Genomic DNA, 57671 nt, shown 5'->3' on the forward strand with positions numbered 1-57671 from the left:
CACAATTCTGAAAATAGCACGGCCCATGTCAAGCTCCTCTATACATTTTTCCCTTTCTTTTAAGGAACCCCAAGCACATTACGTAGAAATCGAAATGGACATCGATCACTTTGAAGAGAAATTTATCGATTTGAAGATGCCCGTTTGGACGCCGGGCTCCTACCTCGTTCGTGAGTTTGCTAGACATATCGAAGGCTTTGAAGCCTCCGCAGATGGACTTCCCGTACACTTCGAAAAGCTGGCGAAAAATACCTGGCGTGTAGAAAACCCGCATGAGAGACTTAAAATCCGATACCGGGTCTATGGTTTCGAAATATCGGTACGCACAAATTTTATCGATGCAGACCATGCTTTCATCAGTCCTGCCGGCACGTTCCTCTACCCCGATGGGCATCTCGAACATCCCTCGACGATACAGATCAATCTACCCGAAAAATGGAAACAGGTATCCACAGGACTTCCCAAATCCGCCACAGGCGAGCTGCACTACTCCGCGGATAACTTCGATATCCTTTTCGATTCGCCTATTGAAATAGGAAATCAAGACATCTGGCATTTTGACGCAGCAAATGTAGCCCATGAATTTGCCATGGTGGGCGGTGGTAGCTACAACAAGCAGCAGCTCAGCGCAGATATACAGAAAATAGTCGAGGAAGAAACCCGAATATGGGGCGAAAATCCCAATACCAACTACGTTTTCATCACGCATAATTACCAAAGTGGGGGCGGAGGACTAGAACACATCAACTCTACCGTGTTGGGCGCTAGTAGAAATGCGTATAAGATAGACGCTGCTTACAAAAATTTCCTAAGCTTGGTTGCCCACGAGTACTTCCACCTTTGGAATGTTAAAAGACTACGCCCAAAGGCGCTCGGTCCGTTCGACTACGATCAGGAAAACTATACCGAAGGACTTTGGATCATGGAAGGGTTTACCGCTTACTACGATAACCTCATCATACGTCGCTGTGGCTTCTTCTCGGCAAAAGAATATCTAAATGCGCTAGCCAACGAATTTAACTTGGTCTACAACCGTGCTGGGCATCGCGTGCAATCGGCAGCCCAAGCAAGCTTTGACACCTGGATCAAACAATACCGCCCTGATGAAAACTCTATCAACAGCAGCATCTCCTATTACAATAAAGGGGCTATACTCGCTGTCGCACTAGACATCCACATCATCGCGGGCACAGAAGGTACGAAGCGCCTCGATGATGTGCTGCGTGCTGCATATAACCTTTTCTATAAGAAAGAACAACGCGGATTTGAAGAGCACGAATTCCAACAACTTGCCGAGCAGGTGACCGGTCTTGATCTTGCCGAAATATTTGAGGCGGCACACCATACCGAAGAACTGGACTACAACCGTTTTTTTGCCGCTGTGGGTTACGAACTAATCGATCTCAACAAGGATAGTCACGACCTGTCGCTAGGCATACGCTATCAGGAACAAGAGGGACGCATCTTCGTCAAAAACGTGGAACGCGGCTCCGCAGCTTGGGATGCTGGCCTTAACGTAAATGATGAACTTATTGCCATCAATGGTAGCCGTTTAGATGTTGCGGGAAAAGAGATGGAATTTATGCTGGAACAGGCTAAAGAAGACGACATCATCGATATCCTTATCGCGCGCGATGGCCGCATTCGCACCATCCACAGCCCTCTTCGCAGAAACAATAAACAACTTTGGAGCATACAGCCCAAGTCTGATGCTAGCAGCACGGTAAAAGCACTGGGTAAAATATGGCTTTCCATAAGCGAATAAAAAAAGTCGGGTGGGCAGCCATAGCCCCCACCCGACTTTCCAAAAGCCCTTAATTAAAATTTATACCGAATGGTCAATCCCAAAGGATCGATCAACTTGATCGAACTCTCCTGTAAAAAGTCAAAGTAAGGTTTCACATCCAACGAAATCGATAAAGGCGTTGTCGGAATAGCATATTCCACCCCAATGATACCGTCGATACTCAGGGCTAGCTCCGACTTTGGATCTGTTCTTCGCGTGGTAACTGAACCGTCAGGATTGGTCGTCGTCTCTACCACATCCTTGTATCGAAAACTGCCCACACTACCACCAAAACCATAAAACCACGTAAAATTCTCCGCTAACGGTTTATGAAATTCATACAATCCGACCAAGCGAAAACGTCTTGATTTGGAATTACTTTGCAAGCTCATAATACCTTGTACAGCCCGGTCTTCCGCCAACGTATAGCGGTAAGAGAAACCTGTGGCACTACCGAAACGACCACCAACAGCATGCTGGGTATCCAGCTGTGCGGAAGCACGTCCAAATGAAAATAACACAATCCCAAGGGTCAATAACAGCCAATTTGCTTTCTTCATGTATTTACTAAGTTTTAATGTACACCAAAAGTAATATTTTTTTAAACGTTCAAAAAGTTAAAATCTGTTATGATTTACTTACATTTTTTTCGAACAATTCGCTCTTTCGGCTGTAAAACATTATATTAGTATCAATAACACATTTTATAAACCACTTAATTTTTGAGGCGTATGAGTAAGCTGATTAGATTATTCGACATTATAGATAGGTATAAATCGCAGTATGCGCAAGACATGATGGTTGCGGGAAAGCGAGACGGAAAATGGGTCAAATATAGCACCGAGCAGTTCGTAGATCGTATAGACAATCTTAGTAAAGCCTTGCTTTCGTTGGGACTGCAAAAAGGAGACAAAGTTGCGCTCATGTCCGGAAATAGACCCGAATGGAATATTGTTGATTTCGCTTGCAACCAAATCGGCGTCGCTATCGTTCCCCTCTACCCCACACTTTCTGCACAAGATCTATCCTATATCGTGAACGATGCTGGAGCCAAGCTGGTGTTCGTCAGCAATGCCGACTTGACCAAGAAGATCGATCAAGCCATAGAAGACCATCACTTGGAAATCGATGTGTACACCTTTGACAAGGTTGATGGAAAGGCATCTTACGAAACTCTTCTCGAGCAAGGAAAAGCGTTGGATACCGATCTCGCACCAATTCGCGCCGTGGTGGATGGCGACGACCTGCTCACGTTGATCTACACGTCCGGCACCACCGGCAAGCCCAAAGGTGTATTCCTCACGCATGGTAATATCATCAGCAACGTAGAGGCTTGCTCGCACCTCGTTCCGGCCAATGCGAAAACGGCATTAAGCTTTCTTCCCCTATGCCATATATTTGAGCGGATGGTGGTATACCTGTACTTGTCCAAAGGAATACAGATCTATTATGCAGAGAACTTGGACAACATCGTCGTCGACATTAATGATGTGAAGCCACAGATATTTACCACGGTTCCACGTGTATTGGAAAAGGTCTACGACAAGATTGTGGAAAAGGGCAAGGCGCTTACCGGTGTCAAGAAAAGCCTTTTCTTTTGGGCCTTGGATCTAGGACATCGCTATCAAGAACCACCTAAAAATGGCTTTTTATACAACCTCAAGCTGGGCATTGCGCGGAAGTTAATTTTCTCCAAATGGAAGGAAGCGCTGGGCGGAAACATCGAGCTGATCATTTCAGGCGGCGCAGCATTGCAAGAACGCTTGGGACGCGTATTCTGGGCTGCCGGCATCAAGGTGCTAGAAGGATATGGCTTAACGGAAACATCTCCTGTTATTGCGGTCAATTCACATGTGGAAACCGATGTGAAATTTGGTACGGTAGGGCGCGTGCTCAAAAACTTAACGGTCAAGATTGCCAGTGATGGCGAAATACTGGTGAAAGGGCCCAGCATTACCGTAGGCTATTTCAAGAATGACGAAGCCACAAAGGAAGCGATCGATAGCGACGGCTTTTTCCATACAGGCGATATTGGCGAACTTACATCGGACGGTTTCCTAAAAATAACCGACCGTAAAAAAGAAATGTTCAAGACAGCGGGTGGTAAGTACGTGGCACCCCAAGCGTTGGAGAATAAATTTATGGAGTCTACCCTCGTGGCTCAAGTGATGGTGGTTGGCGAAAACCAACGCTTCCCTGCAGCCCTTATTGTTCCTGCTTTTGAAGAGCTGGAAAAATGGGCTAAACACAAGGGAGTCACCTTCGGATCCAAGGAAGAGCTCATTAAAAATGCCGAGGTTATCGACAAATATCAAAAAGAATTGGATCGCTTGAACAATGATTTTGGACAATGGGAAAAAGTTAAGAAATTTGAACTGCTTCCGAAAGAATGGACAATCGATGGAGGCGAGCTTACACCGAAGCTCAGCCTGAAAAGAAAAGTAATACTCAAAAACTCGGAAGCTATCATTAATAAAATATACGAAGAGTAGTAAACTATGGAAAAAGAAACACTAGGGCAAAAACTAAAGGGATTCGGCTTACTCCTGTTCGATACCATCACGGATTTTCTCGATGATCGATGCCTAAAAAAAAGTGCTTCTTTAGCCTATTACACGGTATTTTCCATTGGTCCATTAATCTTGATTTTGATTTGGGCCCTTGGCTTTTTCTATGGCAGCCAACTGGACAGCCCCACTGGAGCGCGCGACGAAATCATGGAGGAGCTGAACCAGCTTTTTGGCAATGACATTGCCAATATGCTCGACGCTGCCATTAAACGTATCTCTTTTGAGAACAAGAACAGCATCGGCGTCTACGTTGGTATTGGAGCATTGATCTTTTCATCGACCACCATCTTTGTCGACATCCAAAATTCCATTAATGAAATTTGGCGTGTTAAAGCGAAGCCAAAAAAAGGCTGGTTAAAGATCATTATCGATCGCTTGATTTCCTTTTCTATGATCTTGGGTCTTGGATTTCTATTGATGACCTCGCTGATACTGAGTAGCGTAATCAGCATATTGATGAATTACATTGTCAAATACCTGCCCGACCTAGACATACAACTGCTGGGGATGGTAAATTCCGCGGTATCGTTCTTGGTCATTGCAACCCTCTTCGGATTTATATTTGCCTTTCTCCCCGATGCTAAAGTACGTTTTCGCGATATTGTTTGGGGTGCTATTTTCACGACCCTGCTTTTTTTACTCGGTAAGTCGGTGATATCCTATTACCTAACAAACAACGCGACAGCCAGCTCATACGGCGCAGCAGGCTCGGTTATCATCTTGCTTGCCTTCGTCTATTATGCCGCCGCTATCCTATATTTTGGCGCCGAATTCACGAAACAATACGCCATTAAATATGGCAAAGGCATTATCCCAACCTCGTATGCGGTGCTAGTCAAACAAACCGAACTGGAAATCGACACCGAAAAAAACAAAAGAAAATAAATACAACAGCGCCTGTTATGAAGCATAACAGGCGCTGTTGATAGATACGCACCTTGGCGCGTCAGCATGGCTATTTTACATTGTAGTAATAAACGGCTCGGCCTATGGATCCTGCTTGATCCTGACCTTCCACCACTACTTTGTACTTACCATTTCCATCGGCATTAAAGAAGTCCAACGTAACGTTGCCGTCAGCATCCAACACCACTTCTGGATTCCAATAGATCGTTGTGCGGTAGTCATTTGTATTCTTACTATCCGCGGTTTCGTACTTCGGCGCATAAAACTGTCGCTCTTTTACATAACCTAAAGGTATCATGTCAATAATATTAGTTTTTGGCAGCAAACTTTCTATTTCCGACAACGACATACGAGGCTGTTTCTTCTGGTCCGTTTTCTTCGTCATGATCGATACCACACCATCGTTCTGGTAGGTGCGGCTCACCGTCCCCAACTCATCGCGCAAGAATATCTCGATAGCTTCAATCTCAGCAGGCTGTATAGAGTTTAGAGAAGGCTCATCGATAGGCATACCGTTGAGGAAAAACTGGACAGGAACACGGCTACCTTGGTTGTAGTTTCTCGACACATAATATTTTAGTGTCTGATTGTCGTAGGTAATACCGGTCAGCAAGGTCGACAAACACATTGTCAGCACATTACAGCCTGTAATACGATCACCTTCGATACGGTGCTCGGGCATAGAGAGGCCAGATAGCGATGAAAACTCCTTACTGGTTACCAACTTGCGCTGCACGCCCGTTACTTCGATCTCGTCGATCAAAATGGACGTTCGGTATTCATTCTTGCTATTGGTGAGGTAGGCCTTCATTTCATTGTCAATATTCTGCACATTGTTTCCGGTGTAAGGGTTACCCTGATCGATCCCCGGAAACTCTGTCCCATCCATATTGATCACGAGATTCCTGAAATTATCATTACCGCGCGCGCTGACGGTCACTTTCGAGGAATCGGGAAACACGAGATTATCAAACGAAAAACGGCCATTGGGATCGGTGTAGGTATCTTTACGCAAATTGCGTGCAGGCACTGAAAGCAACAGCCCCCCATTCGGGAAGGTGCGCCCCGTATTCAACCGCAACGTACCGCTTATAGAAATACCTTGCTCCGGCATAAAGCGTGCCTGCGGATATTTTTCCGCCAACAGATCTTCGTAGGAAAAACGTCGAAATCCTTGCGTCATCAGGAGGTTATTCAGCGCTTCCTGCCGACTTTCATTTTTCGGATTAAAGTAATAATTGGGTTGTTCCACGTAACCCTTCAGATCGGAAGTCAACAAATAGTTACTTAAAATCCCCAAGTCCTGATCGTCGTTGTAAGGTACCTTCGACTCATCGATTACGGCAACGGAATAATTTCCCTTTAACGAATCCTGTGCAGCGACATGCAGCGATAGCTTAACCGCTTCCTTCTGCTTGTAATCAGTTTTGTCTGTCTTCACAGCGATATCCAGCAGCGGCTGCGAATCGTTGAAAGCGAGACGCTCGCTAATCAATTTCCCATCGGGTTGCATAACACTCAATTGCACGATACCATTTGGAAGCTTGTCTTTTGGGATATTCACTAAAATAGAAGAATTCTTTAAGGTAGCCTGCGCTGCATATACCAAATGTCCGTTAGACTGCCCCAACACATAAAAAGGTTGGTTGGTCATCTTTTCGTAGAAGGCATCATTGGCGATCAAGCCCACCTGTAGATTGGCACCGTCATCTTTCAACAGCACCACATTGATACCCTCGGCCTTCACTTCAGGAAGGTCTATTGTACGTTGCTCACCATTATCAAAAGACACAACCGCTTTATATTTCTCGCCCAAAACAGGAAGAAAATCAAATGATCCCATTCCCATGGCTAGATCTTTGAACGCAGCAACCTCTTTTTTCTTGCTGTCGATAATCTTACCCGACACCGAAACGCCCTTACCAACGGTATTGCTTGCCTTAAAAGCTACCTTCTTGGAAATACCAGCAAGCAAATCACCTCCTTCCGGAAAAAACTGCACATCGGCATCCCAAAGCGCATGCTGCAACGAATAGTTGCCCACAATAGCCGGATCCAACTTGGTACCATCGATCTTCACAATCAGTCGTCCTTTTTTCAGGTATTCCCGATCTTTGATGGTCAAGTTAATATTTACCCTTCCCATATCATCGGTCTCACCTTTTCCTTTATCAAATGGATCCCAGCCGTCAATAGCTTCCCAGCTTATTTTACGACGCCCCAATACATTGCCCGAGCGATCCCTAAATTGAATACTGGCCTTGGTTTTGTTCGTTCCTTCTGGGTTGAAACTGATCTCCGCTCCGAGCTTTTTGTTGATCGCATCACCGATCGGCACAATTTTATTATAAAAGTAACTGGGATCGAAATTAGCCATCCATTTTGTATATGCCCGAAAACGATAGTTGTCTTGTGCAACAAATTGAGGGTCTAACACCAACTGGCCTTTTCCGCCATTGTCTTTTAGTGGAATACGTAAAGTCTGTATCAAGGAGTCCTTGCTGGAAAGCATCTCGACATAGATAATCTTACTGGGTGCGTACTCATACAAATTATGATTCAAATAGGCCTTGAACCAGAGGGTATCACCTGCTGCATAATAAGGTTTGTCAAAGTGCAAATGCACCTTCTCGACCGGGTAAACCCCAAAATATTTCTGTACTTTTTCGACAACGGTATTAATAGGAATCGTTGGTAACTGTTGGCCGACAACTTGCTTGGACGTGCAAAAAAAGAGAACAGCAAGTATCGCAATAGAGAGTTTTTTCATCAATATACACATTTTTCGCGGAGCTAAATATATTGATTTTTATTGCAATAATAAATAATTTAACAGCTTATAACAGTGGTGCTAGCAAACGACAGATGGAATCAAGCCCTCTTTTCCACGCTTTTCGCTTCTTCCATTCGGCCAAGGTCATCCGCACACAATCGGCCTTATCAAGCTCAAACTGCGCTTCCAATTCATTGCAAACCACGGGATCCGAAATCACTGCAGCAATTTCATAGTTGATGTAAAAACTACGTATATCCAAGTTCACCGTTCCGATGAACGAAAGTTTACCGTCTACATTGATAGTCTTAGCGTGTATAAATCCCTTTTTGTAAAAATAAACCTTTACACCGCGCTCCAGCAAGGGTTTGATGAACGAAAGGCTGGCATGTTGCACAATATAGGAGTCCGATTTGTCGGGCAACATCAGCTCTACTTCCAAGCCTGCTGCGGCAGCAACTTGCAATGCAGTTGCCAATTCATCACTCGGAACATAGTAGGGCGTAACCAACTGTACTTTTTTATCCGCCTCCCCAATGGCGATCAACATGGCCTCCATATTATAGGGAGCTACCGAAGCCGGATCGCTAGACACAAAAGAAGTAGCCGCCTTCCCTTTCTTTTCCTCAGAAAGGGTATTACGCAGATAACCATCACTCAACAGAAAAGGCCGGCCGTCGGCCAAATTCCATGAATTCCAAAATCCGATTTGCAGCATATTTACGCCAGGCCCCTCAATTTTCACAGCGGTATCTCGCCAATAGCGTTGATCGATCTTATTAGCATCGTTTATATAACGATCCGAAATGTTAATTCCCCCAACGTAACCTATCTCTCCGTCGATCACGGCTACTTTACGGTGATTTCGGTAGTTACTGTTGGCCAGCGAGGTAAATGTCACCGGCATAAAAGGCTTAAAAGCAATGCCCACATCTTGCCGCTTGCGGAAGTACTTCACTAAATCAGATGAACCTAAGCTATCCGCCAACAAACGAACCTGCACCCCTTCAAGCGCCTTAGCCTCCAAAGCGTTCAACACCGTATGGCCGATATTGTCCAGCTCGAAGATGTAATATTCTAAATGTATAGAATGTTTGGCATTTTTTATAGCGTCTAATAAATCTGGAAATTTACGTTCGCCATTCAGCAAAAGCGTCACTTTATTACCTATAGTTGGCGACGATAGGCGTTCGTTTTTTAAGAAAGTAAATACCCGCGACAGGTTGCCTATGCTTGCATTGATGTGGGCGATGTCCTGCTCCATATAAGGCTCTAGGTTTCTCCACTCTTTTTTCAAACGAATGGCCTGCGCCTGATTGACGCGCTTAATGCGCTTTACTTTGCGGAACTTCTGCCCAAATAGGTAATAAAACACCAAGCCTACGAGTGGTAAAAACGCGATAACCAAAACCCAGGATATGGTTTTCGTCGGATTTCTATTCTCGATGAGAATGGTACTGATCACCCCAAAATATAGCGCCAACAAAGGAATCCAATACCACTCCTGAACAAACGCAAAAATATGATGCACGTACTCCATATATTGTTACTCAAACATCGAAAATAGACTGCTAAATGGGATTATGCGCCCATGAAATTAACGTTAAGAATTGTTAAAGAGACAACATTTTCCCAATAAAAAGTGTTATACTTGCAAATATCGTGTAACTAAACCGTTACAATTTTTTACAGGTCATACAAGATAACAAGAAGAGATGAATTTAAAAAATTCTAAGTTAAAACAGTTTGCTTTCCTTTGCACATTTCTAGCAGCCGGCATCGCGCTGACGAATTGTAGCACGGGTAGATCCGAAGAAAAAGAAAACAACAATAAACCGTTGGCTCTGCCTGTTCACACGGTTGATACCAGTGATGCCGTTACCGTAAAAGATTATTTGGGTACTATTGAAGGAAAAGTCAATGTGGAGGTTCGCCCACAGGTGGAAGGCATCCTACAGGAAATTTATGTGGATGAGGGTTCTTTTGTTCAAAAAGGACAGAAATTATTCAAGATAGACGCGTCCGCATATCAAGAAGTTTTGAACAACATGGTGGCCACACAGAACGTCGCCAAAGCAAAGCTTGAAAATGCCAAGCTAGAAGTAGAGCGCTTACGTCCACTGGTCGAAAATGACGTTATTTCTGACGTTCGTTTGCAAACCGCTAAATCAGAGTACGATGTAGCAATGGCTTCGCTCGATCAAGCAACAGCGGCCGTGCGCAGTGCACAAATCAATAAGGAATTTACGATCTTGACTGCTCCTGTTAGTGGCTACATCGGAAGAATACCGAAACGTATCGGTAATTTAGTGGGTAAAGGCGATAGTGAGCCCTTAACCGTACTGTCTGATGTGCAAGAGGTGTTCGTCTATTTCTCGATGAATGAGTCGGACTTTCTTTATTTTACGAAATTGAAGGCAAAGCAAGATAGTGCTGCAGGCATCAAATTAAGCAATAATCAATTGAACTTCCCAGAAGCTACGTTGATTCTTGCCGATGGGGAAGAATTCGTTAAAAAGGGACGCGTTGATGCAATAAACGGACAGGTCGATCGCACCACGGGAGCCATCTCCTTACGTGCTTCTTTTTCAAACACTGAAAACATCCTGCGTAACGGTAGCACTGGTACCCTAAAAATATCCGAAGTAAAACGCGGCGTTATCCAAATACCACAAATTGCAACCAGTGAGCTGCAAGATCGTACCTTTGTTTATGTGCTCAACAACAACAATAAGGTGGAAAGACGTTCGATTACGATAAAAGGAAAAAGCAAAGACAATTATATCGTGGGCTCGGGATTAAGCCGCGGCGACCGTGTGCTCCTGTCTGGCTTGGATAAGATTACCGATGGTTCCAGCGTCGTTCCTATCCAGCAGAATTAGTTGCAGATTCCTAGTAATATTCCATGCCGGCTAATCCGTATCTTTTCGATAGGGCTAGCCGCTATATGTCCCCTATAAAAAACTTTTATGTTAAAAACATTCGTCAATAGACCCATTCTAGCTACTGTGGTTTCCTTGATTCTCGTGATCCTCGGATTGGTCGGTTTAAAGACATTACCTATCAGCCGGTTTCCTGAAATCGCGCCGCCAAGCGTGGTGGTTTCGCTGAGCTACCCCGGCGCAAACTCCGAGACCGTAGCGGAAAGTGTTTTGCTACCTGTCGAGGAAGCCATTAATGGCGTGGAAGATATGACCTACATCCGTTCGTCAGCTAGTAACTCTGGCGCCGGTTCAATACAGGTATTTTTCAAAACGGGAACCAATCCCGATATTGCTTCCGTCAACGTGCAAACGAGGATATCCAAAGCTATTAGTACAATTCCTGCAGAGGTAAACGAAAACGGTATCACTGTGCAACCTCGCCAAAGCGGTGCCATTATGACGATCAACCTATACTCGGATCATAAAGATTCGGTGTATGATGAAACCTTCCTACAGGCCTTTGCACAGATCAATATGATCCGTCCATTGTTACGGGTAGACGGTGTAGCGCAAGTGTCTCGTATCGGTGCCCGCGATTATTCCATGCGTGTGTGGCTTAACCCGGAAAAGCTTGCTGTCTATAATTTAGTGCCCCAAGATATCACCAAATCCCTAAGCGATCAAAACTTCGAGATTGCGCCGGGTAAGTTCGGGGAGACATCCGACGAGGTGTTCGAAACTGTCATCAAGCATAAAGGACGGTTTTCCAAACCGGAAGAGTTTGAAAATATGGTCATCAAAACCAATAAAGATGGTTCGGTACTTTATTTAAAAGATATTGCGCGGATAGAATTCGGTGCCACCAACTTAGGTAGCGACAATAAAGTGAACGGGTTTCCGGGCTTAACGCTCAACATCACGCAAACCAGCGGATCCAACGCGCATGCTATCGATATGCAGGTGCGCGAAGTACTGCAAGATATGTCCAAATCGTTTCCCAAAGGGATACATTATGAGATTTCCTATAGCGTGCGTGATCAGATTGATGAATCTATTAGCCAGGTAAAACATACGCTATTCGAAGCCTTTATCTTGGTATTTATTATTGTATTCATCTTCCTACAGGACTTCCGATCTACCTTGATCCCAGCGATTGCCATTCCCGTTTCCTTGGTCGGTACTTTTTTCTTCTTAAGTCTATTTGGCTTTTCGTTGAATGTACTTACGATGTTTGCCCTCGTGCTTGCCATCGGTATCGTGGTGGATGATGCCATCGTTGTTGTGGAGGCCATACACCAAAAAATGCACGACACCGGCATGAAGGCCAAGGCCGCAACGCTTGAAACGATGTCGGAAATCACGGGTGCCATTCTTTCCATTACCATGGTGATGGCAGCGGTATTTCTGCCTGTTGGGTTTATGGAGGGTCCCGCCGGTATCTTTTACAGGCAGTTTGCCTACACGTTGGCAACGGCAATCCTGATCTCGGCGCTTAACGCGCTTACCTTGAGTCCGGCTCTCTGCGCACTGCTGCTCAAACCGGTAAAGCATGGCGAGGAAGCACTGGAGGATACGAAAAAACAAAACAAGTTCAACCAATACAAAGGAAGATTCTTTCAAGCATTTAACGCATCGTTTGATCGCTTGACGTCCAAGTATATTACGGCGGTAAAGTTCTTAATAGGCCATAAAAAGATCGCTTGGCTGGGATTAATCACCATCAGTGCCATAGGCGTGTTGTTGTTGGTAAAAACACCAAAAAGTTTTATCCCTACCGAGGATGATGGGTTTGTGACCTACGCCTTGGTGATGCCTCCGGGAGCGTCCCTCTCGCGTACCACTACGGTATTGCGCAAGGCGGATAGTATTCTCCAAAAATATAATGATGTGGCCGGCATGACGACTGTATCCGGATTTAACGCCTTGGATGGAAGTACAAGCCCGGCCTTTGCAGCGGGTTACATCAACCTAAAACCACATAAGGAACGCGAAGATATTCCCGCCATTGATGCGTTTATGGATAGTGTAAGCGCCGATCTTGCTCAAATCAACGAGGCTACTTTTAAAGTATTCCCCCGTCCTACGGTTCAAGGGTTTGGTGATTTCGCCGGTTTGGAGCTCGTTCTACAGGATCGCTTGGGTGGTGATATCCGCGATTTTGACCTTGTGGCCGATACCTTGATCAACCAGCTCAACGAACTGCCCGAGATCGCCAATGCCTACACATCATTTGCCTCCAACTTCCCACAGTATGAGGCAGACATCGATGTGGTGAAAGCAAAAAGTTTGGGTGTCGATATTCGGGAGATGATGAACACCATACGGATGTATTTTGCTCGCGTCAACGCGGGCGACTTCAACCGTTTCGGCAGAACGTATCGGGTTTATATGCAATCGGATTTTGACTTCCGTACCGACCCCGAGTCGCTGAACTCTATATTTGTTAGAAATAAAAACGGCGCAATGGTACCGGTGGGTACGCTGATGACGCTCAAGAAGGTGATCGGCCCAGAAACGATCTCGCGCTACAACCTGTACAACTCCATCACGGTAAACGCTACGCCGGCGCCAGGCTACAGTACTGGAGATGCGATGGAAGCAATAGAACGGCTCGCCGATGAACAATTGCCCGGAAATTATGGTTATGAATGGACTGGTATGTCCTTTGAAGAAGCGCAGTCGGGGTCACAAACGGTTTTGATCTTCGGACTAAGTTTGCTATTCGTCTATTTCTTGCTGTCCGCACAGTATGAAAGCTATATTCTGCCTTGGGCCGTGCTCCTCTCTGTCCCGGTCGGGTTGATAGGGGTCTTCGTGACCGTCTTGCTCGTTGGTTTACAAAACAATATCTATGTTCAGGTCGGGCTTATCATGTTGATTGGTCTTCTGGCAAAGAATGCGATCCTTATCGTCGAATTTGCGGTGCAGCAGCGCGAGAAAGGCATGAGTGTCTACAACGCGGCAATTATGGGCGCAAAATTGAGACTACGTCCTATTCTAATGACGTCTTTAGCATTCGTGGCCGGTCTAATACCTTTGATGTGGACTGTAGGGCCTTCGGCGATAGGAAACCACTCCATCAGCTTTAGTGCTGCTGGTGGCATGCTCGCCGGCGTCATCTTTGGCATATTTGTTATACCTATGCTTTTCGTCGTCTTCAAAACACTGGACGAAAAAGTAAAACAACGATTTAAAACGGAGGACTAAGGAATGAAGTATGTAAATTTTGTTCATCTATTATATATTGCTACGCTACTCTTTGCGGCTTCAGCCTGTAAAGTAGGGAAGCCTTATCAACAACCCGAGTTGGGCCTTCCAAAAGAGTTTCGTGGAGACACCATCACCTACCGGGAGGATACGGTCATCTTTGGACATATCTCTTGGCGCGACTTTTTCAACGATCCGCAACTGCTATCGTTGATCGACAGCGGGCTAGCGAATAATTACGACATGCGTACGGCCTTAAAAAACATCGAAATTGCCAATCGCAACCTACGCCAGAACCGCTTGGAGTATCTTCCGTCTTTGGATGGAAATATTGCTACGGTAAACAGGCAATACCGCTCCAAGGATTTCTATGCAGGTCCGTCCAGCAAGTGGTATGGTCAAGAGGGAACGGAAGCCGCACCCGACAAGCTTTTCAACTACCAGTCCCAATTTGCCACTGGCGTAGAATTTAGCTGGGAGCTTGATATCTGGGGACGCATCGCTAACCAGAAAGATCAGCTCAAAGCGGAATTTCTGGATTCTTATGAAGCAAAAAATGCGATACAAACCATGCTGGTGTCCGACATCGCAAAAGGCTATTTTAACCTAATCATGTTGGATGCACAAATAGAAGTTGCCAAACGAAATTTGACGCTCAACGACAGCACCCTCCGTATGATTAAATTGCAGTTTGACGCCGGAGAAATCACCGCACTAGCAATTCAACAAACGGAATCCCAACGGTTATTGGCGGCCTCATTGGTGCCCGAAATCGAGAAGGAAATTGCTATCCAAGAGAACTCCTTACGGGTACTGATCGGTCAAATGCCAGAAGCGGTAGGTCGCAACCAGCGAATAGACAGCCTGATGAACACAGAAAATGGAATTACGCTGGGGGCTCCGTTGGAAATAGTCCGGAATAGGCCAGACATTAAGCGTGCTGAGTACAACTTGATTTCGGCCAATGCACAGGCTAACATACAGCAAATCATGCGCTACCCGCAGCTCTCTTTAAGCGGGGTATTTGGCGTCAATTCCATGTTGCCCAAAAATTGGTTTAATATACCCGGCGCCCTTTTGGGCGGTATAGCAGGAAACTTGACCGCACCTATTTTTCGCAATGGCCGTCTGAAAAATGAATATGAAGTGGCTAAACTAGAACGGGACAAGGCAGAGCTTGCTTTACAACAGTCGGTTATGGAGGCTGTTAGCGAAGTGTCGAATGCGGTGGTCACCGTTGAAAAACAGGTGGAGCAGCTCAAGCTGGCGCGCAAACGGGTGGAAAACTCCCAGTTGGCCGTCAAAAATGCTTCACTACTCTTTAAAGGTGGTTATGCGACTTATCTCGAAGTCATTACAGCACAAAGCAATGCGCTAGACAGTGAGCTGTCGCTTGTCGATATTGGGGCTAGGCAGCTACAGGCCTATGTCGACCTGTATCGCTCCTTGGGCGGTGGCTGGCGATAGGTAATAGCTACGTTAAAAAACATGGAATGGCGGTACAGCAAAAAAATTGTTGTACCGCCATTTTTTTTATGCACAGTGGATAGCTCCTTCCACATGCAACAGAGGACTCAAATACGGAATATCCAAATTTGCTCCGCGCAAGATAAACCAAACACCCATCAAAAGATACAAAAAGGGCATTAGCCGAGTAAAGCCCCGCTTGAACAGCGATTTCGGCATGCCTGCGATAAAGGAAAACAGCACCAGTAAAGGCAAAGTACCCATACCAAAAAACAGCATGAACAAGGAGCTATCCATCATCGAGTCAGCACTCATTGCGGATGCCAGTGCCATATAAACCATCCCACATGGCAAAAGTCCATTCAGCAGTCCCGCTAAAAAAATGCCGCCAGGCATGTTCAGCCATCTCCCCATCAGTTTGGCAAAAGGAGCTAGTGCACGAGCCTGCCATGCCGCAACGGATGTATTGCGCTTGCCAAACAGAAATAATAGTCCTATAAGAAGCAAAACAATCCCCATCACCATACTAAAACCTTGTTGCCAGCCCCGCATCACCGCTAGGCTTCCTACAGAGCCGAGCAGCAATCCCAACAGACCATACATTAACACCCGTCCTAGCTGATAGAGCAAACGTTGCATGAATACCCGCCAGTTAAATCCCAGCTGTCTATCTATAGCCAAAATAAGGGGGCCACACATCGCCACACAATGCAGGCTAGCAAATAGCCCCATAAAAAAAGCGAGATGATGGTAGGTCATGGCTTAAAAATATAAGCTGTGGTCCGACAAATAGGATGTATGATCATTCTTCCAAGATATTTCCATCTGCCAATTGCCTTTCTCAAAGGAGCTGATTGCTATTTTGTAGCTCCCTTGGGTCGTCGCAAAAGGCAATGTCACATCCAAAGAGCTGTCCGAAGGACGTTTTAGCTTCAGGAACCCCTGGTTGTGCGTGTCTTTAAATTCCAAACACAGGGTATCCTCTAAGACTTGAACCGTAGGTTCGGCGTGGTCTTTCAACAGATTTTGCCTTTCGGCGTACACATGGTCGTAGGTTAAGCTTTTCTCATAGTAATCGCTTTCCTCTAGGCTATCCGTATTCTTGACGACCATATAAACACCGGCGCCAACGATAAACAGCATAAAGCTTCCCAAGCCAATAATTATTTTTATCCCCCAGTTCATCTTCTTCTTATTTAGGTGGCAACGGGGCAATAAATGTTGTTTTCATCACATGTACTGATTGACCCGCCGACACGATTTTAACTTTCACATTTTGCTTGTATTGCTCCACCTCTTTCCGATCCATAAACAAGAAAAAACTTAACGTAGCCGCGCCATCTTTTTTCAGCGCATGGATTGGATTGACTTGCTGCAGCCTATAGCGGGCATCGACACTTTCGAGTACAAACGCCATCTCTTTGCCAGACTTGTTGACCAGCTCCAGCGTGTAGAGGTTTCCCACCGTACCATCGTCTTTCAACAGGTAACTACTACCATTTGCCCGTAACAAACGCCCATCGATTGCCGATCGGTTGAACAACAGTACCGCAAAAACAGCGATAAGTACACACAACACAGTGGAATATGCCACTGCGCGAAAGTTCCTCTTCCTGTAACCGTCCTTTTTTAACACTTTGGCCGTCGGATAAAAGCCAATCAAGCCAGCAGGCTTGCCGATTTTGTCCATCACCGCGTCGCAAGCGTCGATGCAGGCGGTGCAACTCACACACTCCATTTGCAGGCCGTTCCGGATATCGATCCCTGTAGGACAAACATGAACACATAGTTTGCAGTCCACACAGTCTCCCACCGCCCCCTGCTGCTTCTTGCGCTTCTTACTACGCGGCTCTCCACGCTCCACGTCGTAAGCCACCGTAATACTCTGATCGTCCAATAGAACGCCTTGTAGGCGTCCGTACGGGCATATAGTCGTACATACAATCTCCCGCACATGGGCAAACACGGCATAGAAGACCAATGTGAACAGCAGGATGGCTGTAAATCCCGCAAAATGCGCGGATACCGGATCGAATATAATCGCCTGAAGACTATCGATCCCAATAATATAGGCCAGAAAAATGTTGGATATAAAAAAGGATAATGCGAAGAAAATGCCGTGCTTTAAAAATTTCTTCCAAGCACGCGCATCGGAATCAGGCCCTTCGTTGCTTTTTTTCTGTTGTTGCCAATCTCCCTCTATCCAATATTCGATGCGCCTAAACACCAGCTCCATAAAAATAGTCTGCGGGCATGCCCAGCCGCACCATACCCTTCCGTAGACCACGGTGAACAGCACGACGCATACCATGACGATCAGCATGCCGAATACAAAAATGTACAGATCCTGCGGATAAAACAGCGTTCCAAAGATGGAAAACTTCCTTTCCAGAATATTGAACATCAGAAAGGGATGGCCATTGATCTTTATGAAGGGCGCAGCAAAGAGAAACAACAACAACGGATAACCTACCCACTGCCGATAGGTATAATACCTTCCTTTCGGTTTTTTAGCATAAATCCACTTCCGCTTCTCCTGTGTTTGATTTGCCTTACCTCGCGCCGCTGTTGCCACTGTTTCCATGCTTCTTGTATATCTGCTCTTTCTTTTGTGCTAGTCGACCGTTGACAACGTATCTGCCACGGCAGTCTCATCTACAGAAACCTTCTCCCCTTGTGGTTCCTTAGCATTCGCAGGATTAGTGCCGCGCAATGAATAGATATAGTTACTCACCTCAGCAATCTGTGCTGGCGTAAGGGTTTGCTCCCAAGGGACCATCCCTTTTGCAGCAACGCCATATTTGACGATTTTGAAAATATCCTTAATATCCGCTCCATGCAGCCAGTATTCATCCGTTAAATTAGGGCCTATCCCTCCTTCTCCGGCATTCCCGTGGCAGGCAACACAGTTAGCCATAAAGACCGCCTTTCCGGACGCCGCCATAGCGCCGCTTTCATCCACCGTAATGGAGGTCTCATCGATAAGATTGGCTGCCTGTGCTAGATATTCCTGCTTGGCCTTCTCTGCCAAAACAACTTCTCTGTTGTATTCCTGCTCTTGGCTCAATCCCCAGCCAAACACATGGTAAACCATCAGATATACCAAGCCAAAAGTCATCGTCGAGTAGAACAGCGCATTAAACCATGCCGGAATAGGGTTGTCCAGTTCCTTAATCCCGTCATACTCATGATCGATCTCCAAATCTTTCTCCTCTGCCAAGGGACGCAAGCTCAATAGCCGATTCCAAACAGCCTGCCAATCTGTTTTCTTGGTGCGCTTGGCTTCCTCTTCAGCCGCCAGCTCGGGCATGGTAAGCTTAATGATAGCCTTAAAAGCCCGATGTACGACAATAGATGAGGAGAGCAGCACCAACATAACCACAATAAGTGCGATAATAAGTACATCGTTATATATGTTCCCTGATCCCATATACCACTCGGCGGCCTTGGCCGTGCTATCTACGGCTAATAATACTGTATTCATAATTTCAATTTCTATTCAGTGGTTCCTCATTTTTTTCTTCCGCATCATCAAACGGAATATCGCTCATGTAATTCACATGTTCCTTTTTCATCCATACGAGCATACAGGCCACGAGAATAAAAAAGACCAGAAAAATCCATAAGGAAGTGATGAGATAAATCTCATCACCATGTAGGTTTGTTATTTGCTTGAACATAGTTTACTCCTTTGTATTATTGGTTTGTTTTCGCCGTGGCTTCTTCTTTCGCTACAGCTTTGATATCGGTTCCTAAGCGTTGCAGGTAGGCTATCATCGCCACAATTTCACGATCGGGGCGCACCTCAACCTGATTAGCCGCTAAATCCTTGCTTATCGCTGCTGCTTGCTGCTCCAAATCGACGAGTGCCTGATCGATCTCCTGCGTACTATAAGGAACCCCCAAGGTGCGCATCGCGCGCATTTTCGCCTGCAAGAGGGTATTATCCAGTTGTTGGTCGATCAACCAAGGATAAGCGGGCATAATACTACCGGGCGAGGTGATCGTAGGATCCAGCAAGTGGTCAAAATGCCATTTGTGCGGATATTTTCCGCCCACACGGTGCAAGTCAGGCCCCGTACGTTTAGATCCCCATAGGAATGGCCTATCGTAAACGAATTCACCAGCTTTACTGTATTCGCCATAACGAGAGGTCTCTGATCGGAAGGGGCGCACGGTCTGTGAATGGCAGTTTACACAGCCTTCACGAAGGTACAGATCCCGTCCTTGCAGTTCCAGTGCGGTGTACGGCTTTACCGAAGCAATAGTAGGCACGTTGCTACTCACCGTGAACGTCGGTATCATTTCGACAATCCCGCCTATAAGTATGGCAATCAACGCGAGCACCATGAAAAGCACAGGTTTGCGTTCCAATCGTCTATGCTGGGCACGTTCGACGGTTTTTAAAGGAAGTAAGGCTGGTGCCTCAGCAGCTTCATTAGCCAACAGGCTGCCGCGCTTGATGGTTTTCACCAAATTGTAGGTCATGATGATCGCGCCACTTAAATACAGAGCACCACCAACGGCCCGCATCATATGCATCGGGATAATCTCCAACGTCGTTGCCAAAAAGTTGGGATATTTCAGCACACCCTCTGGCGTAAATTCCTTCCACATCAAGCCCTGCACCACGGCGGCCCAATACATCGGGATGGCGTAGAACAAAATGCCCAAGGTACCTATCCAGAAGTGTACATTGGCCAGCTTCTTGGAGTACAATGTCGTTTTGTACACGCGCGGAATAAGGTAGTATAAAATGGCAAAGGTCATAAATCCATTCCAACCCAAGGCGCCAACGTGTACGTGCGCCACAATCCAGTCGGTAAAATGGGCAATGGCATTCACCTGTTTCAATGACAACATAGGTCCCTCAAACGTAGCCATTCCATAACTGGTAAGCGCTACCACCATAAACTTGAGCATCGGCTCCGTCCGCACCTTATCCCATGCGCCACGCAGTGTCAGCAAGCCGTTGATCATACCACCCCAGCTCGGTGCGATCAACATGATGGAAAACACCACACCTAAAGATTGAACCCATGAAGGCAATGAAGTATATAACAAGTGGTGTGGCCCAGCCCATATGTAGATAAAGATTAAAGACCAAAAGTGCAGAATACTGAGCTTGTAGGAATACACCGGCCGATTGGCCATTTTCGGCAAGAAATAGTACATCATCCCTAAATAGGGCGTTGTCAAGAAAAAAGCAACAGCGTTGTGTCCGTACCACCACTGCACCAACGCATCCTGTACGCCAGCATATACGTAATAACTCTTCCACATGCTTACAGGAAGCTGTATAGAGTTGACAATGTGGAGGACGGCTACCGTTACAAAGGTTGCAATGTAAAACCATACGGCCACGTACATATGCCGCTCTCGACGCTTGATAATCGTACCAAACATATTAATACCAAACACCACCCAGATCAAGGTGATCGCGATGTCGATCGGCCACTCCATCTCCGCATACTCATGCGAGGAGGTTAAGCCTAAGGGCAATGTAATCGCTGAAGCAACGATAACCAATTGCCAGCCCCAAAAATGAACCTTACTCAGCAGGTCGCTAAACATTCGTGCTTTTAGCACACGCTGCAAAGAGTAATACACGCCCATAAAAATACCATTCCCTACAAAGGCGAAAATAACGGCATTCGTATGCACGGGGCGCACCCGTCCAAAGGTCGTGTACTGCGTAAGGAAATTCATCTCGGGCCATATCAATTGACAGGCCACCAACAAGCCGATGGACATGCCGACCAAGCCCCATATAATTGTGGCTATCCCAAAGTCGCGCACAATCCTATTGTCATAATTAAAACGCTCTAACTGCATACTTTTATTATTGTTTTCTGCGGTAAAAGTAGAGCGTTTAACATGACATTCTAATGATAGACACCCAAGAAAAAAATGAGTTTTATCACTATCAAAAACGGCTATTTATAACGTTTTTAAATAAAGGGAAAGCATAAAAAAAGCCCTTGGGAGGGCTTTTTTTTTGTATGGATATCCTGCTGTTACAGGAGGTTCTGTTCGTTTATATTTTGGTATTTATCATCCAGTTTGGCATAACGCTTATACCCATGTTTATTAGGATTTTCAATAACCTGTTTCATGGAAGCCAATTTGTAGACATACGAGCCCGTTTCTTGGTTTAACCGCAATTTGTAGTAGTCGCTGGTACCCTGCCGACGAATTGCGGCTTTCAGGCTACCGCCACCCACGTTGTAGGCTGCTGCCACCAAAGTCCAATCGTTAAACTCGCCATATAGGCTTTTTAAATAACGTGCCGCGGCGTGTGTCGATTTCACGAGATCCTTACGCTCGTCGAGTCCTCCGCTCACTTTCAATCCATAGAGTCGAGCCGTAGAAGGCATAAATTGCCAATAGCCTCCAGCACCCCGATGCGAGGTTATCTGCGGATTCATATCACTTTCAATAAGTGGGATGTACTTGAAATCTTCGGGGATACCGTAAGATTTTAAAATGGATGCAATCTTTGGAAGATGCTTTGCCGCTTTGGTATGCAAGGCATAAGATTGTTGCTTGCGATAGGAAAAGGTTGCTAGATACCTTTCAAATTTGGTCTCCACCGTTTGTTTATGTAGCGGAAGACGCTTGTTGGCAAACCGAATAGAGCTGTAGTAAGCCTCTTTCTGTTTTTCCGGCGACATCGCGATCGCCTTTTTCTTTTTCTCTACTTGTTCTAGAACAGCCTTTCGAATCGGGTCTTTCTTAGAAGAAGCGTTTGCGTTTGTATATAGTTTCGACAGCAACATGACTGATAAAACTATAGAAGAGCATAGTACCTTTTTTTTAATCATTCAATCCCTTACTGCTACCTATCCACGATGACAGATTTCCTCATTTAGAAACCCCAAATCGATCAAAAATAGCTTGGTTCATTTTTCAGCCGACAAATATACGAAGCATTTCCCTATGATCCAAACCGTGGTGTGGATGGAGCTTACGCCCAACCAGGAAAAACCAAGCTAGCATATGTGTAAACAACGAATACCTCGTCCACATTTTTTTTTCAGTATTCCAATAAAAATGTTAACTTTGTAACCTAATTCCAAAAAAATATGCCATTCAGTAACAACAGGAACAGTCGCGATGACAACTCCAGAAAAGGTAGAAGCAGCTCCGAAAGCTTCGGGTCCAAGAGTGGTCGTTCGCAACAATCATCGTCAAAAAGTAGCTTCGGTAAATCTAGTGCTGACCGTTCAGCTAGAAAGCCGTCCGACAAGCCATTTGGTAAATTTGACAAGCGTGAAAAGAACGATACCGATCGTCCGTACAACAAGTTCGAAAAAGGAGAAAGAAGAGATAACGATCGTCCCTTCAACAAATTCGACAAGCGTGAAAGAAAGGACAGTGACCGCCCTTTTAACAAATTTGATAAAGGCGACCGTAAAGATGGCGATCGCAGCTTCAACAAATTTGACAGAAATGACAAACGGGATGGCAATCGCTCTTTCAACAAGTTTGACAAGGCTGAGCGTAGAGATAATGATCGTCCATATAATAAATTCGAGAAAAATGACAGACGCGACTCCGATCAACGGAGCAGCGCAGGCCGTTCTGCGGGCAGAGATGATCGCGATCGCAAACCTTACGATGCAAGCAAACGTTTTGATAAATCAGATCGCCCTTACAAAAACCGGTTTGACGAAAATGAGAGCGGTGTAAAAACTTTCCACCCTAGGAAAAAAATTGCAACTGCAGAGCCTAAAGATGACGGATTGATACGTCTGAATCGTTATATTTCTAATGCAGGAATATGTTCTCGCCGTAAAGCAGACGAACTTATTGAATCTGGTGTAGTATCGGTTAATGGCGTAGTCGTCACAGAATTAGGTACCAAGGTAGATCCTGCTACCGACGAAATACGATATAACAACGAGCGTTTGAAACGCGAAAAGATGGTCTATGTTCTGTTGAACAAACCAAAGGACTATATCACTACCACCGATGATCCACAAGAACGTCGTACAGTGATGCATCTGGTTTCCAAAGCGACAAAGGAAAGAATCTACCCTGTCGGACGCCTTGACCGAAACACAACAGGATTATTGTTGTTGACAAATGATGGTAACCTTGCCGAGAAGCTTTCTCATCCACGCAATAACATCAGCAAAATATACAATGTGGAACTGAACAAGAACCTTACGCAAGGCGACTTCAACAAGATCCAATTTGGTATTCAGCTGGAAGATGGCTTAATCAAGCCAGACGATTTAAGTTATGTAATGGGCGCGAGCAAAAGAGAAATTGGTATACAAATTCACTCCGGAAAAAATCGCATCGTAAGACGTATCTTCGAATCCTTAGGATACGAAGTGGTTAAACTGGATCGTGTAGTTTATGCCAACCTTACCAAAAAAGATTTAACACGCGGACGCTGGAGATACCTAGAAGAACGGGAACTTATCCAGTTAAAACATTTAATAAAGTAATAGAAGAGGCACTTACGAGTGCCTTTTTTCTTGGCTTTAATTTCGTATTTTAGCACAAAACAAAGAACAATGACAGATCCGAAAACATTAACGTCCGTAGCTGAATTTCACAAGACATTTCAACATCCTATACTTGAGGAACCAACTATTCCATCGCAATCGCGTTGCGATCTTCGTGTAGCGTTAATAGCAGAAGAATTGAAAGAATTGCAGGAAGCAATAGAAAATAAGGATATAGTAGAAATTGCCGACGCGCTGTGCGATATCCAATATGTCCTATCTGGAGCGGTTTTGGAATTTGGCTTAAAAGATAAATTCAATAGCTTATTCGAAGAGGTACAGCGCTCTAACATGAGCAAAGCCTGCCAATCAGAACAAGAAGCGCAAGCCACGCAGGCACACTACTTGACGAAGGGCGTACAATCGTATTACAAAGAGGTGGATGGCCTATTTTTGGTGTTTCGGGAGGGAGACAACAAAACATTGAAATCGATTAATTACTCCCCTGCAAATTTACGTGATATCTTAGCAGGAGAACAATAGTATAGAAATGATACAAAAAAGGGGATGCATCCAACATGGTGCATCCCCTTTATCTTGTTATCCGAAATAGAGACTGCCTTGTTTTACACCACGGCTCTCTAGTCCTTTATCGATATGGGTCTGAATCTTCGACTTCGGATATCCCCAGTTTGGCGCAATCAGTAGTTCCCTGTCGGCGATACCGAAGATGCGTTGAATGATAATATCAGGTCGTAGAAGCGGTATAAACTTCGCTAGAAAGTCGGTATACTCATCTATGGTAAACAGTTTAAAGGGTTCACGTTTATATTTCACGCCCATTATAGAGCCTTCTACGATATGCAGATGGTGCAGCTTGACAAACTTAATGTGTTTTTGTCTATTGATCTCTTCTGCATAGGCTAACATCATTTCTTCTGTTTCCCAAGGGAAGCCAAAAATAGTATGCACACAAAGTTCCAACTTTGTATTCTCCAACATGCGCATCGCAGAAAGAAATTCGTCATGCGAACAGCCCCTGTTTATGCGCTCCAAGGTATCGTTATGAATAGACTCCATGCCCATTTCTAGATCGACATCTAAACGATCAGTATACGATTCCAACAGGGCTATTTTTTCAAAATCTAAGCAATCCGGCCGAGTACCTACCGAAAGTCCTAATGTGTTTTCAGGATCTATACTCAATGCCTCATCATACATCATTTTAAGTAAATGCGTTGGTGCATAAGTATTGGTGTTGGGCTGAAAATAAATAATAAATTTCTCCGCCGCATACGATCTTCGGGCTCTTTCAATGCCACTCTCCACCTGCTCGCGGATCGATGGTATCTTACGTGCAGTATCTGGCGTAAACGAATCTACATTACAGTACGTGCAACCACCATAGCCTTTACTTCCATCTCTATTCGGACAAGTAAAGTTCCCATCCACGATAACTTTAAATACACGCTGCCCCTTATACTTTTCCTTTAAATAAGCGCCATAGTGATTATATGGTTTGACGCCGCTGTCTAATAATGTACTCATCGCCACAAAGATAACTATTATTATCCATAAGCAGCTGATGTTGTATAGCCCCTTTTTCATTTGACGCGACCGCTTCCTCCCGTAGAAAGTGCCTGTTTACAATGCTAAACCCAATCTCAACAATCCAAGCATGGATATCAAAATCACATTCTCATCCATCAATACGTGGTCAACAGACATCAATGTCTCGTTAGCAAACATCAGTGTTGCATTCTGGGAAATCAGTATAGCTTTGTAGGATATCAATGTTGCCGCCCCGGAAATCAACGAACAGTGGTTGAACATCAACGTCGACCCGCCACAAATCAACCAACGAATGCTACGTAGCATTCGTTAGCCGACAATGCAATTAACTACAAAAACACCTATCCTCCCTAAACAAAAGGTTGTCACAAACATTTTGTAACATTCCTAAGCGATGCTGAAGTTTGCCAACGGCGCGCAGCCGTCCATTCTCCCGATCGTGAAGCCGGTCGTTGTCTATTTGATGCACAAATGAATAACTGAAGCCTATGAAGGTGCAATAAAGACATCCGTCAAACAAAACCTGATGCCACGCAAGTAGATTCTATCGTTCTCCGATACGGAAAAAACAGGCGCGGAAGAGAACCGAACATCCGACAACAGAAAAAAAACAGGTGAAGACAAGTTTCTGAAGCCCATCAAAGAAAAGTATCCTCTTGCCGATAAACGAATGCTACGTAGCATTCGCAGCTTGGAGAATGCCAAAAAAGTGAACTACAGGCTACTTCAAGGTCGTTTTTGTTAAAGAAAAATAGTGCGTAGAGGGTCGCTGATAGTGCGTATTTTGAGGTGGGTAAATAACAAAAGGCCCCTCCAGTTTCCTGAAGGGGCCTCGTTTAAAATTAGGCGCCGACCTACTCTCCCACCTGTTACGGCAATACCATCGGCTCTGGCGGGCTTGACTTCTCTGTTCGGAATGGGAAGAGGTAGACACCGCCGATATAGGCACCTGAATATCTTTGCAAAGTAAAAAGTCAAAATTCAAAAGTAAAAAACCTTACAGCATTTTTTAATTTTTATCTTTTAATTTTTAATTGCATAATGACATGCATTGAAAGAAAGAAAAAGAAGGAAGACAACAACGTTCTACCGGCGTGGAAAGCTTCGGGCTATTAGTACCACTCGGCTTTGGTCTCTCAACCTTTACACCTATGGCCTATCAACGTTGTCATCTACAACGACCCTATTAGGAAGTCTCATCTCGTGGCTAGTTTCGCACTTAGATGCTTTCAGCGCTTATCTATTCCGGACGTAGCTACCCTGCCGTACACCTGGCGGCATAACAGGTTCACCAGCGGTCCGTCCAACCCGGTCCTCTCGTACTAAGGTCAGATCCACTCAAACTTCCAGCGCCCACAACAGATAGGGACCGAACTGTCTCGCGACGTTCTGAACCCAGCTCGCGTGCCACTTTAATGGGCGAACAGCCCAACCCTTGGGACCTTCTCCAGCCCCAGGATGTGACGAGCCGACATCGAGGTGCCAAACCTCCCCGTCGATATGAGCTCTTGGGGGAGATCAGCCTGTTATCCCCAGCGTACCTTTTATCCTTTGAGCGATGGCCCTTCCATACAGAACCACCGGATCACTATGTCCGTCTTTCGACCCTGGTCGACTTGTTGGTCTCACAGTCAAGCAAGCTTATGCCATTGCACTCCACGTACGGTTACCAAGCGTACTGAGCTTACCTTTGAAAGCCTCCGTTACCTTTTTGGAGGCGACCACCCCAGTCAAACTACCCACCAAACAATGTCCTCGACATGATCGAGTTAGAAACCGAATACAGAAAGGGCGGTATTTCAAGGTTGATTCCACGGATCCTAGCGAACCCGCTTCAACATCTCCCGCCTATCCTACACATCCTGTACCCAATTTCAATGTTAAGCTATAGTGAAGGTGCATGGGGTCTTTCCGTCCCGTTGCGGGTAACCGGCGTCTTCACCGATACCACAATTTCACCGAGCTCATGGCTGAGACAGCGCCCAGATCGTTACACCATTCGTGCAGGTCGGAACTTACCCGACAAGGAATTTCGCTACCTTAGGACCGTTATAGTTACGGCCGCCGTTTACTGGGGCTTCGATTCAATGCTTCTCTTGCGATGACATCCCCTCTTAACCTTCCAGCACCGGGCAGGTGTCAGGCCTTATACTTCATCTTTCGATTTCGCAAAGCCATATGTTTTTGCTAAACAGTCGCCTGGGCCTTTTCACTGCGGCTGCTCTTGCGAGACAGCGCCCCTTCTCCCGAAGTTACAGGGCCATTTTGCCGAGTTCCTTAGCCATGATTCACTCGAGCACCTTAGGATTCTCTCCTCGACCACCTGTGTCGGTTTACGGTACGGGTTTTTATAACCTGAAGCTTAGCGGGTTTTCTTGGAAGTCTGATTACCTGCACTATCCACGCCCCCGAAGGTTTGCGGTACTATCATGTTTCAGCACAGTCTGCGGATTTGCCTACAGTCTGTATACCTACGCACTTTAACGAACTATTCCGTCAGTTCGCGGCAGTGTCACTACTCCGTCACCACATCGCAGTTATAAAAAGTACGGGAATATTAACCCGTTGTCCATCGGCTTGCTCCCTTCGGATGCGCCTTAGGCCCCGACTAACCCTGATCCGATTAGCGTTGATCAGGAAACCTTAGTCTTTCGGTGGGCGGGTTTCTCACCCGCCTTATCGTTACTTATGCCTACATTTGCTTTTCTATAAAGTCCACCATCAGTCACCTGACGGATTCACCCCTCATAGAATGCTCCCCTACCAGATGTAGCTTGTGCTACAAATCCATAGCTTCGGTAATACACTTGATGCCCGTTTATTATCCACGCCCGGCCGCTCGACTAGTGAGCTGTTACGCACTCTTTAAATGAATGGCTGCTTCCAAGCCAACATCCTAGCTGTCTGGGCAACCGGACCTCGTTAGTTCAACTTAGCGTATATTTGGGGACCTTAGCTGATGGTCTGGGTTCTTTCCCTCTCGGCCTTGGACCTTAGCACCCAAAGCCTCACTGCCGGCCATATCTATGTAGCATTCGGAGTTCGTCTGGATTTGGTAGGATTTGACTCCCCCGCACCCAATCGGTAGCTCTACCTCTACTAGACTCTATGCCGACGCTGTTCCTAAAAACATTTCGGGGAGTACGAGCTATTTCCCAGTTTGATTGGCCTTTCACCCCTACCCTCAGGTCATCCGGAAACTTTTCAACGTTTATCGGTTCGGTCCTCCATTACGTGTTACCGCAACTTCAACCTGCCCAAGGGTAGATCACAAGGTTTCGCGTCTACCTCACCTGACTATGCGCCCTGTTCAGACTCGCTTTCGCTTCGGCTGCGTCCCTGAAGGACTTAACCTTGCCAGATAAGAGTAACTCGTAGGCTCATTATGCAAAAGGCACGCCGTCACAGAATAAATCTGCTCCGACCGCTTGTAAGCACACGGTTTCAGGTTCTTTTCACTCCCCTGTTCGGGGTTCTTTTCATCTTTCCCTCACGGTACTGGTCCACTATCGGTCTCTCAGGAGTATTTAGCCTTGCCAGATGGTGCTGGCCGATTCCCACAGGATTTCTCCGGTCCCGCGGTACTCAGGATACCACTAGCGTCGTTCCGCTTACGTGTACGGGGCTATCACCCATATTGCCCGGCTTCCCATCCGGTTCCACTTCGCTCGACGAATCACATCTCGTGGTCCTACAACCCCGCTATTGCCGTAACAATAGCGGTTTGGGCTCTTTCCCGTTCGCTCGCCACTACTTGGGAAATCATTATTATTTTCTCCTCCTACGCTTACTTAGATGTTTCAGTTCGGCGCGTTCGCGTATTATACAACATACCTTCAGTATGTTAGGTTGCCCCATTCGGAAATCCACGGATCAAGTCACATTTGCTGATCCCCGTGGCTTATCGCAGCTTATCACGTCCTTCATCGCCTCTGAGAGCCTAGACATCCCCCGTGTGCCCTTTGTTACTTTCTTCGCTCATATACCCCTTTTGCTAGGTATATGGCTGCCTTTGTTCTACAAATCAAACAACTCGTGCTTGACTTTCAAACCATTGTTGTCTTCTCTTGTGTTTTCTTTCTTTCAATATGTCAAAGAACGGATTCGAAGTAAAAATTAAAAAGTAAAAATTAAAAAAACTGTACAGCTTTTGACTTTTAAATTTTGACTTTTTACTTTGAAATGTGGAGAATAACGGATTCGAACCGTTGACCCCCTGCGTGCAAGGCAGGTGCTCTAGCCAGCTGAGCTAATTCCCCTTTTTTGTAGTGGGTAATGGGTAGTGCGTAGTGCGATTTCAATGTCGCCATAAAAATTCGCGGTACGCAATACGCTATACGCATTACTTTCCGTAGTCCCGAGCAGATTTGAACTGCTGACCCCTACATTATCAGTGTAGTGCTCTAACCAACTGAGCTACGGGACTAGCTTATCTTTCTCATCTTCTCTCGGTATCCACGTCCTCTCGGGGTGGGCACTTTCTTCTTTTCTTAGATGTTAGTAGGTAGATATTAGTACTTAGACAGGGTCTATATACTACATACTATCTACTAAATACTTTTTAACGATCATGATGTGGCGCAACGAGTGTCAATTAGGACACTCTAGAAAGGAGGTATTCCAGCCGCACCTTCCGGTACGGCTACCTTGTTACGACTTAGCCCCAATTATCGGTTTTGCCCTAACACGCTCCTTGCGGTTACATGCTTTAGGCACCCCCAACTTTCATGGCTTGACGGGCGGTGTGTACAAGGCCCGGGAACGTATTCACCGCGTCATTGCTGATACGCGATTACTAGCGAATCCAACTTCACGGGGTCGAGTTGCAGACCCCGATCCGAACTGTGAATGGCTTTTAGAGATTGGCATCACATTGCTGTGTAGCTGCCCGTTGTACCATCCATTGTAGCACGTGTGTAGCCCCGGACGTAAGGGCCATGATGACTTGACGTCGTCCCCGCCTTCCTCACCGTTTGCACGGGCAGTCTGTTTAGAGTCCCCACCTTAAATGCTGGCAACTAAACATAGGGGTTGCGCTCGTTGCGGGACTTAACCCAACACCTCACGGCACGAGCTGACGACAGCCATGCAGCACCTAGTTTCCTGTCCCGAAGGACTGATCTATCTCTAGATCATTCAGTAACTTTCAAGCCCGGGTAAGGTTCCTCGCGTATCATCGAATTAAACCACATGCTCCTCCGCTTGTGCGGGCCCCCGTCAATTCCTTTGAGTTTCACCCTTGCGGGCGTACTCCCCAGGTGGATGACTTAACGCTTTCGCTTGGACGCTAACGGTATATCGCTAACATCGAGTCATCATCGTTTAGGGCGTGGACTACCAGGGTATCTAATCCTGTTCGATCCCCACGCTTTCGTGCATCAGCGTCAATCACCGCTTAGATAGCTGCCTTCGCAATCGGAGTTCTGAGACATATCTATGCATTTCACCGCTACTTGTCTCATTCCGCCATCTTCAACGGCATTCAAGTTCTTCAGTATCAAGAGCACTGCGACAGTTGAGCTGCCGTCTTTCACTCCTGACTTAAAAAACCGCCTACGCACCCTTTAAACCCAATAAATCCGGATAACGCTCGGATCCTCCGTATTACCGCGGCTGCTGGCACGGAGTTAGCCGATCCTTATTCTTCGAGTACGTTCAGCTATCTACACGTAGATAGGTTTATTCCTCGACAAAAGCAGTTTACAACCCATAGGGCAGTCGTCCTGCACGCGGCATGGCTGGTTCAGGCTTCCGCCCATTGACCAATATTCCTTACTGCTGCCTCCCGTAGGAGTCTGGTCCGTGTCTCAGTACCAGTGTGGGGGATTCTCCTCTCAGAGCCCCTAGACATCGTCGCCTTGGTGAGCCGTTACCTCACCAACTAGCTAATGTCACGCGAGCCCATCCATATCCTATAAATATTTAACTGTAACATGATGCCAAATCACAGTGTTATGCGGTCTTAATCCGGATTTCTCCGGGCTATCCCCCTGATATGGGTAGGTTGCTCACGCGTTACGCACCCGTGCGCCACTCTCACTATCTTCGAGCAAGCTCTCCGATAGATCCCGTCCGACTTGCATGTATTAGGCCTGCCGCTAGCGTTCATCCTGAGCCAGGATCAAACTCTCCATTGTAATAATGAATTGTTCGATACCAGGCTATTTACTAATAAATAACCGGAATCGTTTTTGTTGTATCTTACGATCCGTAATTGACAGGTTGATTTTTTGTTATTGTATAACTTTCATCTTCCGACTACTCGTTACGCTACATGATCATCTTTCTTAAAGAACTTTTCTCGCCGCCGCGTCGCGCTTTGGCTTTTTATATATCGTGGCATCACTGCCCGAACTATCTTGTTTGTTTCCCTCCTTCTCGTTGGGACTGCAAAGGTAGAAGACTTTTTTGGATTCGCAAAATAAAGTTGAACTTTTTTTTTGATGCCCTTTCGGGCTTTTTAACCGTGGAAACGCCCTTCGTTAAAGGCTTTTTCCATCTTCTGTTTTTCGCTTTTCAATCGTCCCTCCCTTGCGGAGTGGTGCAAAGATAGAAACTTTGGCATATATCTTCCAAACTATTCCAGCTTATTTCTTTCAGACAGCACACAAGATGCTGGAATACTGCGCAATATTTTTAGCGTAATGCATATCTTAGATTAATATAACCCTACAGAAGCGTATCAACACGAGCTTATACTCGGTTCAATGAAGCTTCACCATCTTCATAAAAATAACATTTGTATTTTGGAACATTTTTTGTTATATTAACATCATACACCAAAGAAAGGTATTATATGATAAAAAAAGAAAAGATGAAAATGACCAAACTAGAGAAAAACCCTTACATGTATTACATGACAAACTGGGGATTCGTTGAGCAAAGCTCCGAAAAAACAGACATCAGGTCTAAAAACAACAAACGAGGCTAGTCCTCAAAAGACGAAGAAAAAGAGGTGCTTTATGTGAATAAAGCATTTTATTTTTCTGTCGATCTGATCAAACACTCCCGCGACGCCTAAGCCTTACGCGTTTCCTCACCAACCTTTTCGTGCGAAATTTCATCTTCAAACAAAATACGAACAGAAGGTGTATAGGTATCCTCATGTTGCCCCGTTCGGGTTGCCCAGAAAAAAGCACCAAGAAAAACCAAGGCTATCAAGATACTACAGCCAATCAAAAAAAATATAATATTCATAGTACACGCATCTTTATTTCCCCATCATTACTTTAAATAGCTATCAAACCAATCGGTTTCTTCTTGCGAACCAACGGGTCGCCAAACTGGTAAACGAGATCACCGTCACCGTACTTATCGGCATTAATATGGCTGCAAACAAGGGCGACATCGTTCCTTGCACAGCAAAGCTCAAACCAATGATGTTGTAAGCCAGTGAAATGGCGAAACTCATATGAATCACTTTCACCGCATCTTTCGCAAAGGCAAAAAAACGCGGCAATTTATCGAATGATACCCCATCCAATATGGCATCACATCCCGGCGAAAAGTTATTGATATCGTCTGAAACAGCGATACCTAGATCAGCCTTCTTCAATGCTCCTGCATCATTGAGGCCATCCCCGAGCATACACACCTGCAAGCCTTGATCCTGCCAAGTTTCGACCCGATAAAGCTTATCGGCAGGACTTTGATTGAACAACAACTGCGATGGTTGCGGAAAAATTACGCGAAGTGCATCGGCCCTACGCTCATTATCACCCGATAACAGGTGCAGCGCATAGCCTTCCTCGAACGCATGCACAACCGAAGATAAGCCTTCCCGCCAAGATTGCTCTAGGCTGAAAAAACCACGGAGGTCTCCATCTACAGATATGTACACGGCGGTTCCATCTTGGTTAGCAATGGAGCCGACAACAAAATTGCCTGAACCAACCTTCAATTTATGCCCATCAAGTTCCGCCACAATACCCTTCCCAACCTGTTCATCAAATGCGGTCAGTTCCAGCGATGCATCTTCCGACAACCACTTAACGATCTCTCGACTTAGCGGATGACTAGAATGTCGACAAACAGCATGAATCAATTTACGATCGTACGCACTCAAGCTACCTTCAAAAAGCATGGTCGATGACTTCGGCGAAGAAATAGTTCCTGTTTTATCAAATACTATGCAATCTATAGCAGCCATCTGCTCCACAGCCGCGGTATTTTTGACATACATTTTATTCCTATCCAAAATAGAGAGCGCCGCCGATAGCGTAAAGGGCGAACTCAACGCTAACGCACAGGGACAAGCAATGATTAGTACCGCCGTGAATGCTCCCCAGGCGCGCGCAGGGTCTCCTCCAACTAGCCACACTGTTGCTGCAGCCAGTGCTATAGTAACCAACCCTATCGTAAAATACTTACTGATAAAGCCTATGAATGTATCGAATTTCTTCTCATACTGCTTAAAGCTTTCGTTGTTCCATAATTTGGTGAGGTAGCTCTGCGAAACCGGCTTTACCACCTCTAGCTCTATGGCCTCGCCCACTTGGCGACCGCCAGCATACACAATCTCCCCCAGCGATTTGGACATCACCTTGGATTCGCCGGTTACGAAGCTAAAGTCGATGGAAGCACGGCCTTTCAGTAGGATTGCATCTGCGGGCACAATCTCGTTATTGCGCACCCGTATCCTGTCGCCAACCTGCAGGTCGGCTATTTGCACAGGCTGATCAGCTCCATCCCCTACCACCGTCACCGCAACCGGAAAATAAGAACGATAATCACGTTCAAAAGAGATGTGGTGATAGGTACGTTCTTGTACCCACTTACCGATCAGGATGAAGAACACTAAACTACAGAGCGTATCCGCAAAACCGGGTCCTGTTTGGGACAAAACCTCTACGGCCGTTCGTAAGAAAATAACGAAAATCCCCAATGCCAAAGGCACATCCAAATTCAGTTGACGCTGCTTGACGCTTTGCCAAGCGGACCGGAAATAATCGGAAGCACTATACAATAAGGTAGGTACGGTAAAGCCTAAATTCATGTAACCGAAGAAATTCGCATAGTTTTTCTCGAAAGCATCCATGCCGAAATACTCTGGAAAACTTAACATCATGGAGTTTCCGAAGCAGAAACCTGCAACGGCAATCTTGGCAACCAACTGGTTGTTGTTAATCGTTTTCCCTTGTTTCACAACATCCTGTAGAGTAATCTTAGGTTCATAGCCAATTTGTGTCAGCAACTCTACCAAGCCCCGCAGCGACAACTGCCTCGACTTAAAGGTGATACTCGCCTGTTTCTTCATAAAATCAACCTGCGAGGCGAGCACCGCATCGTTCAACTTATAGAGATGTTCCAAAAGCCAAATACAAGAACTGCAATGCACAGCAGGAATGTACAGCGTGATAATACTGCGATCCTCATCCTGATAGTCCACTAATTTCTGTACAATGTTAGGCTCGTCCAAGTAGGATAAATCCACTTTAGCATCCTTTTGCGATTTACCCGGATGGGTATTATACCGATAGTAACTCTGCATATCGCTCTGCACGAGCACTTGATAAACGGTTTGGCAACCTAAGCAACAAAAACTGTGGTTATCCAATTGATAAGGGGAAGTTTCTTCCACAATAGCATCGCCACAATGGTAACATATGGTGTTTTTTTCCAGCAGTTTATAAGCACTCATCTTGAATCACTTTTATGGTACACTTAAATTGTTATTAAGAAGTTAAGCTTTGTTTCAGCCCTATATCGCCTGACTGAATACATTCTTAGAGGCCGCTGCGCGGTGCAACCGTTGGTCGAATGCCATACAGATATTTCGCAGGAAGGACTTCCCTACTGCCGTAGCTTGCACATGCATTCCCAACACATTTACCAATCCATCTTCCTGCAAAGGCTGCAGACGTTCCAATATCGCTGCTGTCAACAGACTATCCGGCTCCAAACGAACGGACGACCGACACATCATATCCAATACATATTGACGAATACAGCCATCTTCTTCGTTCAAAAGATGTCCCTTCATGATGGGCAGCTGCCCGTCATCCAGCAATCGGTAATATTCCTCGACCGTCTTTACATTTTGGGCAAAGCAAGTCCAGGCGTCGCTGATAGACGAAACACCCAAACCTAGCAGCAACGGCGTATATCGATCGGCATAGCCCATAAAATTTCTATGAAGGCGACCATCTTCTGCGGCCTTAAACAACTCATCTTCTTCCCGTGCGAAATGATCCATGCCCACATCGCGATAGCCGTCCCGCTCGATCAACTGTTTTCCCAGAGTATACAAGGCCAATTTTTCCTGCCCCACGGGCAGATCAAACTCTGTAAAGCGCCGTTGACCGGGCTTTAACCAAGGCACGTGCGCATAGCTGTAAAAAGAAATACGATCGGGATTTAGCAGCAGGGATTGCCCTATCGTTGCTGCGATCTTTTCTTGCGTTTGCAAAGGCAATCCATAGATCAGATCAAAATTAATCGAGCGATAACCGATCTTTCGTGCCGCACTGACAACGCGCTCCACGTCGGCCACGCTTTGATGCCTATTGATCAGAAATTGCACATGCGGATCAAAATCCTGTATACCCAAGCTCAACCGCGTAAAGCCTAGATCAAACAGGGTTTGCAAATGTTCGTCGGAGGTATTTGCCGGATGAGCCTCGAAGGAAAACACCGCTTGATCAGTGACAAACACATCCTTTAGTAATTCATCGACCAAAAAGCGGAGGTTACGGGCTTCAAAAAAAGTCGGCGTGCCTCCACCAAAATGAATCTCGCTCACCCGAATTTCATTTCCCAACAAAGCCTTATACATACTCCACTCTTTCAATAGATGTGCTATGTAAGGCATCTCTACCGCATGATTTTTGGTGATCCGCGTGTTACATCCGCAATACGTGCACAAACTTTCACAAAATGGAAGATGTATATATAGGCTTATACCGACATCCTTAGACCTGTTGAAAGTATCTTGCAAATGCTGCAGCCAACCATCTACATGGAATGCTTCCTGATCCCAAAATGGGACCGTGGGATAACTTGTATAGCGGGGCGCCGCCACATTATATTTTTCGGTCAGTTCATGCATTACGTTCTTCATCCTTGTGATCTATAGGTACAACATTACAATCCTTCATGCAGCAACATGCAGCGCCCACACAGCGTCCTTTGTCCCAAAGATTCAGGTTACGGATTGTCTGTTCGGCAATCCCTTTTGGGCTACCGTCTTCATAGGGCGTATTGGCAACTTGAATATTTAAATCGGCCGCGCGAAACAGATCGATATGATCGGTAGCCACCGATCGGGTAACAATTTTCTGTACGCCAACTGCCTTCATTTTGTCCAAAATAGCCGCATCGAGGCGATCATCTTCGGAGACAATAACCACCTCTTTCCCCAATGCGTAATGTAACGTATTAAAATTTAAAGCATTGGAAATCAATGTCAAATCATGCACTTTCCCGTTAGCTCGGGCAAGCAGTTCTTTTTCAAAATTCTTTATATTGTAGGCAACAGCTTTCATGAAGTTCTTTTCTGTAAATTATATCCACAAAATTACCTCCGTCCTCCGTTGAGCGAGATGTGTTGCATCAAGTAAGAAAATGATAGTGGTCACAGAACAGCAAGGTCACTTAACGGCGTTCTTGTGGTATGATGAAGGGCTTATTGGAAACAGGTAAAAGTGGACAGGCCATAAAGCCTAACGAATTATATGTAAACCTAAAACATAAAAAAATCGCGTCTTCTGACGGGAAAATTTCACCGTCGGAAGACACGATATCAATCATCGACAACAGCTAATGCAGCGTCGGATATAACTAAAATTTAACGCCTTTTAACTTGGCTATGGAGAACACCCGGATTGCATTACCTTCCTTGGTGATGAGGTGTTCGTCTTTAAAGTCGGCCAACATACGGCTGATCGTTTCATTTGCTGTTCCCGCCAGTGCGGCAAGGTCGTCGCGCGAGATACGAATCAGCACCTCATCCTGCTCTGCAGAAGAAGCTGTCTTTTCGGCTACGTTAACCAAAGCATTGGCCACGCGCTTGCGCACGGTGTCATAGGCGAAGCCCAGCATCTGCTCTTCCTTCTCGCGTATATTACCCGATAGGAGCTTGATAAATTTACCCGCAATCAGTGGCTTGTTGTAAAGCAGCTCAAAAAACCGTTCCTTCGGGATCAGCGCGATCTCTGAGTCTTCCAACGTCGCCGCATTATCGCTATACTTTTCATTAAGCAGCACCGTTTCATAGCCAAAAAATGTATCGTGGATATGTATGTCTGTCGAAAGCTCTCTTCCATCTTGATAGAAAAGGAAGCTTCGCACTTTACCTTTCAGGAGAAAATAGACGAAAATTGGAGAATCGCCCGCTTCGTATATAGATTGTTTCTTCTTGAATACTTTTATTCGCGCATCTTTCACTAAGTCCTGCAACAAATAATTCTGTTCATCCTCACTGAGATGAAGATGTGCTCGGCCATTGTTATGTCCCGCCAATTTTTCGCGCTTGCGAAAGCGGCTTTCTATCGCATTCAACAGCTCAATATCGTCGAATGGTTTGGTCAGGTAATCGTCTGCGCCCATTTCCATCGCTTTGCGTAGATCGGCACGCTCTGATTTTGCCGTCAGAAAAATAAAAGGAATGTCTGCTGTTATTTCATTTTTACTAAGCATGTAGAGCACGCCATAGCCATCCAGCTCCGGCATCATGATATCACAGAGAATAAGATCTGGTTTATTTTTTAGGGCGAGATCCACGCCTACTTTTCCATCGGGCGCGGTTATAATTTCATAGTCTCCGGTTAGCGAAAGTACCTCCGCCGTTCCTTCGCGAATCTCAAAATTATCCTCAATTATCAATATTTTTTTTGCCATTATCGTCGTACTATTGCTGGAAAGTCATTTTAAATACAGCCCCTTCGTTTACCGCAGATCGATATTCCATTTTGCCACCCATAAGTTCCACGTAGCGCTTCACAATATTCAGCCCTAGTCCTGTTCCGGGGATATTACCGATATTCTGTGCACGAAAGAAAGGCTCAAAAAGATTTTTCTGATCTTCAAGGGGAATACCAATGCCATTATCACGAATACATATGACACATATATCATCTTTGATTTCCGTTGAAAACTCAATAAACGTATCCTCCCCTGAGTACTTGATCGCGTTAGACACCAAATTGATGATACTGCTTTTAACCAAATGGCTATCTAAATAGAAAAAACCGACATCGCCCGTATGTTGATATACGATATGCTGGTTTTTCTTACATATCATTTGCATCTCCTCGGTGATCTCTTCGGCAAGCTGCACCAAGTTGATATCAGCCTTATTGGCAACTACTTTACCCGCTTCCAATTTCTCCAAGGACAGAAAGTCGTTCAAAATATTATTCAGCAACTGCACCGAGCCACGAATTCGATGAGTATGTTTAATTACATTTTGGTAATCTGGACGTTCTACATATTTCTCGATCAGCGATGCCGACAGCTGCACCGAACTGAGCGGCGTGCGAAACTCGTGCGAAGCCATCGAGACAAAGCGCGACTTCATTTGGTTCAGTTCTTTTTCCTTTTCCAAGGACAAACTCACGTCAGACTTTGCCTTCTCCAGCTCGGAAACCAATTTGATCAGGTCTTTCGTCCGCTCGCTTACCTTTGCTTCCAATTGAATGGCGTGCATACGCAGTTCGTCCTCCGCAGCGCGTTCTTTGGTCAAGTCATGGATAAACCCTGTAAAGATGTTCTTATCCTTATAGAGCACCTCACTAACCGCCAAGCGAAATGGAAACGTTGTGCCATTCTTTTTCAGTCCCATCACCTCCCGACCAATACCAATGACCTTCTTCACGCCCGTATGCTGGTAGTTACCGATGTAACCATCGTGCTTGCTACGATCCGGTTCTGGCATCAGCATAGAAATATTGTTGCCAATAACCTCGGATGGCTCGTAGCCAAACAGTGCTGATGCGGCTGGGTTTATAGATTCCACCATCCCTGCGCTATCGATAGTAATAATACCATCAATCGCATTATCAATAATAGCAGCTAAGAGTCTTGCGGAGTCAACCATCTTTATTTCACCAACTTTTTATATTTTATACGTTTTGGAGTGGCGTCACCAAGGCGTTTCTTTCTATTTTCCTCATATTCAGAGTAGTTTCCTTCGAAGAAGTACACCTGTGAATCACCTTCAAATGCCAAAATATGCGTGCAGATACGATCTAGGAACCAACGATCGTGGGAGATAACAACAGCACATCCACCGAAGTTTTCTAGCCCTTCCTCCAAAGCACGCAAGGTATTCACATCGATATCATTGGTTGGCTCATCGAGAAGCAACACGTTAGACGATTTTTTTAAGGTAATGGCCAAGTGCACCCGGTTACGCTCTCCTCCGGAAAGAATACCCACTTTCTTCTGCTGATCACCTCCGTTGAAATTGAATTTCGAAACATAGGCCCTAGAATTTACCGGGCGATTTCCCAAGAGGATGTTATCATTCCCATCAGTGATGTTTTCCCAAACAGATTTTTCGGGATCTAGATCATCGTGGTTTTGATCCACATAACCCAGCGCGACGGTTTCACCTACACGAAATGTACCGGTATCTGGCTGTTCCTGCCCTGTAATCAACCGGAATAGGGTTGTTTTACCAGCACCGTTTGGCCCGATAATCCCGACGATACCTGCCGGAGGGAGCGAGAAGCTCAACTCTTCGAAGAGAATACGGTCACCGTAAGCCTTCGAGATAGCATTGGCTTCAATCACCACATTACCCAATCGAGGCCCTGGCGGGATGAAAAGCTCTAGTTTATCTTCACGCTCTTTCGTCTCTTCCGAAGCCAGTTTTTCGTAATTGTGCAAACGCGCTTTAGATTTAGCATGTCTTGCTTTCGGTGCCATGCGTACCCATTCCAATTCGCGCTCCAATGTTTTTTGGCGTTTGGTTTCTTGTTTTTCCTCTTGCGCCAAACGTTTTGCTTTTTGGTCCAACCAAGAAGAATAATTCCCTTTCCAAGGAATACCTTCACCGCGATCCAACTCCAAGATCCATCCTGCTACGTTATCCAAGAAGTAACGGTCGTGGGTCACGGCAATAACGGTACCTTTATAATGCTGTAAATGCTGCTCCAGCCAGTCAATAGATTCGGCATCCAAGTGGTTGGTAGGCTCATCGAGCAACAACACATCCGGTTCCTGCAGCAATAAGCGACAAAGTGCTACACGGCGGCGCTCACCACCTGACAAATTGGCAATTTTAGCTTCTGGCTCTGGGCAGCGTAATGCATCCATGGCACGTTCCAATTTACTATCCAATTCCCAAGCATTGGTAGCATCTATAATATCCTGCAACTCGCCTTGTCTAGCTAGCAACTTGTCCATTTCATCCGCGTTTTCATACACTTCGGGAAGGCCAAATTTCTCGTTTATTTCCTCGTATTCCTGCAAGATAGCCGTAGTTTCCGCCACACCTTCTTCCACTATTTCGCGCACCGTTTTGTCTAAATCGAGCTGCGGCTCCTGCGCCAAATAGCCCACCGAGTAGCCCGGAGAGAACACCACCTCGCCCTGATAGGATTTATCGAGGCCAGCGATAATCTTCAACAGGGACGATTTACCGGAGCCGTTTAAACCGATGACGCCAATCTTCGCTCCATAGAAGAAGGACAGGTATATATTCTTAAGAACTTGCTTTTGAGGTGGGTAAATCTTGTTTACACCAGCCATGGAAAAAATAATCTTCTCGTCAGACATAATTCAATGTAAAATGCTACTTTTTGTACAAATATAGTCATTTTTAGTTCCAAAAGACTGCCATTTTGATAGTTTCCGGGCTGTGGCGTAATTGTTGATAAAATCTATCACAGAACAGGCATAGGTTTTATAATTTATTTTTTACATTTATATCATCCTATCATTTATAAAAGGAAAGGTTTATTACATGGAAGCAAAATTTTCACCACGCGTAAAGGATGTCATCTCCTACAGCCGAGAGGAAGCGTTACGGCTTCGCCACGATTATATCGGCACAGAGCATCTTTTGCTTGGGTTGATTCGTGAGGGCGATGGGGTTGCTATAAAGATTTTGAAAAATATCGGCGTCGATACAACAGCGATTAGACAATCGGTGGAGGATGCTGTAAAAGGCTCATCCATGTCACGAGCGCCAATTGGCAATATGCCGTTGACGAAGCAGGCCGAGAAGGTATTAAAAATTACCTACTTGGAAGCTAAGATTTTCAAGAGCGATATCATCGGCACGGAGCATCTGTTGTTGGCGATCTTGCGCGACGAAGAAAACATCGCCTCGCAGGTATTGCAGCAGTATAGCATCACGTATGATTTATTCAAAAACGAAGTAGAACAAAACAAAACAACAATCACGGACGAAGCATCGAGCTCTCCTACAGGGGATGATGACTTTGCCGACGACGACCAGCAGTTCACGGCTCCAAAGAAAGTGTCGGACATCAAATCGAAGACACCGGTCTTGGATAACTTTGGACGCGATTTAACGAAAGCCGCAGAAGAGGGCAAACTGGATCCTATTGTGGGACGTGAGAAAGAGATTGAACGCGTATCACAGATCCTGTCGCGTCGTAAGAAGAATAACCCGATATTGATCGGTGAACCCGGTGTGGGTAAGTCGGCCATTGCGGAAGGGTTAGCACTACGTATTGTACAGCGCAAAGTTTCGCGCGTGCTTTTTAACAAGCGTGTGGTAACATTAGACCTCGCTTCTCTCGTTGCGGGCACAAAATACCGCGGCCAGTTTGAAGAGCGTATGAAAGCGGTCATGAATGAGTTGGAGAAATCTCCGGACGTCATTTTGTTCATCGATGAAATTCACACCATTGTGGGCGCCGGTGGCGCTTCAGGTTCGCTAGATGCATCTAATATGTTCAAACCGGCATTAGCACGGGGTGAGATTCAATGTATTGGTGCAACAACGCTAGATGAATATCGGCAGTATATCGAGAAGGACGGTGCATTAGATCGTCGTTTTCAGAAAGTGGTGGTAGAGCCCGCTTCGCATGATGAAACGGTAGAAATCCTGAATAGAATTAAGGATAAATACGAGGATCACCACAACGTGACCTACACCGATGACGCCATTGAAGCCTGTGTAGCCTTGACGACTCGTTATATCACGGATCGCTTCCTACCGGATAAGGCTATCGATGCTCTTGATGAGGCCGGCTCTCGCGTTCACCTGAACAATATCCACGTACCGCAATCGATCATTGATATTGAAGAGAAGATCGAAGAAGTGAAGGTGGAGAAAAACAAGGTTGTTCGCAGCCAAAAATACGAAGAAGCAGCGAAGCTACGTGATACGGAGAAGAAGTTACTTGATCAGCTCGAAAAAGAGAAAGCTGCTTGGGAAGCAGAGACTAAATCAAGACGTTATACGGTTTCTGAAGACAATGTAGCGGAGGTAGTCGCCATGATGACTGGTATTCCTGTACAACGTGTGAGCCAGTCTGACAGCCAGAAGTTGTTGAATATGGGTGATGCCGTAAAAGGACGTATCATTGGTCAAGATGACGCCGTACAGAAGTTGGTGAAAGCCATTCAACGTACACGTGCTGGATTGAAAGATCCAAAGAAACCGATAGGTTCTTTTGTTTTCTTAGGTCCTACAGGTGTCGGAAAGACAGAACTGGCCAAAGAGCTTGCCCGTTTTATGTTTGACTCGGAAGATGCACTGATCCAAATCGACATGAGTGAATACATGGAGAAATTCGCGGTATCCCGTTTAGTGGGAGCGCCTCCAGGCTATGTTGGATATGAGGAAGGTGGACAGTTGACGGAGAAAGTACGTCGTAAACCTTACGCTGTCGTGCTTTTGGATGAAATCGAGAAAGCTCACCCTGATGTCTTCAACCTATTGTTGCAGGTATTGGATGAAGGACAATTGACGGATAGTCTTGGACGCAAAGTGGATTTCAGAAACACCATTATCATCATGACGTCTAATATCGGCGCTAGACAGCTGAAAGAGTTTGGTCAAGGTGTAGGTTTTACGACTGCTGCAAAGAGCAACCAAGCGGATTCGCACTCTCGTGGTGTTATTGAGACAGCATTGAAAAGAGCATTTGCGCCTGAGTTCTTAAATCGTATCGATGATGTTATCGTGTTCAACTCGTTGAGCAAAGAAAACATCTTCAAAATTATCGATATCGAACTGAAGTCTCTTTTCGGACGCATTGAAGGACTGGGATACCATATTTCACTGACCGACAAAGCGAAGGATTTCATCGCTGACAAAGGTTATGACAGTAATTTTGGAGCACGCCCGCTAAAACGTGCGATTCAGAAATACTTGGAGGATCCTATTGCTGAAGAAATCTTGAAGGGCGAGGTTAAAAATGGCTCTCAGCTACATATCGACTACAACGAAGAAAAGCAGGAGATTGTAGTTAGTGCCACCAATCCTGAAAAAAGTAGCAAGTCTATTGAATCAGACGTGACACAACCTGACGATACAAAAGATTCGGAAAAAGAATAATGAAGTCAAATTAATACAGAAAAGCTCCATCAAGACTGATGGAGCTTTTTTTATGGCGTGTTTTTTGATAACTGTTTTAAACCATTAACATTTTTTAACGTCTTTATAAAAAAGAGAACGATACTTTTAATAAAACTTAAACACAATACACATGAAAAAAATTCTATTAGCCTTTTTATTAGGTACGGCTACGCTAGCAGTTGGCACAAGCTGTACGAAAGAGTATTATGATACAGTGGTTCCGAGTATTACAATGGTTTACTCACGTGATGCGAATCAATGGCAAAATGTCCAAAATTCGACAACTAGCAAATTTGTCCCGCTAAGCGTGCCGGAGCTAACGGATTACTATGTGAAACAAGGTATAGTTAACGTCGCTATTTCTTTTGATAATGAAAGTAATTACAACACGTTACCAGCAACAATCGATGGGGTCTCATATAACTATGAATATACCGCTGGGTCTTTGACTGTATTTGCGCAAGATCCACTTCTTGAAGAAGGCATCAATGTGCCAGTACCACAGCGGGCATTCTTTAAAATATCACTTACCGAAGCAGATTTTGTTGAGTAAAAAATAAAAAAGAGGCTTTAGTTTGAACTAAAGCCTCTTTTTTTATCCTTCGATAAGCTCCTGCGCATGCTTCAGTGCTGATTCCCCCGGGTTTGCACCGCTCAACATCTGCGCCACTTCTAGCACGCGTTCTTGCGGTTCCAGCAGAACAATATTCGTGCGCGTTTTCTCCGTATCATCCACCTTGTATACTTTGAAGTGAGCAGATCCTTTGGAGGCGATCTGCGGTAAGTGACTAATAGCTAGCACCTGCATATTACTGGAAAGACGTTCCATGATTTGACCTACCTTTAAGGCTACCTCTCCCGATATACCGGTATCAATCTCATCAAAAATAATGGTTGGCAATGCCGAACGACTGGCTACCAAGGATTTTATCGCCAACATGACCCGAGAAAGCTCACCGCCCGATGCTACGCGATGTATAGCTTGCAATGCCTGCCCCTTGTTGGCCGAGAACAAAAATTGCACTTCATCTCCGCCCGTAGTCTTGTAGCGTTCTACCGGAAGCTCGGTCAGGCTGACGCTCAGTTGGGCATTTCCCATCCCGACCTCAGACAACAAAGACTGTACGTATTCCTGTACCTCCCCTTGCACCGACACACGTGATTCATGCAAACGGCTACCTTCTTCTTTCAGCAGTAGCAGGCTATCCGCCACCTCTTTTTGCAATTGTGCCACTTTTTCTTCCCTATTCGCTACCGCAAAGATCTTTTGCTCCAATTCATTTTGTAGATCCAATAATGCAGCAACGGTATCAACACGATGTTTTTTCTGCAAGTTGTACAGCAGACTCAAGCGCTCGTTGGCCACGGCCAAACGATTTTCATCCATATGCACCTCCTGCCCTAACATCTGCACTTCCTGTGCAATATCTTTAATCTCTATCTGTGCGCTCTGTAAGCGTTCGGTCAAAGTCGCAACGGAGGGTAAATAACGCTGCACGGTTTGCAGATGCTGTAGCACTTCCTTGATTGCTTGATTAACGGAAAGCTCTTGCTCATCCAACAGATGCGATGCGCCAAACAGCCCTCGTTTGATTTCCTCGGCATTTTCCAGCTGATTAACTTCCTCCTCCAGCTGCTCCTGCTCCCCAAGTTGCAATTGGGCTTGTTGCAATTCATCAAATTGAAACTGGTTAAAGTCCAGCTCGGCATTGGTGCTCGCAATCTCGTTCTGCAACTGTTCTAGCTGAGCAAGCTGATCCTTGTATTGGCGCAATGCGGCGCGGTATGCCTCAAGCACATCCTGGTTTTTCGCCATGCTATCGAGCACCATCAATTGAAACCGCTCCGTATTTAACTGTAGAGTTGCATGCTGGGAATGAATATCAATAAGCAATTCGCCCAAGGCTTTCAACACGTTCAGGGTGACCGGCGAATCATTGACAAAAGCGCGGGATTTACCATCCACCGCGATCTCTCTTCGAATGATCGTTTCCGCCTCATACTCCAAATCGTTTTCCTCGAAAAAGGGCTTTAAGTTGTAGGCATCAAGCTTGAAATAGCCTTCGATTACGCACTTTTGATCGTCGCGAAAGAAGTGCTTTCCCTCTACTCGATTTCCCAGAATCAAGCCCAAAGCGCCCATAATAATGGACTTTCCCGCTCCCGTCTCTCCTGTAATGATATTCAGGCCGGCATCAAATTGAATATCTAAATTTTCAATCAGTGCATAGTTCCTGATAAATAGTCTCGTCAGCATAATTCTTTTATTTTTTCAAAAGCTCGTACTTCGTCGTATTGCTCGGATCAAGTGAAACCAAGGTATTGAAAACACGTGCACCTTCATTTCCGGGCAATTTGCTATAAACGCCTACCAGCTCATCCGCTTTGGCGGCAAACAATACTGAAGTCAGCACGTTACCGGTGTTGTTACGATCGACTTCCAGCAGCTTAGCCAAAAGGGAAACCATGGTTTGTCTTGCCTTCGTTTCATCTTGGCTCATTCTGTCCAGGCCATTAATATGGTATTCGTAGGCAAATTCCCGATAGGGTTGATAACGTCTATCCAATAGATTATTGATTAGCCAATATCTATTCACCAACGATTCCATTGATCGCCAACCTTCTTCCGGATTTCCCTGTGCCGTATTAAGTATAGTGCGCGCTGCATTTAAATATTTGTTTCCTGCGTACATCTTGAAGGTATCACAATCCATACCAACAATAATATTAGCATAAAATGCCAGCAAAGATGATAGTCCATTAAGATTGCTGTTTTCATTAAAATCCAGCTGCTCGCCCTCCACATACGAAAAATTGAAATTGCGGTCGTTGTAGGCTAAAATTGTGGTACTGTAATTTGTTCCGTATACCGGCCTGTAGGAAAACACTTGCGCCGAAGCCTTGTAATTTTTAGAGCCGTCCCATTCGGAAATGGTAATCAAAATAGCACCATCTATCCGTTCTCGGGGATCGATTTTCAGGTCGGTCCAAGATCGGTTATTAAGGAAATCCTGCACGACCTTTTTCAACATATCCAAAGCCCTTTTATTGGTATTCTGCACTTGTGGAGACTGTATTTCGACACGCATGTTCAGTTCCTGCGCCCGAGAAGGGGCAAAGAACAAACAACAGAAAAGGAATAGCAGACATATTCTCATGCGGACCATATTAAGCTATCAAATATAATTAATTCAGGGAGCATCGGAAATGCTGCAGTCGCAGTTTATCAAATAAAAATAATAAGTTTGCAAGCGATGGCAGATTTTTCCAAACAACTGAGCAAATATATGCCTGCTGCAGCAGCTCCCATTATTTCCACGTGGATCAACGACACGGGCTGCCAGTTTCGTATCGCTCGAAGCCGAAGAACGAAATTGGGCGACTACACGGCGCCTTTTCGAGGAGCGCCCCACCGAATATCCATCAACCATGATCTCAATCCTTACGCTTTTCTGATCACGACCATCCACGAATTTGCGCACCTGCGAACCTGGCAACGGTATAAAAACAAAGTGAAGCCCCACGGTGTGGAATGGAAATCCAGCTACAAGGAATTGATGTACCCTTTCTTACAACTGTCCATATTCCCGTCTGATATCTTGTTGGCTATTGCTCGGTACATGGATAATCCCGCCGCATCCAGTTGTACAGATCTGCACCTCTATCGTACCTTGAAAGGCTATGATAAGGCAAGTGAAAAGGGACTGACAACCGTCGAAGACATTGAAGAGAATAGTATTTTTGTGCTTAACGACGGTCGTGTGTTTCAAAAAAAGGAAAAATTAAGAAAGCGCTACAAATGTGTGGAATTAGCGACAAAAAAGATATACCTATTCCATCCAATAGCCGAAGTTGTAGTCCTACCGGAATACAACAGTATGAGCCCAGAAGGACTTCATCCGTAAATTTTCAATATAACCTAGCAACCAACATGAAGAAAACACTATTTCTTTTATCTGGCGCCCTGCCCCTCCTGTTCTCTTGCCAGCAGCAAGACGGGAAATTTGACGCGACGCAGCTTGACAGCACTGCCATGGCAGCCATTAGTGAAGAAAGTTACAGCAACTATGTAAAAACGCTTTCGTCAGATAACTTCTTGGGAAGGAAGCCCTTTACCAAAGGGGACACCTTAACCGTCAACTACATTGAAGAACAGTTTAAAGCCCTCGGCTTGGACCCCGGCAACAAAGGCAGCTACTTTCAAGAGGTGCCGATGGTAGAAACGGCATCCATGCCCTTGCAAAAAAGCCTAACATTTCAAGGAAAATCAGGTTCTTTTTCGGCCGCCTACCTCGAGGACTACGTAATCGGCAGTCGTCGACTGGATGAGCAAATCAATATACCGGCCTCCGAACTGGTATTTGTTGGTTTCGGCATTGTAGCGCCCGAATTTGGATGGAACGACTATGAAGGTATCGACGTAAAAGGCAAAACAGTGGTCGCCCTAGTGAGCGATCCTGGCCATTACGACAAAAACCTCTTCAAGGCGGATACCATGACCTACTATGGCCGTTGGACTTACAAATATGAGGAAGCTGCCCGTCAAGGTGCAGCAGGCGTGCTGCTCATCCACGACACCGAAGCGGCGAGCTACGGTTGGAATGTCGTGCGTAGCGGTTGGTCGGGGCCACAACTGAGCCTCGTGGAAAACACCAGTGCCGCAAAGGCTACCTCATTCGAAGGATGGATAAGCAGTGCCACTGCTGCCAAGCTATTTGCCTTAGCCGGACAACCTAAAGATATACAAGACCAAGCTAAAAGAAAAGGGTTTAAGCCTGTTCCTTTGAACGTGAACACCTCGGTACAGCTAAAAAACAATATTCGCAAATCTAGCTCGAACAATGTTATAGCCCAGATACCGGGAAGCAAGCGTGCCGATGAAACCATCATCTACACCGCACATTGGGATCATTTGGGCATTGGAGAGGCCGTAGACGGCGACTCTATCTATAACGGTGCTATTGACAATGCTGCAGGCGTTTCGGCCTTGTTCGAAATAGCAAAAGCATTCAAAGCAGCTAAAATTCAGCCCGAGCGCACGATTGTTTTTCTAGCCGTCACCGCAGAAGAAGAGGGCTTGTTAGGCTCCGACTATTATGCCCAAAACCCCGTTTTTCCATTAAATAAAACGGTTGCCAACCTCAATATGGATGCTTTTAGTGCAGCGGGGGCTACACGTGATGTATCTATCGTTGGCCGTGGTCAAACGGAAATAGAGGATTATGTGGAACGCTCAGCAGCCAAGTTTAGCCGTATTGTCAAAGGAGAAGGCAATCCCTCATCTGGTGGCTTCTACCGCTCGGATCATTTCAATTTTGTGAAGGTAGGTGTGCCGGGACTGTTCATGGGTAGTGGTAGCGAGCTAATCTCGGCAGATTCTACGGCAAATGCAACACGAAAAGAGGCGCTAGCGGGCCGCTATCATACAGTGGCCGACGAAGTGGATGACCATTGGGACTTTGGCGGCATCCTGCAAGATATCCGTCTATTTTTCGACATTGGCTACACAATGAGTATGGAGAAAACATTTCCTACATTCAAAAAGCAGTCAGAATTTAAAGAAATAAGCGACAAGCGACTTGCAAAATAGTACCTTTGTCAGGGCAAGTTCAAATTTGCCGCACAGCGGAACACCTCACGGACGGAAGCTGTATTTTAGAGAAGAGATAATGTACAAATTTTAATTTAAGTTAACAGGAATGAAACATTTACATTCGACCCTGGCAGTAGTGTTATTGCTAGCTTTAGTGATTGCGATCGTGATTACCCTTTCAAACTATTTAGGAAACAAACCTTACAACCGTAAAATAGCGTTAATAGGTTTTATTTCTTCCCACCTGCAATTGCTTGTCGGATTGATCATATACTTTGTATCGCCGCTGGGTATACAGGCATTTTCTGGTGAGAACATGAAGAATAGCTTGTCGCGCCTTTATTTTTTGGAGCACCCCTTGATGATGATCTTGGCTATCGTATTGATTAGTGTGGGCTATATCAAATCCAAAAAGATCGCAGACGCAAAAAAAGCAAACAAAACAGTCTTGATTTTTTATATCCTCGGATTGATCCTTATTTTATCTAGAATTCCTTGGAGCACCTGGTCATTGATCAACGGCTAGAGGATATTTTATTTATTAAGAAGCTCAAGTTTTTCAACTTGGGCTTTTTTATTGGCTTAGCTCCACTTTGGCAGTATCTGTTGCAGCTGGAATGACCACCTTTATCGCTAGCTAGAAACTCTATATCGCCTGTCAGGAACCGTTACTTTTGACTAGTTGGGTTTTATGATTCGAGGGCACTATATAAAACAAAAGAAGGTGCCTTACTAGACACCTTCCCATTTTATGTATATTTTCTAGAAAAACTAATCTCTATTTTTACCAAATCCCAAGATTCCGAAAACCACTTTGAATGCGATGATCGTAGCAACAATCATAGCGACGTTAGCGATCAACGAAAACATAAACGTAAATTGATCTAAAGCGGGAAGAACATCAGGAACAAATCTAATGAATACTCCAACTAAACCAATCACAATAGCAACCGTAAGTGTAACGTAATACTCTGTACGATTCGCGTTATTATCTGTTTTTTTGGCTGGTCTTTGCGACGCTGTATTTTCCATATCCGTGTAATCTTTTTTAACTAGGGCAAATGTACGGAAGAAATACCCAAATGTCAAAAATAAAAACTTAAAAGTCCGTCGCATGAAGCTCTTTAGAGGATGTGAACGGGAACTTTCTTGCAGGAGGTGGATGGACCTTTTATCCCCTGCGGAGAAAAAGTATTGGTCTTAAAACAGCCAAATTTTAATTATTATTGTAGCAAGAATCGTGAAATCGTGAAGCAAATACTTTATATAGCCCTTATCTCGTTGGCCTCAACGATGCTTGCTGCGGCACAACCGCAACGTATCGCAAATTTTATTGTAAAAGAAAACTTGACGCAAAACGGAAAGCTGGCCATCATAGCTGTCGATAGTGCAGAACAGCCCTTAGAAAATATCAACGGCACCTTTGTTTTTGAACTAAATGGTTTTCAGCAAGATCTATCCTTTCATGACGGGGTCGCTGTTGTGAAACATCCCCTAGCCTCTTCTACCTTTGTATTTTTTAAGCATAAAAACCAAGACGATTCTATCGGAAAACTATACTACATCCATAAATCCGAGCGAGCGTTAAAGCCTTTTAAGATCTATGGCCTCTTGCTCTTGATCATTCCCGCCGCCTTGCTACTTATAGGTTATCTTTTTAAACGCTTTCTAACGGTGCTTGTGGTGCTGGCATTAGTATATGCCTATTTTAATTATTCGAAAGGATTAGACCTAAGCAAGATCATCGAAAGTATCTTTATCGCTATCAAAGGATTGATTTAAAAAGGAAGTCCTACACTAAAGTTGTATTGGATAAAATTATAGCGATCGGGTCGGCGGGTCTCATAAAAAGCCTGCTTAAATTCCCGAGCGTTAAAAAATTCTTTAATGACCCACTGTTTGCTACCAGCAAACTGGGGATCTTTCAATTTAAGTCCGGCATCGAGACGAATAATAAAGTAATCCATATCTAGGCGTAGTCCGAATCCGGTACCCAATGCAATCTGGGACAAAAACCGATCTGCTTTGAAAGTTCCTTCTCCGGAAGGAGCAAATTCATTGTCGCGCAACAGCCAAATATTCCCCGCATCCAAGAAGGTAGCTCCATTCAATTTGGCGCCTAAAAACTTGTTGAGCAATCGAAAACGATATTCCGCATTCGCTTCCAGCTTGACCTCGCCCAGCTGATCGAGGTTCCGCAAGTTCAATCTTAATTGTTCAGTTAAACCGCTGCGATCATAATTTCCGGGTCCCAGCGTGCGCGCCTGCCAAGCTCGAATGCCGTTCATACCACCACCGTAAAAGCTTTTTTCAAAAATCAGCAGTTCGGAATTGTTACCATACGGCACGGCCACACCACCATTAAAACGAAAAACAAATTGCCTATTTCCCGACAAGTGTTTATACCAACGATAGTCCAACTCAGCCTTCGCATACTGCAGGTAAGGCACACCGAACAATTGCTTCTCTCCATCGTTGGATGTGGTGAAATGAAATAGATTGCCTGCTAGCCCCAGAAGGTTACCACTGCTTTCGAGCCCCACGCGGAAGTAGTTGAAATTCTCCAAGCGCAAAAGCCGTTTGGCATTATAGGTAAACGCATATTGCGCGCCTAGGCCAAAATACTCGCGGTTGTTACTCTGAATATAAAGTTGGTATCCCTCCTCTTCCAATCGGCGTGCAAAATCGGCATTGAGGCGTCCCTGTCGGTACTCGATGGAGACGGGCGTCAAACTATGCTGTGAATTTACGCCACTATACCAAATGTAATTTAAAGTATTGGTGAAGTAACGATTCGCATACGTACCATCCTGCTGAAAGAGCTGTACCGTGCTGGAAAATGTGGTGCGCGGCAGCCCATAGGTTCCCGAGCTAGAATTCTCAAAAGGCGTCATCAGTCGAGGGACTATGAGGTTTACCCCAACCTGAAAATCGTTGTTGAAAATCTTACTGGCCAAACTGCCGTCCAAACGCGGGTCGAACAGCACACCATATCGTAACTTTACTTCCAATTGCTCAGCTCCGCCGAAGACATTGCGATGGGAAAATGTATTTCCCACATTAAAACCACTCATCCCCGAACTAAACGTAAACTCACCTTCCACTTGGTTGGCCATAACAGGTCGCGGTGTCAGTTCATACCGCACATGCAGCCGGTTGGAATCTACTTTTTGGTAGTTGATCTTAATATTTCGAAAACCGTTAGTTTCATAAAGCCTATCGTAGGCTTGGTTTTCTTTCTTCATGTTGTAGCGCATACCAGAGCGTACATACATATACTGCGCTAAGGGCCGAAGTCTAAAGCGGCCCGTTTCGTCGTGGTATTGAATAGATAAGGTAGAATCCCGATAGCTCTTTGGTTTCCCATTTCCAAATTGTCCGTAAGGCAGCCTTACGGTGGCAAACACACTATCGACATAGTACACCACATGCTTTGTACTATCCGTAGGATCCTGTATAGACAACTGTAGATCCGCCTGTTTGGAAACCTTGTTGGTATCGATCCCCACCCGCATGTATTGCCTCAAGTATTCGTAGTAACCATATTCCTTCAGTTTATTGTACATCGCTTCTCTTTCATCCAGCAGATCTGCGCTATCAAATTGCTTTCCCGGTTTAGCCTTTGCAAAAGGAAGAACCTCTGTTCGGTAAACCTTCTCGATGGCTGGATCTGCGACTTGCTGGGTGATGCTGCCGTAAAGAAAGGGTTGGCCCAATTCCACATCAAACTGCACGGCCGCCTTTTTCTTTTTCACCAGTGCCTGAGGTACCACTGTTGCATTAAAATAGCCTTTCGTCTGTAAGAAACGATTGATTTGCTTAGCGGAAAGGTCGACCAGCGAAGAATCCAAGATATGCGGAGGCTCACCAACGTTACGTATACCATCGCGCTTATAGGCGCCATCCTTCGTGTTGAACACATTATATATGCTGAGATTTAACCGGGAATTTGGCCTTACTTCGGTGGATACATAGGCTGCTGCACTTTCTTTGAGTGCGGGCGTTACCCCTTCAATACTGACCTTGGTGACCAGTGCTTGATCTTCATTCAAGTATCTCGCGGAACGGCACGATGCTAAAATTAGCAACAAAAGCGTTATACTTGCAAAAGCAAAAAAAATATCTTTTTTAATCATCAAGCAATGTTATCAAAAGCACAAATCAGTTTAATAACGTCATTGCAGCACAAAAAATTTCGCAAACAACATGGTCTTTTTATAGTGGAAGGCTTGAAATCGGTTTCGGAGTTTATCTCCTCCGATTACCAGCTCCATAGTCTTTTTGCCACCGCGGAAGCTCAGGCAAAAATGGACAATTTACAGCAGAATATAAAATGTATAACCGTCAGTGCCTCCGAATTGCAGAAAATATCGCTATTAAACAATCCGCAAGGTGTGGTGGCCCTGTTCAATTTGCCCGAGCAGCATACGCTCGACTGGATCCACATACGGCAACAGCATAGCTTACTATTGGACGACATACAGGATCCAGGAAATCTAGGAACCATCATCCGAACGGCAGAATGGTTCGGTATACGGCATATCATATGTTCCGTAGGTACCGTCGACGCCTACAACCCAAAGGTGGTACAGGCAACGATGGGCTCGCTCTCCCGAGTAGCAATTACCTACACCGATCTCTCAGATTTTATCTCTACCGCCGACCTGCCTACTTATGGGGCATTGCTCGATGGGAATTCGATTTACGAAACCGATTTTGGAGAAGCCGGCCTGATTATGATGGGCAACGAGGGCAACGGGATAAGCAAGCCGCTGCTATCGGCAATTGACCATGCGGTAACCATACCACGTATCGGGAAGGCCGAATCGTTGAATGTTGCGGTAGCTACGACGATTTTTTGTTCTGAATTGGCGCGTCAACGGTTGGAAAGAAAGTAATGGTCGATCAAACAAAATCCATCTATACATTCCCTTTTGCTCTACTCTGCCTTAGCTCCCTGCTATTCTCGGCAAGCTTCAATATGATTATTCCTGAGCTCCCTAGCCATTTGAGCAAAATGGGAGGCGGTGAACACAAAGGGCTGATCATCGCTTTGTTTACCCTCACGGCGGGTATTTCACGGCCCTTTAGCGGCAAACTGACCGACCGTTGGGGGCGCGTGCCCGTGATGGCCGTGGGATCTATCGTCTGCTTCGTGTGTGGATTTCTCTACCCGGTGATCAGCTCGGTCGCTTTTTTCTTTCTCTTGCGCTTGGTGCATGGTTTCTCCACTGGATTCAAACCCACGGCCACCTCGGCTTATGTAGCCGATATCATTCCGCAGAACCGATGGGGCGAAGCACTCGGCATGCATGGATTATGCTTCAGCATTGGGGGCGCCATAGGTCCCGCCATAGGAAGCTTCATTGCGCAAAACTATGGGATCAACCCCATGTTTTACAGTTCTTCCCTTTTCGCAGTACTCTCCATAGTCATCGTGATCAATATGCGGGAAACGTTGCAGGACAAACAGTCCTTCTCCTTGTCGATGCTTAAGATAAAGCGTGATGAAGTATTAGAATGGCGTGTGATTCCTGCAGCGGTAGTGACGCTCCTCTCCTATACAGGATATGGTGTCATATTGACCTTAATCCCCGACTGGAGCGATCATTTAGGGATCGGCAATAAAGGTCTCTTTTTTACCGCCTACACCTTATCATCCATCATGATTCGATTTATTTCCGGCAAGGTGGCCGATCGTTATGGACGCATTAAGGTGATGATAGTCGGCCTGTTCATCGTGGCGCTAGCCGTGCTTCTGATCGGATTGGGAAGCTCGGTGGACGGATTGATTATCGGTGCCGTGATCTATGGTATAGGCACGGGCGTATTGTCGCCGGCCGTCAACGCTTGGACGATAGATCTGAGTTTGCCGCAACATCGCGGCAAGGCGATGGCCACGATGTACATCGCGCTGGAAATCGGTATCGGTGGTGGTGCGCTGTTGGCGGGCTATGTATATGCCGACCACCTCGAGCGTATTCCGCACATCTTTATGGTCAACAGCTTTATTATCCTACTTGCTTTTTTCTACGTTATCCTCTGGAATCGCAAAAACAAAAGGATCACTTAACTGTTTAATAAAAAAACAATTATTCATGGAGAATAACTCAAAAAAATTTCCCTACGCGCTCGATCTGGCCTCGAGTTTGCTTGCCTTAGCGTTGTTGTTAGGGTTCATGTACGCTACCCAAACAGTTCTTATACCACTTCTTTTTTCCATACTGATTGCCATCTCCCTTTACCCCTTGGCACGCTTATTTGAAAGACTTCGCTTGGGCAAAGCAACATCTGCCATATTATCGGTCGTCGTAGCAATCGCCTTTCTTTATTTTATCGGTTGGTTTATTGTTCACCAAAGTATTATCATCGGAAAAGACGCCTCCGCGATTACTGCTAAAGTGATGTCGGTGTTAGATCGCGCCCAACGTTGGGTGGAAACTACTTTTAACGTGCAACGTAACACCATGATGGATCAATTGCGCGATCAGGGAGATAAGATGATGTCCAATGCCGGAGCCATGGCTTCCGCTACTTTCGGATCGATCGGTAACATACTTGCCGGCACGGTGTTGGTGCCACTATTTAGCTTTTTCCTGCTGTATTATCGCGACTTCTTTAGGGAGTTCTTTTTCAAGGCTTTCAAAAGCACCTCCCAATCCAAAGTACATGAAACATTGAATAAAATTTACACGGTCGTGCAAAGCTACTTGCTTGGTTTAGTAACGGTGATGGGTATTGTGGCGGTCTTGAACACCATTGGTCTCATGGTAATGGGCATTGAATATGCCTGGTTCTTTGGCACCTTAGCATCTTTGTTGATGCTGCTTCCCTATATCGGTATTGCAATAGGCTCGATTTTACCCGCATTGTTTGCGTTGGCCGTAAAAGACAGCGCTTGGTATGCGGTGGGTGTTATTGCATGGTTTCAAATGGTTCAGTTTTTGGAAGGAAACATTATCACGCCAAATATTGTCGGCAGTAAGGTCAGCATCAATCCCTTGATGGCCATCATTGCCATCTTATTGGGAGGCATGCTTTTCGGTCTTTCTGGATTAATTCTAGCACTACCGCTCACGGCAACTATCAAAGTATTATTTGATGCCATCCCTTCTATGCAGGCCTTCGGATTCCTTATTGGCGAACCGGAAAAGGAGCACCTGAAAATTAACGCTACACAAGAACTCCTGATAAAATGGGGAATCGTGCGTAAGCCCAAAATGGAAACAAAAGTGAAGATCGACATAGATATCGAAACCGATGATACCGTGCCTACCACAACGATGCGCTATAAGGAAATCCACGAATCAGCAGATAATCCCTACGAAGCGTTACCAAAGGAAAAAGACAACGAACAAGAAAAAAATCCTGACTAGTTCAGGATTTTAAACACCAGTTCTCGCAGGATGTCGCCACTATCTGTAAAAGGGCCAACATCCATACCTTTGGTTTTTAAGTCATATGCACTGAGCTGATGGATGATATCGAAGGTTTTCCGACGGTTGAAATTACGGGCAGCTCCTTCATACTCCTTGAGAAAGAAAGTATGTACGCCCAATTGCTTAGCCGCTACCTGCGGAGATTTATCTGGCAGGTAGTGGTATTTTAAAATCTTCGTAAAATAAGTCCCCAAGTTGCCAATGACCATCGGCAAGGGATTCGATTTCGGATTAGCCACAAAGTAATCCACAATTTGGATCGCTTTGACCACATTGCGCTTTGCGAGTGCCGACTGCAGTTCAAATACGTTAAAATCTTTACTGATTCCAATATTTTGCTCGATATGTAGGGCTTGTATTTCCTGCTCCTTAGGCACATTTAACAAAAGCTTATCAATCTCATTCGCGATCTTGGAGAGATCCGTCCCCAAGTAGTCAGCCATCATAGCTGCAGCTTGCGGGTGTATCGCCCTGTT

41 protein-coding genes, 2 tRNA genes and 3 rRNA genes (1 of these 46 only partly in view) are annotated in these 57671 nt (G+C 45.4%); 17 read left to right on the forward strand and 29 right to left on the reverse strand.

Going from position 1 to position 57671, the window contains the following annotated elements:
• The first annotated feature begins 25 nt into the window (after nucleotides 1–25).
• Nucleotides 26–1765 carry a M61 family metallopeptidase gene (locus SCB77_RS05910; RefSeq protein WP_320185510.1) on the forward strand — a complete coding sequence of 580 codons (1740 nt, stop codon included), beginning with the start codon at nucleotides 26–28 and terminating at the stop codon, nucleotides 1763–1765.
• A 53-nt stretch (nucleotides 1766–1818) separates the two neighbouring features.
• On the opposite strand, the gene SCB77_RS05915 is transcribed toward SCB77_RS05910, so the two are convergent.
• Nucleotides 1819–2346, reverse strand: coding sequence for a hypothetical protein (locus SCB77_RS05915; protein ID WP_320185511.1), 528 nt, complete (start codon nucleotides 2344–2346; stop codon nucleotides 1819–1821).
• Between the two features lie 171 nt (nucleotides 2347–2517).
• Between SCB77_RS05915 and SCB77_RS05920 the strand changes: the two genes are divergently transcribed.
• Nucleotides 2518–4278, forward strand: coding sequence for an AMP-dependent synthetase/ligase (locus SCB77_RS05920; RefSeq protein WP_320185512.1), 1761 nt, complete (start codon nucleotides 2518–2520; stop codon nucleotides 4276–4278).
• Nucleotides 4279–4284: 6 nt separating this feature from the next.
• Nucleotides 4285–5241, forward strand: a complete 957-nt coding sequence (locus tag SCB77_RS05925; protein ID WP_320185513.1) for a YihY/virulence factor BrkB family protein — start codon at nucleotides 4285–4287, stop codon at nucleotides 5239–5241.
• Nucleotides 5242–5311: 70 nt separating this feature from the next.
• Here SCB77_RS05925 and SCB77_RS05930 read toward each other — a convergent pair whose 3' ends face one another.
• Nucleotides 5312–8032 carry a carboxypeptidase-like regulatory domain-containing protein gene (locus SCB77_RS05930; RefSeq protein WP_320185514.1) on the reverse strand — a complete coding sequence of 907 codons (2721 nt, stop codon included), beginning with the start codon at nucleotides 8030–8032 and terminating at the stop codon, nucleotides 5312–5314.
• Nucleotides 8033–8099: 67 nt separating this feature from the next.
• Nucleotides 8100–9575, reverse strand: a complete 1476-nt coding sequence (gene cls / locus SCB77_RS05935; RefSeq protein WP_320185515.1) for a cardiolipin synthase — start codon at nucleotides 9573–9575, stop codon at nucleotides 8100–8102.
• Between the two features lie 175 nt (nucleotides 9576–9750).
• Here cls and SCB77_RS05940 point away from each other — a divergent pair, with 175 nt between their 5' ends.
• The 3 genes from SCB77_RS05940 (at nucleotide 9751) to SCB77_RS05950 (ending at nucleotide 15633) form a co-directional block, all read left to right on the forward strand.
• Entirely contained in the window at nucleotides 9751–10917 is a 1167-nt protein-coding gene (locus SCB77_RS05940; protein ID WP_320185516.1) for an efflux RND transporter periplasmic adaptor subunit, read from the forward strand.
• A gap of 87 nt (nucleotides 10918–11004) precedes the next feature.
• Nucleotides 11005–14166, forward strand: a complete 3162-nt coding sequence (locus SCB77_RS05945; protein ID WP_320185517.1) for an efflux RND transporter permease subunit — start codon at nucleotides 11005–11007, stop codon at nucleotides 14164–14166.
• Nucleotides 14167–14169: 3 nt separating this feature from the next.
• Entirely contained in the window at nucleotides 14170–15633 is a 1464-nt protein-coding gene (locus tag SCB77_RS05950) for an efflux transporter outer membrane subunit (RefSeq protein ID WP_320185518.1), read from the forward strand.
• Nucleotides 15634–15699: 66 nt separating this feature from the next.
• Here the strand turns inward: SCB77_RS05950 and SCB77_RS05955 are convergent, their stop codons facing one another.
• From SCB77_RS05955 to SCB77_RS05985, 7 genes are all read right to left on the reverse strand, one after another.
• Nucleotides 15700–16392: a sulfite exporter TauE/SafE family protein gene (locus SCB77_RS05955; protein ID WP_320185519.1), complete on the reverse strand. Its 693-nt coding sequence runs from the start codon at nucleotides 16390–16392 to the stop codon at nucleotides 15700–15702.
• A gap of 3 nt (nucleotides 16393–16395) precedes the next feature.
• Nucleotides 16396–16818 (reverse strand): FixH family protein, encoded by a 423-nt coding sequence (locus tag SCB77_RS05960; RefSeq protein WP_320185520.1) that lies wholly within the window; start codon nucleotides 16816–16818, stop codon nucleotides 16396–16398.
• A gap of 7 nt (nucleotides 16819–16825) precedes the next feature.
• Entirely contained in the window at nucleotides 16826–18217 is a 1392-nt protein-coding gene (ccoG, locus tag SCB77_RS05965; RefSeq protein ID WP_320185521.1) for a cytochrome c oxidase accessory protein CcoG, read from the reverse strand.
• A 30-nt stretch (nucleotides 18218–18247) separates the two neighbouring features.
• Nucleotides 18248–19117, reverse strand: coding sequence for a cbb3-type cytochrome c oxidase N-terminal domain-containing protein (locus tag SCB77_RS05970; protein ID WP_320185522.1), 870 nt, complete (start codon nucleotides 19115–19117; stop codon nucleotides 18248–18250).
• 4 nt (nucleotides 19118–19121) lie between these two features.
• A complete protein-coding gene (locus SCB77_RS05975; protein ID WP_320185523.1) occupies nucleotides 19122–19313 on the reverse strand; it encodes a hypothetical protein in 192 nt (63 codons plus the stop codon).
• A 16-nt stretch (nucleotides 19314–19329) separates the two neighbouring features.
• A complete protein-coding gene (gene ccoN, locus SCB77_RS05980) occupies nucleotides 19330–21468 on the reverse strand; it encodes a cytochrome-c oxidase, cbb3-type subunit I (RefSeq protein ID WP_320185524.1) in 2139 nt (712 codons plus the stop codon).
• 182 nt (nucleotides 21469–21650) lie between these two features.
• Nucleotides 21651–22412 carry a lytic transglycosylase domain-containing protein gene (locus SCB77_RS05985; RefSeq protein ID WP_320185525.1) on the reverse strand — a complete coding sequence of 254 codons (762 nt, stop codon included), beginning with the start codon at nucleotides 22410–22412 and terminating at the stop codon, nucleotides 21651–21653.
• 306 nt (nucleotides 22413–22718) lie between these two features.
• Here SCB77_RS05985 and SCB77_RS05990 point away from each other — a divergent pair, with 306 nt between their 5' ends.
• Both SCB77_RS05990 and SCB77_RS05995 read left to right on the forward strand, forming a co-directional pair.
• Nucleotides 22719–24092, forward strand: a complete 1374-nt coding sequence (locus tag SCB77_RS05990; protein WP_320185526.1) for a pseudouridine synthase — start codon at nucleotides 22719–22721, stop codon at nucleotides 24090–24092.
• A gap of 69 nt (nucleotides 24093–24161) precedes the next feature.
• Nucleotides 24162–24635 (forward strand): nucleoside triphosphate pyrophosphohydrolase family protein, encoded by a 474-nt coding sequence (locus SCB77_RS05995; protein WP_320185527.1) that lies wholly within the window; start codon nucleotides 24162–24164, stop codon nucleotides 24633–24635.
• 57 nt (nucleotides 24636–24692) lie between these two features.
• On the opposite strand, the gene SCB77_RS06000 is transcribed toward SCB77_RS05995, so the two are convergent.
• The 14 genes from SCB77_RS06000 to ettA form a co-directional block, all read right to left on the reverse strand.
• On the reverse strand, nucleotides 24693–25640 hold the full coding sequence (locus SCB77_RS06000; protein WP_320185528.1) for a TIGR01212 family radical SAM protein: 948 nt from the start codon (nucleotides 25638–25640) through the stop codon (nucleotides 24693–24695).
• 96 nt (nucleotides 25641–25736) lie between these two features.
• Entirely contained in the window at nucleotides 25737–25970 is a 234-nt protein-coding gene (locus SCB77_RS06005; RefSeq protein WP_320185529.1) for a hypothetical protein, read from the reverse strand.
• A gap of 535 nt (nucleotides 25971–26505) precedes the next feature.
• A 5S ribosomal RNA gene (gene rrf / locus SCB77_RS06010) occupies nucleotides 26506–26617 on the reverse strand.
• Between the two features lie 139 nt (nucleotides 26618–26756).
• Nucleotides 26757–29640, reverse strand: a 23S ribosomal RNA gene (locus SCB77_RS06015).
• 209 nt (nucleotides 29641–29849) lie between these two features.
• Nucleotides 29850–29923 (reverse strand) — tRNA-Ala (locus SCB77_RS06020).
• 93 nt (nucleotides 29924–30016) lie between these two features.
• Nucleotides 30017–30090 (reverse strand) — tRNA-Ile (locus SCB77_RS06025).
• A 182-nt stretch (nucleotides 30091–30272) separates the two neighbouring features.
• Nucleotides 30273–31801: ribosomal RNA gene (locus SCB77_RS06030) — 16S ribosomal RNA — on the reverse strand.
• The 16S, 23S and 5S rRNA genes sit together here with 2 tRNA genes alongside, the layout of an rRNA operon.
• A gap of 880 nt (nucleotides 31802–32681) precedes the next feature.
• Nucleotides 32682–32861 carry a cbb3-type cytochrome oxidase assembly protein CcoS gene (gene ccoS / locus SCB77_RS06035; protein ID WP_320185530.1) on the reverse strand — a complete coding sequence of 60 codons (180 nt, stop codon included), beginning with the start codon at nucleotides 32859–32861 and terminating at the stop codon, nucleotides 32682–32684.
• A 43-nt stretch (nucleotides 32862–32904) separates the two neighbouring features.
• Nucleotides 32905–35304: a heavy metal translocating P-type ATPase gene (locus tag SCB77_RS06040; RefSeq protein ID WP_320185531.1), complete on the reverse strand. Its 2400-nt coding sequence runs from the start codon at nucleotides 35302–35304 to the stop codon at nucleotides 32905–32907.
• Nucleotides 35305–35364: 60 nt separating this feature from the next.
• Complete coding sequence (gene hemN / locus SCB77_RS06045; protein WP_320185532.1) at nucleotides 35365–36723, reverse strand: oxygen-independent coproporphyrinogen III oxidase; 1359 nt, start codon at nucleotides 36721–36723, stop codon at nucleotides 35365–35367.
• The gene (locus SCB77_RS06050) at nucleotides 36704–37147 is read right to left on the reverse strand and encodes a Rossmann-fold NAD(P)-binding domain-containing protein (RefSeq protein ID WP_320185533.1); all 444 of its coding nucleotides are present in this window, start codon (nucleotides 37145–37147) and stop codon (nucleotides 36704–36706) included. The genes hemN and SCB77_RS06050 overlap by 20 nt, the downstream gene beginning before the upstream one ends.
• Nucleotides 37148–37442: 295 nt before the next feature.
• Nucleotides 37443–38501, reverse strand: coding sequence for a response regulator (locus SCB77_RS06055; RefSeq protein WP_380936258.1), 1059 nt, complete (start codon nucleotides 38499–38501; stop codon nucleotides 37443–37445).
• Nucleotides 38502–38511: 10 nt separating this feature from the next.
• Nucleotides 38512–39699, reverse strand: a complete 1188-nt coding sequence (locus SCB77_RS06060) for a PAS domain-containing sensor histidine kinase (RefSeq protein WP_320185534.1) — start codon at nucleotides 39697–39699, stop codon at nucleotides 38512–38514.
• 2 nt (nucleotides 39700–39701) lie between these two features.
• Nucleotides 39702–41384 (reverse strand): energy-dependent translational throttle protein EttA, encoded by a 1683-nt coding sequence (gene ettA / locus SCB77_RS06065; RefSeq protein WP_320185535.1) that lies wholly within the window; start codon nucleotides 41382–41384, stop codon nucleotides 39702–39704.
• 187 nt (nucleotides 41385–41571) lie between these two features.
• Here ettA and SCB77_RS06070 point away from each other — a divergent pair, with 187 nt between their 5' ends.
• The gene (locus SCB77_RS06070; protein WP_320185536.1) at nucleotides 41572–44142 is read left to right on the forward strand and encodes an ATP-dependent Clp protease ATP-binding subunit; all 2571 of its coding nucleotides are present in this window, start codon (nucleotides 41572–41574) and stop codon (nucleotides 44140–44142) included.
• A 151-nt stretch (nucleotides 44143–44293) separates the two neighbouring features.
• On the forward strand, nucleotides 44294–44716 hold the full coding sequence (locus SCB77_RS06075; RefSeq protein ID WP_320185537.1) for a hypothetical protein: 423 nt from the start codon (nucleotides 44294–44296) through the stop codon (nucleotides 44714–44716).
• A gap of 42 nt (nucleotides 44717–44758) precedes the next feature.
• On the opposite strand, the gene recN is transcribed toward SCB77_RS06075, so the two are convergent.
• Nucleotides 44759–46420, reverse strand: a complete 1662-nt coding sequence (gene recN / locus SCB77_RS06080; protein ID WP_320185538.1) for a DNA repair protein RecN — start codon at nucleotides 46418–46420, stop codon at nucleotides 44759–44761.
• A 7-nt stretch (nucleotides 46421–46427) separates the two neighbouring features.
• Nucleotides 46428–47321 carry a type IX secretion system protein PorD gene (porD, locus tag SCB77_RS06085; protein WP_320185539.1) on the reverse strand — a complete coding sequence of 298 codons (894 nt, stop codon included), beginning with the start codon at nucleotides 47319–47321 and terminating at the stop codon, nucleotides 46428–46430.
• A 96-nt stretch (nucleotides 47322–47417) separates the two neighbouring features.
• On the opposite strand from porD, the gene SCB77_RS06090 reads away from it, so the two are divergent.
• The 3 genes from SCB77_RS06090 to SCB77_RS06100 all read left to right on the forward strand — a co-directional run bounded on the left by SCB77_RS06090 (nucleotide 47418) and on the right by SCB77_RS06100 (nucleotide 50282).
• On the forward strand, nucleotides 47418–48068 hold the full coding sequence (locus tag SCB77_RS06090) for a sprT domain-containing protein (RefSeq protein WP_320185540.1): 651 nt from the start codon (nucleotides 47418–47420) through the stop codon (nucleotides 48066–48068).
• Nucleotides 48069–48094: 26 nt separating this feature from the next.
• Nucleotides 48095–49753 carry a M28 family metallopeptidase gene (locus tag SCB77_RS06095; RefSeq protein ID WP_320185541.1) on the forward strand — a complete coding sequence of 553 codons (1659 nt, stop codon included), beginning with the start codon at nucleotides 48095–48097 and terminating at the stop codon, nucleotides 49751–49753.
• A gap of 109 nt (nucleotides 49754–49862) precedes the next feature.
• Complete coding sequence (locus SCB77_RS06100; protein WP_320185542.1) at nucleotides 49863–50282, forward strand: hypothetical protein; 420 nt, start codon at nucleotides 49863–49865, stop codon at nucleotides 50280–50282.
• 245 nt (nucleotides 50283–50527) lie between these two features.
• Here the strand turns inward: SCB77_RS06100 and SCB77_RS06105 are convergent, their stop codons facing one another.
• Complete coding sequence (locus tag SCB77_RS06105; RefSeq protein ID WP_320185543.1) at nucleotides 50528–50788, reverse strand: hypothetical protein; 261 nt, start codon at nucleotides 50786–50788, stop codon at nucleotides 50528–50530.
• Nucleotides 50789–51004: 216 nt separating this feature from the next.
• On the opposite strand from SCB77_RS06105, the gene SCB77_RS06110 reads away from it, so the two are divergent.
• Entirely contained in the window at nucleotides 51005–51538 is a 534-nt protein-coding gene (locus SCB77_RS06110; protein WP_320185544.1) for a hypothetical protein, read from the forward strand.
• On the opposite strand, the gene tamL is transcribed toward SCB77_RS06110, so the two are convergent.
• Nucleotides 51535–53892 (reverse strand): translocation and assembly module lipoprotein TamL, encoded by a 2358-nt coding sequence (tamL, locus tag SCB77_RS06115; RefSeq protein WP_452654013.1) that lies wholly within the window; start codon nucleotides 53890–53892, stop codon nucleotides 51535–51537. The genes SCB77_RS06110 and tamL overlap by 4 nt on opposite strands.
• A 6-nt stretch (nucleotides 53893–53898) precedes the next feature.
• Between tamL and SCB77_RS06120 the strand changes: the two genes are divergently transcribed.
• The 3 genes from SCB77_RS06120 to SCB77_RS06130 are packed head-to-tail and all read left to right on the forward strand — an operon-like array spanning nucleotide 53899 to nucleotide 57132.
• The gene (locus SCB77_RS06120; protein ID WP_320185546.1) at nucleotides 53899–54654 is read left to right on the forward strand and encodes a TrmH family RNA methyltransferase; all 756 of its coding nucleotides are present in this window, start codon (nucleotides 53899–53901) and stop codon (nucleotides 54652–54654) included.
• Nucleotides 54654–55829, forward strand: a complete 1176-nt coding sequence (locus SCB77_RS06125; protein ID WP_320185547.1) for an MFS transporter — start codon at nucleotides 54654–54656, stop codon at nucleotides 55827–55829. The genes SCB77_RS06120 and SCB77_RS06125 overlap by 1 nt, the downstream gene beginning before the upstream one ends.
• 25 nt (nucleotides 55830–55854) lie before the next feature.
• Nucleotides 55855–57132 carry an AI-2E family transporter gene (locus SCB77_RS06130; RefSeq protein WP_320185548.1) on the forward strand — a complete coding sequence of 426 codons (1278 nt, stop codon included), beginning with the start codon at nucleotides 55855–55857 and terminating at the stop codon, nucleotides 57130–57132.
• Here the strand turns inward: SCB77_RS06130 and holA are convergent.
• On the reverse strand, nucleotides 57129–57671 hold the 3' portion of the coding sequence (gene holA, locus SCB77_RS06135; RefSeq protein WP_320186610.1) for a DNA polymerase III subunit delta. Its footprint extends 468 nt past the window's final position; 543 of the gene's 1011 nt are visible here — the last part of the coding sequence; the start codon falls outside the window, past its right edge; its stop codon occupies nucleotides 57129–57131. The genes SCB77_RS06130 and holA overlap by 4 nt on opposite strands.

This window comes from Sphingobacterium bambusae (assembly GCF_033955345.1).
Classification (GTDB): Bacteria; Bacteroidota; Bacteroidia; order Sphingobacteriales; family Sphingobacteriaceae; genus Sphingobacterium; species Sphingobacterium bambusae.

What these genes read in the sequence shown, in the direction of transcription:
- SCB77_RS05910 (WP_320185510.1), top strand. Translation starts at nt 26, where the DNA reads ATGTCAAGCTCCTCTATACATTTTTCCCTTTCTTTTAAGGAACCCCAA.
- SCB77_RS05915 (WP_320185511.1), bottom strand. Translation starts at nt 2,346, where the DNA reads ATGAAGAAAGCAAATTGGCTGTTATTGACCCTTGGGATTGTGTTATTT.
- SCB77_RS05920 (WP_320185512.1), top strand. Translation starts at nt 2,518, where the DNA reads ATGAGTAAGCTGATTAGATTATTCGACATTATAGATAGGTATAAATCG.
- SCB77_RS05925 (WP_320185513.1), top strand. Translation starts at nt 4,285, where the DNA reads ATGGAAAAAGAAACACTAGGGCAAAAACTAAAGGGATTCGGCTTACTC.
- SCB77_RS05930 (WP_320185514.1), bottom strand. Translation starts at nt 8,032, where the DNA reads ATGAAAAAACTCTCTATTGCGATACTTGCTGTTCTCTTTTTTTGCACG.
- cls (WP_320185515.1), bottom strand. Translation starts at nt 9,575, where the DNA reads ATGGAGTACGTGCATCATATTTTTGCGTTTGTTCAGGAGTGGTATTGG.
- SCB77_RS05940 (WP_320185516.1), top strand. Translation starts at nt 9,751, where the DNA reads ATGAATTTAAAAAATTCTAAGTTAAAACAGTTTGCTTTCCTTTGCACA.
- SCB77_RS05945 (WP_320185517.1), top strand. Translation starts at nt 11,005, where the DNA reads ATGTTAAAAACATTCGTCAATAGACCCATTCTAGCTACTGTGGTTTCC.
- SCB77_RS05950 (WP_320185518.1), top strand. Translation starts at nt 14,170, where the DNA reads ATGAAGTATGTAAATTTTGTTCATCTATTATATATTGCTACGCTACTC.
- SCB77_RS05955 (WP_320185519.1), bottom strand. Translation starts at nt 16,392, where the DNA reads ATGACCTACCATCATCTCGCTTTTTTTATGGGGCTATTTGCTAGCCTG.
- SCB77_RS05960 (WP_320185520.1), bottom strand. Translation starts at nt 16,818, where the DNA reads ATGAACTGGGGGATAAAAATAATTATTGGCTTGGGAAGCTTTATGCTG.
- ccoG (WP_320185521.1), bottom strand. Translation starts at nt 18,217, where the DNA reads ATGGAAACAGTGGCAACAGCGGCGCGAGGTAAGGCAAATCAAACACAG.
- SCB77_RS05970 (WP_320185522.1), bottom strand. Translation starts at nt 19,117, where the DNA reads ATGAATACAGTATTATTAGCCGTAGATAGCACGGCCAAGGCCGCCGAG.
- SCB77_RS05975 (WP_320185523.1), bottom strand. Translation starts at nt 19,313, where the DNA reads ATGTTCAAGCAAATAACAAACCTACATGGTGATGAGATTTATCTCATC.
- ccoN (WP_320185524.1), bottom strand. Translation starts at nt 21,468, where the DNA reads ATGCAGTTAGAGCGTTTTAATTATGACAATAGGATTGTGCGCGACTTT.
- SCB77_RS05985 (WP_320185525.1), bottom strand. Translation starts at nt 22,412, where the DNA reads ATGTTGCTGTCGAAACTATATACAAACGCAAACGCTTCTTCTAAGAAA.
- SCB77_RS05990 (WP_320185526.1), top strand. Translation starts at nt 22,719, where the DNA reads ATGCCATTCAGTAACAACAGGAACAGTCGCGATGACAACTCCAGAAAA.
- SCB77_RS05995 (WP_320185527.1), top strand. Translation starts at nt 24,162, where the DNA reads ATGACAGATCCGAAAACATTAACGTCCGTAGCTGAATTTCACAAGACA.
- SCB77_RS06000 (WP_320185528.1), bottom strand. Translation starts at nt 25,640, where the DNA reads ATGAGTACATTATTAGACAGCGGCGTCAAACCATATAATCACTATGGC.
- SCB77_RS06005 (WP_320185529.1), bottom strand. Translation starts at nt 25,970, where the DNA reads ATGCTACGTAGCATTCGTTGGTTGATTTGTGGCGGGTCGACGTTGATG.
- ccoS (WP_320185530.1), bottom strand. Translation starts at nt 32,861, where the DNA reads ATGAATATTATATTTTTTTTGATTGGCTGTAGTATCTTGATAGCCTTG.
- SCB77_RS06040 (WP_320185531.1), bottom strand. Translation starts at nt 35,304, where the DNA reads ATGAGTGCTTATAAACTGCTGGAAAAAAACACCATATGTTACCATTGT.
- hemN (WP_320185532.1), bottom strand. Translation starts at nt 36,723, where the DNA reads ATGAAGAACGTAATGCATGAACTGACCGAAAAATATAATGTGGCGGCG.
- SCB77_RS06050 (WP_320185533.1), bottom strand. Translation starts at nt 37,147, where the DNA reads ATGAAAGCTGTTGCCTACAATATAAAGAATTTTGAAAAAGAACTGCTT.
- SCB77_RS06055 (WP_380936258.1), bottom strand. Translation starts at nt 38,501, where the DNA reads ATGGCAAAAAAAATATTGATAATTGAGGATAATTTTGAGATTCGCGAA.
- SCB77_RS06060 (WP_320185534.1), bottom strand. Translation starts at nt 39,699, where the DNA reads ATGGTTGACTCCGCAAGACTCTTAGCTGCTATTATTGATAATGCGATT.
- ettA (WP_320185535.1), bottom strand. Translation starts at nt 41,384, where the DNA reads ATGTCTGACGAGAAGATTATTTTTTCCATGGCTGGTGTAAACAAGATT.
- SCB77_RS06070 (WP_320185536.1), top strand. Translation starts at nt 41,572, where the DNA reads ATGGAAGCAAAATTTTCACCACGCGTAAAGGATGTCATCTCCTACAGC.
- SCB77_RS06075 (WP_320185537.1), top strand. Translation starts at nt 44,294, where the DNA reads ATGAAAAAAATTCTATTAGCCTTTTTATTAGGTACGGCTACGCTAGCA.
- recN (WP_320185538.1), bottom strand. Translation starts at nt 46,420, where the DNA reads ATGCTGACGAGACTATTTATCAGGAACTATGCACTGATTGAAAATTTA.
- porD (WP_320185539.1), bottom strand. Translation starts at nt 47,321, where the DNA reads ATGAGAATATGTCTGCTATTCCTTTTCTGTTGTTTGTTCTTTGCCCCT.
- SCB77_RS06090 (WP_320185540.1), top strand. Translation starts at nt 47,418, where the DNA reads ATGGCAGATTTTTCCAAACAACTGAGCAAATATATGCCTGCTGCAGCA.
- SCB77_RS06095 (WP_320185541.1), top strand. Translation starts at nt 48,095, where the DNA reads ATGAAGAAAACACTATTTCTTTTATCTGGCGCCCTGCCCCTCCTGTTC.
- SCB77_RS06100 (WP_320185542.1), top strand. Translation starts at nt 49,863, where the DNA reads ATGAAACATTTACATTCGACCCTGGCAGTAGTGTTATTGCTAGCTTTA.
- SCB77_RS06105 (WP_320185543.1), bottom strand. Translation starts at nt 50,788, where the DNA reads ATGGAAAATACAGCGTCGCAAAGACCAGCCAAAAAAACAGATAATAAC.
- tamL (WP_452654013.1), bottom strand. Translation starts at nt 53,892, where the DNA reads ATGATTAAAAAAGATATTTTTTTTGCTTTTGCAAGTATAACGCTTTTG.
- SCB77_RS06120 (WP_320185546.1), top strand. Translation starts at nt 53,899, where the DNA reads ATGTTATCAAAAGCACAAATCAGTTTAATAACGTCATTGCAGCACAAA.
- SCB77_RS06125 (WP_320185547.1), top strand. Translation starts at nt 54,654, where the DNA reads ATGGTCGATCAAACAAAATCCATCTATACATTCCCTTTTGCTCTACTC.
- SCB77_RS06130 (WP_320185548.1), top strand. Translation starts at nt 55,855, where the DNA reads ATGGAGAATAACTCAAAAAAATTTCCCTACGCGCTCGATCTGGCCTCG.